The sequence below is a fragment of the Collinsella sp. AM34-10 genome (assembly GCF_003469185.1).
GTDB lineage: Bacteria > Actinomycetota > Coriobacteriia > Coriobacteriales > Coriobacteriaceae > Collinsella.
In genome coordinates, this window is sequence record NZ_QSIL01000008.1 from 1 (window position 1) to 57,671 (window position 57,671).

General features: G+C 60.4%; 53 protein-coding genes and 1 pseudogene (1 of these 54 running past the window's edge). 9 read left to right on the forward strand and 45 right to left on the reverse strand.

Annotation, left to right across the window (positions count from 1 at the left end; genetic code table 11):
- Positions 1 to 122 precede the first annotated feature (122 nt).
- From DW823_RS07950 to DW823_RS07960, 3 genes are all read right to left on the reverse strand, one after another.
- Entirely contained in the window at positions 123 to 1,523 is a 1,401-nt protein-coding gene (locus DW823_RS07950) for a phosphoglucomutase/phosphomannomutase family protein (protein WP_199574412.1), read from the reverse strand.
- 174 nt (positions 1,524 to 1,697) lie between these two features.
- On the reverse strand, positions 1,698 to 2,591 hold the full coding sequence (locus tag DW823_RS07955; protein ID WP_118081607.1) for a homocysteine S-methyltransferase family protein: 894 nt from the start codon (positions 2,589 to 2,591) through the stop codon (positions 1,698 to 1,700).
- A 10-nt stretch (positions 2,592 to 2,601) separates the two neighbouring features.
- Positions 2,602 to 3,024 carry a metal-dependent transcriptional regulator gene (locus tag DW823_RS07960; protein ID WP_118081609.1) on the reverse strand — a complete coding sequence of 141 codons (423 nt, stop codon included), beginning with the start codon at positions 3,022 to 3,024 and terminating at the stop codon, positions 2,602 to 2,604.
- Positions 3,025 to 3,144: 120 nt separating this feature from the next.
- On the opposite strand from DW823_RS07960, the gene pepT reads away from it, so the two are divergent.
- Positions 3,145 to 4,392 carry a peptidase T gene (gene pepT, locus DW823_RS07965; RefSeq protein ID WP_118081611.1) on the forward strand — a complete coding sequence of 416 codons (1,248 nt, stop codon included), beginning with the start codon at positions 3,145 to 3,147 and terminating at the stop codon, positions 4,390 to 4,392.
- Positions 4,393 to 4,645: 253 nt separating this feature from the next.
- On the opposite strand, the gene DW823_RS07970 is transcribed toward pepT, so the two are convergent.
- The 29 genes from DW823_RS07970 to idi form a co-directional block, all read right to left on the reverse strand.
- Positions 4,646 to 5,872 (reverse strand): LCP family protein, encoded by a 1,227-nt coding sequence (locus DW823_RS07970; protein ID WP_118081613.1) that lies wholly within the window; start codon positions 5,870 to 5,872, stop codon positions 4,646 to 4,648.
- 12 nt (positions 5,873 to 5,884) lie between these two features.
- A complete protein-coding gene (murA, locus tag DW823_RS07975; protein WP_118081615.1) occupies positions 5,885 to 7,168 on the reverse strand; it encodes a UDP-N-acetylglucosamine 1-carboxyvinyltransferase in 1,284 nt (427 codons plus the stop codon).
- Positions 7,169 to 7,256: 88 nt separating this feature from the next.
- Positions 7,257 to 7,649 (reverse strand): ATP synthase F1 subunit epsilon, encoded by a 393-nt coding sequence (gene atpC, locus DW823_RS07980; RefSeq protein WP_055286336.1) that lies wholly within the window; start codon positions 7,647 to 7,649, stop codon positions 7,257 to 7,259.
- Positions 7,650 to 7,652: 3 nt separating this feature from the next.
- Positions 7,653 to 9,107 (reverse strand): F0F1 ATP synthase subunit beta, encoded by a 1,455-nt coding sequence (gene atpD / locus DW823_RS07985; RefSeq protein ID WP_118081617.1) that lies wholly within the window; start codon positions 9,105 to 9,107, stop codon positions 7,653 to 7,655.
- A complete protein-coding gene (gene atpG / locus DW823_RS07990) occupies positions 9,107 to 10,015 on the reverse strand; it encodes an ATP synthase F1 subunit gamma (RefSeq protein WP_118081619.1) in 909 nt (302 codons plus the stop codon). The genes atpD and atpG overlap by 1 nt, the downstream gene beginning before the upstream one ends.
- A gap of 5 nt (positions 10,016 to 10,020) precedes the next feature.
- Positions 10,021 to 11,619, reverse strand: coding sequence for a F0F1 ATP synthase subunit alpha (gene atpA / locus DW823_RS07995; protein WP_117736599.1), 1,599 nt, complete (start codon positions 11,617 to 11,619; stop codon positions 10,021 to 10,023).
- Positions 11,619 to 12,095, reverse strand: a complete 477-nt coding sequence (locus DW823_RS08000) for a FoF1 ATP synthase subunit delta (RefSeq protein WP_006235713.1) — start codon at positions 12,093 to 12,095, stop codon at positions 11,619 to 11,621. The genes atpA and DW823_RS08000 overlap by 1 nt, the downstream gene beginning before the upstream one ends.
- Positions 12,085 to 12,687 (reverse strand): F0F1 ATP synthase subunit B, encoded by a 603-nt coding sequence (atpF, locus tag DW823_RS08005; RefSeq protein ID WP_118081621.1) that lies wholly within the window; start codon positions 12,685 to 12,687, stop codon positions 12,085 to 12,087. Before atpF ends, DW823_RS08000 begins: the two co-directional genes overlap by 11 nt.
- 15 nt (positions 12,688 to 12,702) lie before the next feature.
- A complete protein-coding gene (locus tag DW823_RS08010) occupies positions 12,703 to 12,897 on the reverse strand; it encodes an ATP synthase subunit C (RefSeq protein WP_022094262.1) in 195 nt (64 codons plus the stop codon).
- 125 nt (positions 12,898 to 13,022) lie between these two features.
- Positions 13,023 to 13,826, reverse strand: coding sequence for a F0F1 ATP synthase subunit A (gene atpB, locus DW823_RS08015; protein WP_118081623.1), 804 nt, complete (start codon positions 13,824 to 13,826; stop codon positions 13,023 to 13,025).
- A gap of 3 nt (positions 13,827 to 13,829) precedes the next feature.
- Positions 13,830 to 14,141: a hypothetical protein gene (locus DW823_RS08020; protein ID WP_118081625.1), complete on the reverse strand. Its 312-nt coding sequence runs from the start codon at positions 14,139 to 14,141 to the stop codon at positions 13,830 to 13,832.
- Positions 14,142 to 14,423: 282 nt separating this feature from the next.
- On the reverse strand, positions 14,424 to 15,071 hold the full coding sequence (upp, locus tag DW823_RS08025; protein WP_118081627.1) for a uracil phosphoribosyltransferase: 648 nt from the start codon (positions 15,069 to 15,071) through the stop codon (positions 14,424 to 14,426).
- 122 nt (positions 15,072 to 15,193) lie between these two features.
- A complete protein-coding gene (gene glpK, locus DW823_RS08030) occupies positions 15,194 to 16,735 on the reverse strand; it encodes a glycerol kinase GlpK (protein WP_118081630.1) in 1,542 nt (513 codons plus the stop codon).
- Between the two features lie 13 nt (positions 16,736 to 16,748).
- Complete coding sequence (locus tag DW823_RS08035; RefSeq protein ID WP_118081632.1) at positions 16,749 to 17,492, reverse strand: L-threonylcarbamoyladenylate synthase; 744 nt, start codon at positions 17,490 to 17,492, stop codon at positions 16,749 to 16,751.
- A 134-nt stretch (positions 17,493 to 17,626) separates the two neighbouring features.
- Positions 17,627 to 18,118 (reverse strand): type II toxin-antitoxin system HicB family antitoxin, encoded by a 492-nt coding sequence (locus DW823_RS08040; RefSeq protein ID WP_147350677.1) that lies wholly within the window; start codon positions 18,116 to 18,118, stop codon positions 17,627 to 17,629.
- Positions 18,085 to 18,270, reverse strand: a complete 186-nt coding sequence (locus DW823_RS10075) for a type II toxin-antitoxin system HicA family toxin (RefSeq protein WP_118081637.1) — start codon at positions 18,268 to 18,270, stop codon at positions 18,085 to 18,087. The genes DW823_RS08040 and DW823_RS10075 overlap by 34 nt, the downstream gene beginning before the upstream one ends.
- A gap of 68 nt (positions 18,271 to 18,338) precedes the next feature.
- The gene (locus DW823_RS08050; protein ID WP_118081639.1) at positions 18,339 to 19,589 is read right to left on the reverse strand and encodes a HemK/PrmC family methyltransferase; all 1,251 of its coding nucleotides are present in this window, start codon (positions 19,587 to 19,589) and stop codon (positions 18,339 to 18,341) included.
- A gap of 589 nt (positions 19,590 to 20,178) precedes the next feature.
- Positions 20,179 to 21,246, reverse strand: a complete 1,068-nt coding sequence (prfA, locus tag DW823_RS08055) for a peptide chain release factor 1 (RefSeq protein ID WP_055252487.1) — start codon at positions 21,244 to 21,246, stop codon at positions 20,179 to 20,181.
- Between the two features lie 291 nt (positions 21,247 to 21,537).
- Entirely contained in the window at positions 21,538 to 22,953 is a 1,416-nt protein-coding gene (locus DW823_RS08060) for a M20/M25/M40 family metallo-hydrolase (protein WP_118081642.1), read from the reverse strand.
- Positions 22,954 to 23,025: 72 nt separating this feature from the next.
- Positions 23,026 to 23,811 (reverse strand): amino acid ABC transporter ATP-binding protein, encoded by a 786-nt coding sequence (locus tag DW823_RS08065; RefSeq protein WP_118081644.1) that lies wholly within the window; start codon positions 23,809 to 23,811, stop codon positions 23,026 to 23,028.
- A 22-nt stretch (positions 23,812 to 23,833) separates the two neighbouring features.
- Positions 23,834 to 24,982 (reverse strand): amino acid ABC transporter permease, encoded by a 1,149-nt coding sequence (locus DW823_RS08070; RefSeq protein ID WP_118081647.1) that lies wholly within the window; start codon positions 24,980 to 24,982, stop codon positions 23,834 to 23,836.
- A 9-nt stretch (positions 24,983 to 24,991) separates the two neighbouring features.
- Entirely contained in the window at positions 24,992 to 25,918 is a 927-nt protein-coding gene (locus tag DW823_RS08075) for a transporter substrate-binding domain-containing protein (protein ID WP_117758454.1), read from the reverse strand.
- Positions 25,919 to 26,181: 263 nt separating this feature from the next.
- Positions 26,182 to 27,075 carry an aldose 1-epimerase family protein gene (locus tag DW823_RS08080; protein ID WP_118081649.1) on the reverse strand — a complete coding sequence of 298 codons (894 nt, stop codon included), beginning with the start codon at positions 27,073 to 27,075 and terminating at the stop codon, positions 26,182 to 26,184.
- A gap of 79 nt (positions 27,076 to 27,154) precedes the next feature.
- The gene (locus tag DW823_RS08085) at positions 27,155 to 28,024 is read right to left on the reverse strand and encodes a hypothetical protein (protein WP_118081651.1); all 870 of its coding nucleotides are present in this window, start codon (positions 28,022 to 28,024) and stop codon (positions 27,155 to 27,157) included.
- 195 nt (positions 28,025 to 28,219) lie between these two features.
- Positions 28,220 to 29,089, reverse strand: coding sequence for a MerR family transcriptional regulator (locus DW823_RS08090; RefSeq protein ID WP_117655373.1), 870 nt, complete (start codon positions 29,087 to 29,089; stop codon positions 28,220 to 28,222).
- Between the two features lie 92 nt (positions 29,090 to 29,181).
- Positions 29,182 to 29,760: a UbiX family flavin prenyltransferase gene (locus tag DW823_RS08095; RefSeq protein WP_117655372.1), complete on the reverse strand. Its 579-nt coding sequence runs from the start codon at positions 29,758 to 29,760 to the stop codon at positions 29,182 to 29,184.
- Between the two features lie 190 nt (positions 29,761 to 29,950).
- The gene (locus tag DW823_RS08100) at positions 29,951 to 31,438 is read right to left on the reverse strand and encodes a UbiD family decarboxylase (RefSeq protein WP_118081653.1); all 1,488 of its coding nucleotides are present in this window, start codon (positions 31,436 to 31,438) and stop codon (positions 29,951 to 29,953) included.
- Between the two features lie 142 nt (positions 31,439 to 31,580).
- Complete coding sequence (locus DW823_RS08105) at positions 31,581 to 33,038, reverse strand: SLC13 family permease (protein WP_199574414.1); 1,458 nt, start codon at positions 33,036 to 33,038, stop codon at positions 31,581 to 31,583.
- Positions 33,039 to 33,281: 243 nt separating this feature from the next.
- The gene (idi, locus tag DW823_RS08110) at positions 33,282 to 34,229 is read right to left on the reverse strand and encodes an isopentenyl-diphosphate Delta-isomerase (protein WP_158566082.1); all 948 of its coding nucleotides are present in this window, start codon (positions 34,227 to 34,229) and stop codon (positions 33,282 to 33,284) included.
- A gap of 152 nt (positions 34,230 to 34,381) precedes the next feature.
- Between idi and DW823_RS08115 the strand changes: the two genes are divergently transcribed.
- The 3 genes from DW823_RS08115 (at position 34,382) to DW823_RS08125 (ending at position 37,690) form a co-directional block, all read left to right on the forward strand.
- Positions 34,382 to 35,644, forward strand: coding sequence for an MFS transporter (locus DW823_RS08115; RefSeq protein WP_233543051.1), 1,263 nt, complete (start codon positions 34,382 to 34,384; stop codon positions 35,642 to 35,644).
- 195 nt (positions 35,645 to 35,839) lie between these two features.
- Positions 35,840 to 37,210, forward strand: coding sequence for an ATP-binding protein (locus DW823_RS08120; protein WP_118081655.1), 1,371 nt, complete (start codon positions 35,840 to 35,842; stop codon positions 37,208 to 37,210).
- Between the two features lie 33 nt (positions 37,211 to 37,243).
- Positions 37,244 to 37,690 carry a low molecular weight protein-tyrosine-phosphatase gene (locus DW823_RS08125; protein WP_118081657.1) on the forward strand — a complete coding sequence of 149 codons (447 nt, stop codon included), beginning with the start codon at positions 37,244 to 37,246 and terminating at the stop codon, positions 37,688 to 37,690.
- 46 nt (positions 37,691 to 37,736) lie between these two features.
- Here DW823_RS08125 and DW823_RS08130 read toward each other — a convergent pair whose 3' ends face one another.
- The 3 genes from DW823_RS08130 to DW823_RS08140 form a co-directional block, all read right to left on the reverse strand.
- Positions 37,737 to 39,098 (reverse strand): ATP-binding protein, encoded by a 1,362-nt coding sequence (locus DW823_RS08130; protein ID WP_118081660.1) that lies wholly within the window; start codon positions 39,096 to 39,098, stop codon positions 37,737 to 37,739.
- A gap of 183 nt (positions 39,099 to 39,281) precedes the next feature.
- Positions 39,282 to 39,611, reverse strand: coding sequence for a TIGR04076 family protein (locus DW823_RS08135; RefSeq protein ID WP_082421876.1), 330 nt, complete (start codon positions 39,609 to 39,611; stop codon positions 39,282 to 39,284).
- Positions 39,604 to 40,428 (reverse strand): PfkB family carbohydrate kinase, encoded by an 825-nt coding sequence (locus tag DW823_RS08140; protein ID WP_055286300.1) that lies wholly within the window; start codon positions 40,426 to 40,428, stop codon positions 39,604 to 39,606. Before DW823_RS08140 ends, DW823_RS08135 begins: the two co-directional genes overlap by 8 nt.
- 693 nt (positions 40,429 to 41,121) lie before the next feature.
- On the opposite strand from DW823_RS08140, the gene DW823_RS08145 reads away from it, so the two are divergent.
- Genes DW823_RS08145 through DW823_RS08155 form a run of 3 tightly spaced genes read left to right on the forward strand, consistent with a single transcriptional unit; the run spans position 41,122 to position 45,347 of the window.
- A complete protein-coding gene (locus tag DW823_RS08145) occupies positions 41,122 to 41,628 on the forward strand; it encodes a MarR family winged helix-turn-helix transcriptional regulator (RefSeq protein ID WP_055286298.1) in 507 nt (168 codons plus the stop codon).
- On the forward strand, positions 41,621 to 43,435 hold the full coding sequence (locus DW823_RS08150) for an ABC transporter ATP-binding protein (protein ID WP_055286297.1): 1,815 nt from the start codon (positions 41,621 to 41,623) through the stop codon (positions 43,433 to 43,435). The genes DW823_RS08145 and DW823_RS08150 overlap by 8 nt, the downstream gene beginning before the upstream one ends.
- Complete coding sequence (locus DW823_RS08155; protein ID WP_118081662.1) at positions 43,428 to 45,347, forward strand: ABC transporter ATP-binding protein; 1,920 nt, start codon at positions 43,428 to 43,430, stop codon at positions 45,345 to 45,347. The genes DW823_RS08150 and DW823_RS08155 overlap by 8 nt, the downstream gene beginning before the upstream one ends.
- Positions 45,348 to 45,525: 178 nt before the next feature.
- On the opposite strand, the gene DW823_RS08160 is transcribed toward DW823_RS08155, so the two are convergent.
- Positions 45,526 to 46,617 carry a GGDEF domain-containing protein gene (locus DW823_RS08160; protein WP_199574416.1) on the reverse strand — a complete coding sequence of 364 codons (1,092 nt, stop codon included), beginning with the start codon at positions 46,615 to 46,617 and terminating at the stop codon, positions 45,526 to 45,528.
- 367 nt (positions 46,618 to 46,984) lie between these two features.
- On the opposite strand from DW823_RS08160, the gene DW823_RS08165 reads away from it, so the two are divergent.
- On the forward strand, positions 46,985 to 49,132 hold the full coding sequence (locus DW823_RS08165; protein ID WP_118081664.1) for a Tex family protein: 2,148 nt from the start codon (positions 46,985 to 46,987) through the stop codon (positions 49,130 to 49,132).
- Positions 49,133 to 49,513: 381 nt separating this feature from the next.
- Here the strand turns inward: DW823_RS08165 and DW823_RS08170 are convergent, their stop codons facing one another.
- The 5 genes from DW823_RS08170 to DW823_RS08190 all read right to left on the reverse strand — a co-directional run bounded on the left by DW823_RS08170 (position 49,514) and on the right by DW823_RS08190 (position 53,522).
- Entirely contained in the window at positions 49,514 to 50,218 is a 705-nt protein-coding gene (locus tag DW823_RS08170) for a transaldolase (RefSeq protein WP_233543052.1), read from the reverse strand.
- A gap of 323 nt (positions 50,219 to 50,541) precedes the next feature.
- Positions 50,542 to 51,933: a PTS ascorbate transporter subunit IIC gene (locus DW823_RS08175; protein WP_117766757.1), complete on the reverse strand. Its 1,392-nt coding sequence runs from the start codon at positions 51,931 to 51,933 to the stop codon at positions 50,542 to 50,544.
- A 71-nt stretch (positions 51,934 to 52,004) separates the two neighbouring features.
- Positions 52,005 to 52,280 (reverse strand): PTS sugar transporter subunit IIB, encoded by a 276-nt coding sequence (locus DW823_RS08180; RefSeq protein WP_022094539.1) that lies wholly within the window; start codon positions 52,278 to 52,280, stop codon positions 52,005 to 52,007.
- A 75-nt stretch (positions 52,281 to 52,355) separates the two neighbouring features.
- Positions 52,356 to 52,802, reverse strand: a complete 447-nt coding sequence (locus DW823_RS08185; RefSeq protein WP_117766759.1) for a PTS sugar transporter subunit IIA — start codon at positions 52,800 to 52,802, stop codon at positions 52,356 to 52,358.
- A gap of 9 nt (positions 52,803 to 52,811) precedes the next feature.
- Positions 52,812 to 53,522, reverse strand: a complete 711-nt coding sequence (locus tag DW823_RS08190; RefSeq protein ID WP_117640993.1) for a transaldolase — start codon at positions 53,520 to 53,522, stop codon at positions 52,812 to 52,814.
- Between the two features lie 348 nt (positions 53,523 to 53,870).
- On the opposite strand from DW823_RS08190, the gene DW823_RS08195 reads away from it, so the two are divergent.
- Positions 53,871 to 54,662 carry a DeoR/GlpR family DNA-binding transcription regulator gene (locus DW823_RS08195; RefSeq protein WP_158549398.1) on the forward strand — a complete coding sequence of 264 codons (792 nt, stop codon included), beginning with the start codon at positions 53,871 to 53,873 and terminating at the stop codon, positions 54,660 to 54,662.
- 45 nt (positions 54,663 to 54,707) lie between these two features.
- Here DW823_RS08195 and DW823_RS08200 read toward each other — a convergent pair.
- The 4 genes and pseudogenes from DW823_RS08200 to DW823_RS08215 all read right to left on the reverse strand — a co-directional run.
- A pseudogene (locus DW823_RS08200) lies at positions 54,708 to 54,959 on the reverse strand (HAD family hydrolase); the annotation flags it as partial.
- A gap of 191 nt (positions 54,960 to 55,150) precedes the next feature.
- Complete coding sequence (locus DW823_RS08205; RefSeq protein ID WP_117640996.1) at positions 55,151 to 56,242, reverse strand: alpha/beta hydrolase; 1,092 nt, start codon at positions 56,240 to 56,242, stop codon at positions 55,151 to 55,153.
- A 2-nt stretch (positions 56,243 to 56,244) separates the two neighbouring features.
- Entirely contained in the window at positions 56,245 to 57,189 is a 945-nt protein-coding gene (locus DW823_RS08210) for an aldo/keto reductase (RefSeq protein ID WP_055251950.1), read from the reverse strand.
- 97 nt (positions 57,190 to 57,286) lie between these two features.
- Positions 57,287 to 57,671: the final stretch of a PTS system mannose/fructose/sorbose family transporter subunit IID gene (locus tag DW823_RS08215; protein WP_055251948.1), read on the reverse strand. Its footprint extends 452 nt past the window's final position; only the last 385 of its 837 coding nucleotides appear in the window; the start codon falls outside the window, past its right edge; it ends in the stop codon at positions 57,287 to 57,289.

The window sequence follows — 57,671 nt, forward strand, 5'->3', positions numbered from 1 at the left end:
AGGGGCCCCGGGGGCGGGAATCTGAGCGCACACATTTCCTACACAACTATGCCTCTGACTGACGTTTGCCAGTCGTTTGCTACCGCTCGCCGAGCACATCTTTATATAGAGAGGCCCCTTGGCTACAGCCGATATGCACCCCTGGCCAAAGCGCAGCCGGCATCCAGCAGCTCATCACGCTCCTCCACCGAAAAGCCCTCGGCGTACACGCGCACCACCGGTTCGGTCCCGCTGGGACGGATCAGCAGCCAGGTGTCATCTTCAAATGCCAGACGCAAGCCATCCATATGACTTACGCTCTGCGGTACCTTGCCGCATATCGACTTGGGATTCACTCCGGGAAGCAGCGTGCGCAACGTCTCGGCATCCTCGGCCTCAAGGCGCAAATCTCGACGTCCGTAACTCGTCTTGCCAAAGCTCGCCTCGAGCTGATCGATAAGCACGCCCAAGGGCGCGCCGGTCTTGGCCATGAGCTCGCACAAAATCAGGCAGGCAAGGATGCCGTCGCGCTCGGGCATGTGCGCGGCGATACCGATACCACCGGCCTCTTCACCGCCCACGAGAACGCCGCCCTTCTTCATCTCGGCGGCTATATATTTAAAACCGACGGGCTTGATGACCACGCGGCAGCCGAGCGCCTCGGCAATGCGACGCACAAGCGTGGAGCATGAAAGGTTGACGACGACGCGTCCCTTCAGATCGCGATACTGGACCAAATCGCCCAAAACGAGCGCCATTATCTGATGTGGATGTATATATCTGCCGCGCTCATCAACCGCGCCGATACGATCGGCGTCGCCATCAGTCACCAGACCGGCGCACGCCCCGTCTTCGACAACCGCGCGCTCACAAGCATCCACCCACGGCTCGACCGGGTCGGGGCAGATATCTCCCCTATCGGTCGTCTCGTCGGCGTGAATCTCGTGGACTTCGACGCCAATCTCTCGAAGCAAGTCGGCAAGATATCCCTGCGCAGCTCCGCCCATGGGGTCAACCACCACACGCATATGCGCGGCGCGAATGGCATCCGCGTCGACAAACGATGCCACCGCTCGCATATAGTCGGGAATGATATCTGCCGTGCGGTATTGCCCCTCAAGCCCCAGCGGCTCGGCGGCCATCGTCTCCTCGAGCTCTTCGATGACATCCTGGTTGGCCGTCGAGCCATCACCCATCCGCAGCTTGAGGCATAGATAGCCCTGCGGATGATGTGAGCCCGTCACCATAAGCGCGCCGCATGCCTCGCCGTCATACGCAGCCGCCCACGTAAGAGCAGGAGTCGGCACCGGTCGAGACACGAGCACGGCATCGAGCCCGTAGGCGGCAATCACGCCCGCCGCAAGTTCGGCGAACTCGCGCGCTTGCGGCCGAGTGTCAAATCCTACATATACCGTTTTGCCGGGATTCGTCTTTTGCCATAGCCTGCCGATAGCATCGGTGACACGAGCGACGTTGTTGATAGTAAAGTCTCCGTCGACGCGAGCTCGCCAACCGTCAGTTCCAAAGTGAATTATCGCGCACACGCGCAGACACCTCGCAGTGTTTGGATCATGGTACGCATGAGGTATACCCGCAACGGGCATCCGGCAAGCCGCCGGCACGCTTGTTCACCGTTTAGGCAAAAGCCGTCGAGGCGCGCACCGGCAAGAAAAACCGCCCCGGCGGGGGCGGTAAATCGATACTCCTATTTTCGGGTTCTATATATTGAGCGCATCTGCCATAGCGGCCGTCGTAACCGCCGTGGTTCCGCAGCAGCTGCCTACCATTGCGGCGCCTGCCCGCTTCCACTCGACGCATGCGCGCGCGAAGGCTTCGGGGTCCTCGTGCCACACGGGCCCATCCTGTGTCTGAACCGGATTTCCCGCGTTGGGCCGAACCGTAACGGGAGTAGTCGCCGATGCAGCCATCCTGGGCACCGCCGCGTTCGCGGCCGCAAGCGAACAGCAATTAACACCAACCGAGTTTGCGCCGTGTTTTTCGGCGTACAAAACGGCTGCCTCGATGTTGAGGCCATCGCCCAACAGGTCGCCTTTATCGTCAACGACAAAACTCACCAGGACAGGCATGCCGTCGGCGGCATCTCGGGCGCCGGCAAGCATGGGCTGCAAATTACGGATAGACGTCACCGTCTCAATCAGCAGACCGTCAACACCAGCATTGAGCAAGGCGTGCGCTTGTTCGCGCGCAATGCCTCGGATTTCACGATACTCGGCAGAGTCCTCGGCAAACCACTCAATACAAATCGGGCCCATCGAGCCCAGCAGCAGCTGTGGGTGCGCCTGGCGAGCATCGTCGACGGCCCCGCGATTGACCTCCGCCACGGACGGCGCAATCTGGTCGTGCTTGAGGGCATAGCTTGATGCCTGAAAGGTGTTGGTAATGAGCACCTGCGCGCCGGCGGCGACATACAAGCGATGGATACGAGAAACGGTCTGCGGCTCTGCCAGATTCCAAAACGCCGGTGGAATGTCGGCGGCATCGTACTCACTCAACAGAACACTGCCCATGGGGCCCTGCGCCAACAAGGTCTCGCTCGACAAGCGGCGCGTAAGTTCCTCGGCACCAAAGCGGTTGTAATAACTCGTATCCATATATATCCCGCTATTCCTCGACGCTGATTCCCTGCTTTTCGAGATAGGCGAGCCAGCGGTTCATCGTGTCCTCGGATAGAGCATGCTCCATCATGCAGGCCTCGGAATCGGCTCGCTCAAATTCGACACCGAGCTCCTGAACCAAAAACGTGCGGACCAGACGATGGCGATACCAGATAGCCGAGCCGACCTCGCGCCCACGGTCAGTCAGGATAACTTTGCCGTAGTGAGACTGTTCGACAAGTTCAGATGCCTTGAGAGCCGAAACCGCCTTGTTGACCGATGCCTTCGAGACGCCAAGGCGCTGTGCGATATCGACCGACCGCACGCCGCCGGTCTCCCCATCTTCGCTTTCGATGCGAACCATGCACTCCAAGTAGTCTTCGTTCGCCACCGTTAGGTGTAGCTCGCGCGAGCTATTTGTCGTATCCATGAACATCCGTCCCTTCTGCACTCAATGGCTGATTCTACCCCATCCAAGCGTCGCGGTATGCCGCGGCATACCGTGCTAGAGTTCTTGTTGCACACGACGACCAAGATTGGAGCGATCTTTATGGAAAACACCACCACGAACCCCGACGTCCTCGAGCGTTTTTTGCGCTATGTCCAGATCAACACGCAGTCCGAGGATGCCAACTGCGACCAGGTGCCGTCGAGCACCGTACAGTTCGACCTTGCCAACGTGCTTGCCGAAGAACTGCGCGAGCTGGGTGCAACCGATGCCCATGTAACCGAAAACGCCTATGTCTGCGCGCACATTCCCGCTAGCGCCGGTTCCGAGAATAAGCCCGCCCTGGGCCTGATCGCGCACCTCGATACCACCGAGGTCGCGCCGGGCGCCGGCGTAGCGCCGCACATCGTGCACTACGAGGGCGGCGATCTGGTTTGCGGCATCGTCGACGGCAAGCCCGTGTCCATGAGCACCGCCAAGCTTCCCGCCCTCAACAACCTGGTGGGTGAGGACCTTGTCTGCACCGACGGAACTACGCTGCTGGGCGCCGACGACAAGGCGGGTGTCGCCGAAATCATGGCACTCGTCGCTCGCATCGCGCAGGATCCCTCCCTGCCCCACCCCGCGCTCGGCATTTGCTTCTGCCCGGACGAGGAAATCGGTCACGGTGCCGAGCTGTTGGATATCGAGGCCTTCGGCTGCAAGTACGCCTACACGGTAGACGGCGGTCCGGTTGGCGAGCTTGAGTGGGAGTGCTTCAATGCCGCCGAGGCAACCGTTCGCTTTGAGGGCCAGTCCATTCACCCCGGCGACGCTAAGGGCCGCATGGTCAACGCGGGCAACCTGTTCTGCGACTTCAACGCCCTGCTCCCTTACGTGCAACGTCCGGAATACACCGAGGGCTACGAGGGCTTCTATCACCTTGAGGGCGTCTCGGCAACGGTCGACCGTGCCACGGCGCGCTATATCATCCGTGATCACGATGCCGCCAAGTTCCAGCGGAAACTCGAGCTGATGGATGCCGCCGCCGCACTGCTCAACCAGCGACTGGGCGAGGAGCGCGTAACGGTCGAGATTAAGCACCAGTACCGCAACATGGCCGAGATCGTTCGCGACTACCCGGAGCTGATCGATGTCGCCAAGGACGCCTTCCTTGCCTGCGACGTCGAGCCTCAGGTGCTGCCGATTCGCGGCGGCACCGACGGCGCACAGCTGTCGTTCCGCGGCCTGCCCTGCCCCAACCTCTCGACGGGCGGCTACTGCTACCACGGCGTCAACGAGTTTGTCCCGGTCAGCTCACTCGTCAAGATGACCGACGTCCTGCAGGAGCTCGTCGCCCGTTTCGCATAAGAAACCCGAACAATCTAGGTAAGCAAAACCGCCCCGTCCTCAAAACCGAGAACGGGGCGATTTTTGGTGCAAGAAAAGTAGTCGGCATCGCAGGTTGAGACAACGTCAGCGAGCGACGTCCAAGGCGAACAAGTTGGCATGAAAAAGGCAGGGCATTGACCTTCTGGTCATGCCCTGCCTTTTGAATGACAAATTGTCGCCTTGGGCGGCGCGCAGCGTCGAGCCGTTACGGCGTTTGGTAAAACGCCGTAACTTAGTAGTTGGCTTCGTAGCCGTTGCCGTCACCGGTGGGCTCTTCGTAGTAATCGGAGCCGTCGCTCGAATCGTCGGAATCGTCCGAGCCACCCGACGAGGTCGCGGTGCCATATGCGTAGTCCTCGGACGTATTGTTGTTGAGGTCACCGATCGTGGAGCTGGAGCCGTCTGAAAGGCCCATGGTGTTGGGGCCCTTGGGATCCTCACCGGCGTCGACGCGGGCCATCATTTCCTTAAGCTCGTCTTCGTAGACAAAGACATAGCTCACGCCGTCGATCATAGTGCTGTCGTCAGCATACGAAGGCAGGTTGGCCGAGTAGATGCCCTCGACATCCATGCCGCGCATGGCATTAACCGTGGAGACGATATCCTGAACGCTCATATCGGTTACGAGCATATCGGACAGCGAATTAACCAGGCCAAAGATCTTCGTGGCATCGAAGTTATTGAGAATCTGGTTGGCAAGGGCGCCAAGCACCTGACGCTGATGGCGCATGCGCGTGTAATCGCCGTCGGCATAGGTGTAGCGGCAGCGGGCATAGGTAAGGGCAGTAGCGCCGTCCATATGCTGCTGACCAGCGGTAATCTTAATATCCAGGTGCTCGGGATCGTCGACGTCGTCGGTCGCGTTGATGTCGATACCGCCAACCGAATCAATAAGCGACTGCATGCCGTCAAAGCTGACCTCGGCATAGTGAGAAATCTGCACGCCGCACAGCTCGTTGACCGCCTGGACCATGGCCTCGGCGCCGCCAACGGTGTGGCAGGCGTTGATCTTCATGGTCTCGCCCTTGTACACGACCTTGGTGTCGCGCGGAACGGAAATGAGCGTCGCCTGCTTTTGCGTGGGGTCGATGCGTGCCAGGATAATCGAGTCGGCACGATACGTATCCTCGCCCGGACGACCGTCGGTACCAAGAAGCAACACGTAGAACGGATCTTTTGCCTCATTGGTATCGACCAGAATCTGGCGCAGGTTGTTGGTAATGACATTGGAGTCGCCAAGCTTGCCCATGATAGTGGCAAACCACAGACCCGCAGCAGTCGTGGCGCTCAGCAGCACGCCGAGTACGGCGATGAGAGCTACGCGGCGAACCGTGCGGCCGCGACGGCGCTGACGGGCGCGCTCGGAATAGCGTGCGACATTGTCGCGGCTGTAGATCTTGGCCTGCGCACCAGTCGAGGGTCTTCGGGTGTTATCCGCTAGGGGTTTCTTGTTAAACATAGGCAACCTGCATTAGTAGATGACGGGATCGGGAACGGTGGCATGTTCGACATGCGCGCCAAGCGCCTGCAGCTTTTCGACAAACTGCTCGTAGCCACGTTTGATGTGATGGATGGCCGAAACCTCGGTCGTCCCGTCGGCGATCAAGCCCGCTACGACGAGGGCCGCTCCGCCACGCAGATCGGGTGAGGTGACCTGTGCGCCCGAGAAGCCCTTGACGCCGTGAATCATGGCGTGATGGCTCTCGATACGAATATCGGCACCCATACGCACGAGCTCGGAGGCGAACATGAAGCGGTTCTCGAAGATGTTCTCGGTAATTACGGAGCTTCCGTCGGCAAGGGCCGAAAGCACCATGATCTGCGCCTGCATATCAGTCGGGAAACCCGGGAACGGAAGCGTCTGGATATCGACCGGCCTGATGCGCTCGACGCGATTGACGTGGGCGCCGTTCTCGATACGCTCGCACTCGATGCCCATAAGTTCCATCTTTTTGAGCACCATCCCCAGGTGGATGGGGCAGAAGCCCGTAACATCGACGCCGCGCTCATCGGCCATGAGGGCGCCGGCGACGATAAAGGTGCCGGCCTCGATGCGGTCACCCACCACGCAATGGGTAACGGGATGCAGCTCCTCCACGCCCTCGATGGTCACGACGGGCGTGCCTGCGCCGACGATCTTGGCACCCATCTCGTTGAGCATGTTGGCAAGGTCGACGATCTCGGGCTCGCGGGCAGCGTTGTCGATAACCGTGGTGCCCTGTGCGCGCACGGCAGCCATGATGAGGTTCTCGGTGGCGCCCACGCTCGCGAATTCGAGCGTGACGGTGGTGCCGTGCAGACCCTGGGGAGCACTGGCATTGATGTAGCCGTGGGCGGTGTCGAACTCGACGCCCAGAGCCTCGAGACCCAAGATATGCATATCGATCTTGCGAGCACCCAGGTTGCAGCCGCCCGGCATGGCGATCTTGGCGCGATGGAAACGACCCAGCAGGGGGCCCATCACAGCCGTGGAGGCGCGCATCTTGGCGACAAGCTCGTAGGGCGCCTCCCAAGAATCGACCTGGGAGGTATCGATCTCGAGCGTGTGCTCGTCGAGAACATCGATCGTAGCGCCCATGCCCTTGAGCACCTTGCCCATCACGTGGACATCGGAAATATCGGGCACGTTCCGCAGCGTCGTCTTGCCCGGCGCCAGAAGCGTTGCCGCCATAAGTTTGAGCGCGGAGTTCTTAGCACCCGAAACAGGCACGGAACCTCCGATGGCGTGGCCACCCTCAACGCGGATAATATCCAAGGTCTACCCTTTCAAAAAGCATGCCCGGGGTGGCTGGGCCATCCCGGGCATGATGTGTTCGCAAATGGTCGAACGCTAAAGCGTTTGACTATTGGGCAAGCTTGAGCTTACACCATGCGATTTCATTATAGAGGTAGGCGCGGCGTGCATCATCCTCCGACAAATTACCCAGCTTCTCTTCAAAACCTTGAATATCAGCTTTAACCTTGTCGGCGTCGACGGTCGCCAAATCGCAAGCGCGCTCGGCGAGGACGGTCACGACATCTTCCGCAACCTGGGCATAGCCGCCGGCCACGGCAAACGTGTGGTCGACAGTGCCCATGGCCTTATCGGAAACGCGAACGTAACCGCGGTCGATCGTGCAGATTTCGCTGGAGTGAGCAGGCAGAACGCCAAACTCGCCATCCGTAGACGGAATCGACACAAACGCAGCGTCACCCTCATAGGCGAGGCTCACGGGGCACACGATGCGGATACGCATAACCTACTTCTCCTCCATCTTGCGGGCGCGCTCACGCACGTCCTCAATCGTGGAGGCATAGCGGAATGCCTGCTCGGGCAGGTCATCGGCCTTGCCGTCGACAATCTCGGCGAAGGAGCGGACGGTATCCTCGACACGGACGTAGACGCCGGGGTTGCCTGTGAACTTCTCGGCAACATGGAAGGACTGCGAGAGGAACTGCTGAATCTTACGGGCACGGTTGACCGTAAGGCGCTGCTCCTCGGACAGCTCGTCCATACCCAGAATGGCAATGATGTCCTGAAGGTCGGAGTACTCCTGCAGGAGCTCCTGGACCTTGACGGCGACACGGTAGTGCTCCTCGCCGACGATCGAGGGATCGAGGGCGTCGGAAGAAGACGCGAGCGGGTCGATGGCCGGGAACAGGCCGAGCGACGAAATGCTACGCGAAAGAACCGTGGTAGCGTCGAGGTGGGTGAACGTCGTGGCAGGCGCCGGGTCGGTCAGGTCGTCTGCGGGGACGTAGACAGCCTGGACGGAGGTAATGGAGCCCGTCTTGGTCGAGGTAATGCGCTCCTGGAGGTCGCCCATCTCGGTTGCCAGCGTGGGCTGGTAGCCGACGGCGGACGGCATACGGCCCAGCAGTGCGGAAACCTCGGAACCTGCCTGGGAGAAGCGGAAAATGTTGTCGATGAACAGCAGAACGTCCTGGCCGCGATCGCGGAAGTACTCAGCGGTGGTAAGGCCGGCCAGACCGATGCGCAGGCGCGCTCCGGGCGGCTCGTTCATCTGACCATAGACCAAGCAGGTCTTGTCGATAACGCCAGACTCGCTCATCTCGAGATAAAGGTCGGTACCCTCACGGGTGCGCTCGCCGACACCGGTGAACACCGAGGTGCCGCCGTGCTCCTGGGCGAGGTTGTTGATGAGCTCCTGAATCAGAACGGTCTTGCCGACGCCGGCGCCGCCGAACAGACCCGTCTTGCCGCCACGGATGTAGGGCTCGAGCAGGTCGACGGCCTTGATGCCGGTCTCGAAGATCTCGGTCTTGGTGGTGAGCTCGTCGAAACGGGGCGCTGCATGGTGGATGGGGTAGAACTCCTCCACCTCGGGCATGGGCTTGCCGTCGACGGGCTTGCCCATAACGTTCCAAATACGGCCGAGCGTCTTGGGGCCAACGGGCATCTTCATGGGCTCACCGGTATCTGTGGCGATGAGGCCGCGCTGCAGGCCGTCGGTCGAGGACATGGCGACCGTGCGGACGACGCCGCCCGGAAGCTGGCTCTCGACCTCGAGGATCGTGCTCAGATGACCGATCGGGGTCTCGGCCTCGACCGTGAGCGCGTTGTAGATCGGGGGCACCGCGCCGTCAAACTTGACGTCGACGACAGGGCCGATGATTCGCACGATGCGACCATCACCGGCAGTCGTCTTCTTGGTGGCTTCCTCGACCGCAAGCTTTACGGTGTTATTAGCCATTACTGTTCCTCCAATGCTGAGGCTCCGCCGACGATCTCGTTAATCTCGGTCGTGATCGAAGCCTGGCGCACGCGACTATACGTGCGGGTAAGGGTCGAGATGATCGCGGTGGCATTTTCCGTCGCGGAGTGCATGGCCTTGCGGCGTGCACCCTGCTCAGCAGCCGCCGAATCGATCAGGGCCTGGTAGATGACCGTCAGGATATAAGACGGCACAAGCTTGCCGAGAACATGCTCGGGAGAGGGCACGAACTCGAACGTGGACGAGATGCGCTTAGGGGCGTCGGTCTCGTTCTTACGCGGACCGTGGGCCATAGCGATCATCTCGGGGTCGAGCGGCAACAGATGCTCGACGCGAAGCTCCTGATCCACGCGGTTCTTAGCGTGGTGGTAGACAAGCTCGACACGGTCAAGCTCACCGGCACGATACGCATCGCAGATATGAGAGGAGATCATGCGGGCCTGATTGAAATTGGGCTCAGAGGAGTTGCCCTCAAAGTGCATGACGACGTTTGCGCGGTCACGGAAATACGTAGCCGGCTTACGCCCGCACGCGATGATCTCGCACTCGATGCCGTCGTTCGCCCAAGAAGCGACGAGCTTTTCGGCCGTGCGCTCCACCGTCGTATTGAAACCGCCGGCAAGGCCGCGGTCCGAGGCAATAACGACAATCAGGCCATGCTTGACGCTCTCATGCTTCTGCAGCATGGGATCGGTGCCCGAGCAGGAGGCGTCGCCGGCGACCGTCAACATGACGTCGGTCAGCGCCTCCTTATAGGGCTCAGCCTGCTTGGAGCGATCGAGAGCACGACGGATCTTGGCCGTAGAGACCATCTCCATCGTGCGCGTGATCTGCTTGGTCGTGGTAACCGAGGAGATTCGCTTCTTAATGTCGCGAAGGTTGGCCATGGGGCTTAGTTCTCCTCTGATCCAGTCGTATCGGCATGGTGCTTGGCCATGAACTGCTGCTTGAAGTCACCGATGACACGCAAGAGCTCGGCCTTGGTGTCGTCGTCGATCTTCTTGGCGCGAACCTTGTCGAGCAGCGAGCCAAAGCCATTGTCCATGTACTCGATGAGCTCGGCACGGAAAGGCAGCACGTCGGCGATCTCCAGGTCATCCAGGAAGCCCTCGTTGCCGGCGAACAGCGTAACGATCTGCTCGCCAACCTCAAACGGCTTGTAGCGCGGCTGCTTAAGGAGCTCGGTCATGCGAGCGCCGTGGGTAAGCTGCTTCTGCGTAGCCTCGTCGAGGTCGGAGCCGAACTGCGTAAAGCCGGCGAGCTCCTGGTACGAAGCGAGGTCCAGACGGAGGTTGCCGGCGACCTGCTTCATGGCCTTGGTCTGAGCGTCGCCACCGACGCGGGACACGGAGATGCCCACGTCGACTGCCGGGCGCTGACCCTGGAAGAAGAGCTCGGACTGCAGGTAGATCTGACCATCGGTAATGGAAATGACGTTGGTCGGAATGTAGGCCGAGACGTCGCCGTCCTGGGTCTCGATGATCGGCAGTGCCGTCATGGAGCCGTAACCGTTCTTCTTGGACATCTTGACGGCACGCTCGAGCAGACGAGAGTGCAGGTAGAAGATGTCGCCAGGATAGGCCTCGCGTCCGGGCGGACGATGCAGCGTCAGCGACATCTGACGGTAGGCCACAGCCTGCTTGGACAGGTCGTCGTAGATGACGAGCACGTGGCCGCCGGGGTTGGTCTCGCTGGCGGGCTTGCCGTCCTCGCCGTTGTACATGAAGAACTCGCCGATAGCGGCACCGGCCATAGGCGCGATGTACTGCATAGGGGCGGAATCGGCAGCGGTGGCCGAAACGATGATGGTGTAGTCGAGCGCACCGTGCTGAGCGAGGGTCTCGCGGATGTTGGCAACCGTGGAGGCCTTCTGGCCGATGGCGACATAGATGCAGACCATGCCCTTGCCGCGCTGGTTGAGGATAGCGTCGATGGCAATGGCGGTCTTACCGGTCTTACGGTCACCGATGATGAGCTCACGCTGACCGCGGCCGATAGGCACCATGGAGTCGATAGCCAACAGGCCGGTCTGAACCGGCTCGCACACCGGGGTACGGTCGATAACGCCGGGAGCCTTGAACTCGATGGGGCGACGGTGCGTGGCGACAATGTCACCCAGGCCGTCGATGGGCTGGCCGAGCGGATTGACGACGCGGCCGAGCATGGCACGGCTCACGGGGATATCCATAATGCGGCCAGTGGTGCGGCACTCGTCGCCTTCCTTGATGGAGTCGACGGCACCAAACAGAACGGCGCCGACCTCGTCACGATCAAGGTTCTGGGCAAGGCCGAAGACGGTCTCACCGGTATCGGAGCTCTTGAACTCCAGAAGCTCGCCTGCCATGGCGCTCTTGAGGCCGGAGACGCGCGCGATGCCGTCGCCTACCTCGTCGACCGTTGAAACCTCATGCGTATCGACCGTCGCGGAGAGGCTCGTGAGCTGCTCCTGCAGTTTCTTGGCGATATCCTGGGCATTGAGGGTTTCGGACATTAGGCTTCACCTCCGTACGAATTAGCAGAGTTTGCGAGGGTCTCCTGCGCGATGCGCAGCTGCGTCTTGACGGAAATGTCACGACGCTCGCCGCGGGCCTCGAGCACCAGGCCGCCCACGATAGACGGGTCGACCTGCTCGATAAGGAATACCTTGCGGCCGAAGTCCTGCTCGCATTTCTTAGTGATGGTTTGACGCAGCTCGTCGTCGAGCGGGATCGCCGTGGTGACGGTCACGCCCACTACATCCTCGTCTTCCTCGGCAACATACTTAAAGGCAGCTGCCACCTTGGGAAGAAGGTCGAGCTGGTCGCGCTTGGACATGGTGTCGAGCACGGCGATGATCTCGGGGCTGGCGCTAGCCAGGCGCTCGATCATCTCGAGGTCCTCGAACACATGGTTCTCGGCCTTAGCGGCTTCCAGAAGGGAGCGCGCGTATGTCTCGAGCACCTTGTCCTGATAGCGGCTAGTCGGCATTCAGGCTACCTGCTTCCTGGATGTAGCGCTCGATGAGCTTCTTCTGCCCGGCCTCGTCCTCGAGTGCCTCGCCCACGATCTTGGTGGCGACGGCAACGGACAGGTCGGCGATAGAGCTCGCGGCACCGGCGTAGATGGACTTGCGCTCGTCCTCGACGGTCGTGTGGGCCTTGGCGATAATCTCCTCGGCCTCCTTGTGCGCAGCCTCGATGATACGGGCGCGCTCGGACTCGGCGTCCTTACGGGCCTCGAGAACGATATCGGCAGCCTGACGACGGGCGTCGGTGACGATCGAATCGGACTCAGCGCGCTTGGCGATAGCCTCCTGCTTGGTCTTCTCGGCCTCGTCGAGGCTCTCCTCGATCTTCTTGCCGCGCTCCTCCATGGTTTTCATGATGCCCGGCAGGGCGACCTTGGCCAGCACGATCCAGATAATCAGGAAGGCGATAAGCGCCGGGATGAACTCCGCCATCTTAGGGATGAGGATGTCCGCACCGGCAGCGCCGTCCTCGGCGAACGCGGAAACCGGCATGAGCAGCGCGGCCGCGGACGCGGAGAGTGCGATCGCGCTCTTCTGGGATGAAAGATTCATACTTGACGCTCCGTGCTATTTAACGATCAGCGCGACAACGAAGCCGATCAGAGCCAGAGCCTCGCCGAAGGCGGAGCCCATGATGAAGACGGTGAACACGCGGCCCTGGACCTCAGGCTGACGGGCCATAGCACCCGTAGCACCCAGAGCAGACAGGCCGATAGCAAGACCAGCGCCGATAACACCGAGACCGTAACCGATAACTCCCACGATTCCTCCTTTGTCGTGCGTGTCTTATTTCACGCAGGATAACCTTATTTATAACTGCCGGGCTCCATGGGTACGGGCACCAGCGGTTTAACGAATTGCCTTACCTTTAAGGCGCGAACGGAAGACTACTCCTCCTCCGCGACCTCCTCCGCCTCGGAGACATACACGGCGGTAAGGACCGTGAAGACGTAAGCCTGGATGGCGCCGACCACAAGCTCAATCGTATAAATCAGGATGAGGATGGCGAGCCAGGCCAGCGAAGGCAGGGCGCCGATGGCGTGGGCCGCGGAAACCTGCTGAAGCAGCGGCTGCATGAACATGCTCGCCATGATGGCGAACGAGCCCATGACCACGTGTCCTGCGAACATGTTGCAGAACAGACGGACGGCGAGCGTGATGAGGCGCAGGAAGGTCGAGAAAAGCTCGACGACCCACACAAGCACGTTCATCGGGAAGCTCACGCCCTGCGGGGCGAGGCTCTTGATGTAGCCGATCACGCCGTGAGCCTTGCATCCGTAGTAGATGAAGTACACGAAGGCGAAGATGGCGAGCGCGGCGGTGGAGCCGATTGCGCCGGTGCCGGGCTTCATTCCCGGGATCAGGCCGATCATGTTATTGATCAGGATGAACAGGAAAAGCGAGCACAGGAACGGGAAGTGCTTCTTCCAGTTCTCACCCACGACGCCCTTGCCGATATCGTTCTCGACGTACTCGATGATGTACTCGAAACCGTTGACGAAGAAGCCCTTGGGAACCAGAGTCTGCTTCTTCTTGAACACGGCCAGGACGATCAGGAGCACGATCGTGGAGACGATCAGCCAAAACGAGTACTGCGTGATGCCGCAGCTCAAATCGCCCACGACAGGGGTGGAGCTGAACTCGCTGACCAGATGATTAATCTCATCAGGCAGCTTTTCAAAAATTTCCACGACTTACCTTTCGACCTCATGAGGATCTCGCAGCGCCTTGGCGACGCGAGCCGTGCAGGCGGCCATAAAGGCCACGAAGCCGATCGCCTCGCCCAGGAGGAACATGCGAAATGCCTCTCCGAACAACGCAAACACAACCAAGGTAAAGACGAGCAGGGCGATTGCCGAGACCGCCAGACTCACCATGCCCTTGAGCATGTCCGCATTCTGCTTATCGTCAAGAACCGGCTTGAGCGTAAAAACAAAGGGAAGAAAGGCGACCGCGCCCGCGATGGCGCCCGCAACGATAGCGAGCAGATCGGCTATCTGAAACACTGGCGTCCCCACTTTCCTTTTTAACGCTTCCCAGAACAGTTCCCGCCAAACATTGGTGACTATTGTACGAGCCAATCGCTAAAGTACAACCGAAAAAGCATCGGTTAATACGCACCTGTTCGTTTTCTTAAGACCTTCTTTATGCCGCAGGTACGGTAATACGTTTTTTCGCGAACCCCTCTGGGCTAAACGTCCGTTAACAGGGGTGAGCGCGGTCGCCTTTTATTTGTCCGCGCGCACCGTTTCTTCGTATTTTCGACGTTAGCCGGTTTGGCCCAGAGACTACAGCGTGCCGTAGATGCGGTCGCCGGCATCGCCCAGGCCGGGGACGATGTAGGCGGCCTGGTTGAGGTGGTCGTCAATGGCGCAGGTATAGATATGCACGTCGGGGTCTTTCTCGGTCAGCGACTTGAGACCCTCGGGGGCCGCGACGATGCACAGCATGCGGATGTCCTTGACACCGCGCTCGCGCAGATAGCTGATAGCCATCTCGGCAGAACCGCCCGTGGCGAGCATGGGATCGACGACCAGGCAGATACGCTGGTCGATATCCTTGGGCATCTTGCAGTAATACTCATGCGGCTCGTGGGTAACCTCGTCGCGCTCCATGCCAATGTGGCCCACGCGGGCAGAAGGCACCAGGTCGAGGATGCCGTCGACCATGCCAAGGCCCGCGCGCAGAATGGGGACGATGGCGAGCTTCTTGCCGGCAAGCTGCTTGAACGTGGCGGTCGTGATGGGGGTTTCGACCTCGACGTCTTCCATAGGCAGGTCGCGCATGGCCTCGTAGCCGTCAAAAAGCGCGAGCTCGCGCACGAGCTGACGGAACTGGTTGGTGCCGGTCTCCTTGTCGCGCAGGATCGACAGTTTGTGCTGGACGAGTGGGTGATCGACAAGGGTCACACGGGACGTATCGTAGGTGACGGTCATGGGTTGATGCCCCTTTCGTTGCGGCCGGAAGATGGCCTTGCTGACAAGGCGCATGGCGACGTTGTTGCCCCGCGCCGTGCATAAGTTTAACGGTTTGTTGTATCGAGCGCCCCGTCGCAGCCCTATTGAGCGGTGCTGAGCGAACGCCTGACCGCATCGTGCCAACCGTCCAGGTTGTGCTCGCGACGCTCAACGGACATATGGGGATGGAATGTCTTGACGATCTGGGTGTTTTGCTCCAGCTCCTCCAGATCCTCCCAATACCCAACCGCGAGGCCCGCCAGATACGCGGCACCGATCGCCGTGGTCTCCACCGTCTCGCACTGCAGCACGGGGATATCCAGCAGATCGGCCTGGAATTGCATGATGAACTCGTTGCGCGAGGCACCGCCGTCGACGGACAGGCGCTCAATCGAAAGTCCCACGTCCTGCTCCATGGCGCGCAGCACGTCATAACTCTGGTAGGCCATGGACTCGCAGGCCGCACGCACAATGGTCGCGCGACTCGAGGCGCCGGTCAGGCCGCACACGATACCGCGAGCATGCGGGTCCCACCAGGGAGCGCCCAGGCCTGCGAAGGCGGGGACGAAGTAGCAGCCCTCGTTGTCGTTAATCGAAGTGGCGAGTTGCGCGGACTCACTCACGCTCGAGATGATGCCCATGTTGTTGCGCAGCCAGTTCATCGTTGAGCCGGCGGCAAAGATAGAACCTTCGAGCGCATAGCTGATTTTGCCGTCCGCGGCGATACCGATCGTGGAGACCAAACCGTTCTTGGATTCGACGATCTCGTCGCCGGTGTTCATGAGCATAAAGCAACCCGTGCCATAGGTGTTTTTGGTCTGGCCAGGATGGAAACAGCAGTGGCCGAACAGCGACGCCTGCTGGTCGCCCGCCACGCCCATGATGGGTGGCATGTTGGTCATGATGTCGCTCGCGACGCGGCCGTAGTCACCGGCGCTCCAACGGACCTCGGGCATCATGGCACGCGGGATGTCGAAGAGCGCCAGCAGGTCATCGTCCCAGTCCAGCGTATGAATATTGAAGAGCGCTGTGCGGCTGGCATTGGTGTAGTCGGTGGCAAAGGTTTGGCCGCCGGTGAGGTTGTAGATGAGCCAGGTATCGATGGTGCCAAACATGAGGTCGCCCGCCGCCGCGCTCTCGCGTGCGCCGTCAACGTTGTCGAGAATCCACTGCACCTTGGAGGCCGAGAAATACGGGTCGAGCGTAAGGCCGGTGCGGGAACGCACCAGCTCCTCGCAGCCCTGCTCGGCCAGTTTATCGATTGTCGAGGCGGTGCGACGGCATTGCCACACGATGGCGTTATAGATGGGTTGGCCGCTTATGCGGTCCCACACCACCGTGGTCTCGCGCTGGTTGGAGATACCGATGGCGGCGATGCGATCGGAATGGATGCCGCTCTTAAACTGGACCTCCATCATCACGCCGATCTGGCTGGCAAGCACCTCCGTGGGATCCTGCTCCACCCAGCCGGGGCACGGGAAGCTGGTTTTGACGCTACGACGCGCCTGGGCGACGATGCAGCCGTACTCGTCGACGATGGTCGCGAGTACCGAGGTGGTGCCGCAGTCGAGCGCCATGATGTAGGAACCGCCAAAGCTAAACGAGGCGTCTTCCATACCCAGGCTACCTAGATTCAACGACATCGCTTACACCTTTCTATTGCATCGGGTCGGACAGGACCCGCTCGATCTCTGATGTGGGAAGTGCGCCTTGGCGCAGGATCTGGAGCTCGCCATGCTTAAACGTCACGATGGTCGAAGCATCGCGGCACGGCGTCTCGCCCGCGTCGACGGCCACATCGACCCCCTCCAGAATACGGTCCTCAACGGCGGCAAAGCTTGCCGGCGCGGGCGCGCCGTGCGTGTTGGCGCTGGTGCAGGCAAGCGGACTGCCACAAGTACGGATGAGCGCCTGCACCACGGGCGAGGCCGACGCGCGAAGGGCCACCGTATCGTCGGCGGCGCGCATAAAGGTCGGCACGCAGGGCGCCGCCTTGACCACGATAGTCAGGGCGCCCGGCCAGCATCTTCGAGCAAGCGCGCGGGCCTCTTCCGGAATATCCACGCCGTAGCGGTCGAGGGCCTCGGCGTCATCGACCAGCCAGGCGACCGTTTGGGTGAGTTCACGTTGCTTGAGGGTAAAGATGCGACGGTAGCCGGTACCGAGCGCAGGGACTGCGGCGCCGTTGACGGCAGCCTGCGGATCGCGCGGCCACGATGGGAATTCGCTTGTATCTTGGGACACGGCGTCCGAGAAGGCATTGACTGCCACGGCGACACCATAGACGGTCTCGGTCGGGATCAGGGCCAAGCCACCACAGCCGAGTACCTCGGCCGTACGCTCGACGGCGAGCCGATGCGGCTCACGCGCTCCCTCGAATACCCGATAGACCGTCTGCATGTGTATGCCAGCCCCTTACGCTCTGGTGAAAGTTTGTTTACTGAGGGGCATTCTCGCACGAAACGTTCAACCTATTTGCCCAGAGCGCATGTTGGTTTGGTGAGCGGCTCTAGTAGTCGGTGAAAGTGAGGGGGTTATTGGACTGCGACGAACTTCTTTGGCCTGCCGGCGTGGCGTTCTTGGGCGGCGTAGCGCTCGATGCTGTCTATCGTTATCATCCGACGGCCGTCGACGAGTTCAACATCGAGCTTTCCTGCTTTGACCAGCGCGGTAATCCGCGAAGCGGAGACTTTGAGGTCTAGCGCTGCGTCTTTAAATGTTCGGCACGCCGCTTCCCGAGCGTCATCGTGGTCGATTTCGACTGAAAGGGCCACGACCTCGGCCGAGCGTTCGTACCCTGCCGGAGTCAAACCGTTGTTGAGGTCGTCGGCCAAAAACGCCATCAGTGCCTCGGTGGCATGGGCAATCGCTTCTTCGCGCGTGTCGCCATCGGCAAAGGCGCCAGGAATCTGCGGGAAGCTAGCGCAGTAACCGTCGTCTTCTTTTATGAGAACGCAGTCATAGGTAAATCGCTGCCTCATTTTGCCTCCAACTACCATCCAGCTTGGCGACGAATACTTGCCCACGTGCCCTTCTTTGGTCGATCACCACCAGAGCCGTTCGCGGTGACAACACGGTCACCAGAAACATACTTAGCATGACTACCGACTTGCGCGACCTTCACGAATCCATCGTGCTTGAGTAGGGCAATGATTTCCCGAAAGGTAGGAGGTTGCATGGGCCGACCTCTTTCAGCCGTCCTAATTATAAACTAATTTATAATTTTTGCTAACCAGTTAATAAATATTACTGGCGCTGTTTGGGCTCGGTGACGATGGCTCGGACGATGCGGGGACGATCGGTGAGGTCGCGGACGATGCGCACGTCCGAGAGATCCGCCTGGCGACAGAGCTCGGCCGCGGCATCGAGGGCGCCCTCGTAGAGCTCGCAGGCAAACAGGCCGCCGGCGCGCAGCATATAGGGCGCCGCATTGAGCAGGCGGCGGAAGATATCGAGGCCGTCGGCGCCGCCCTCGAGCGCTAAATCGGGCTCGAAGTCCTTGACCTCGTGCGGCAGCGAGCGCATGACGTCAGTCGGAATGTAAGGCGGGTTGGAGACGAGCACGTCGAAGGTGCCCCATTCCTCGCGGGGGATAGAGCTCACCAGGTTTGTGAGGCTGAAGGCGACCTCATCGGACGTAAGCCCGAGCGCGTCGCGGTTTTTGTTGGCCAGGTCAATGGCACGCGGTTCGATATCGGTAGCGGTGCAGGTGACATGGCCGCGGCGCTCCCAGGCAAGGGAAAGCGAGATGCAGCCCGTGCCGCAGCCGACCTCGAGAACGCGGGCAGTGCGGGGCTCGACCGGAGCGGGCGCGGCGGCATCCTCCGTCAGAGACGCCTCGTGGTCGGCGCCTTCGATGGCGATGCCGTATTCGTCGAGCTCGGGCTCGGCGGCCTCCTCGGCCTCGGCATCTGCTGCCTGCGCGGCGGCTTCCTCGGCCTCGCGGTCGGCCAGTTCCTCGGCATAGGCACGGCTGCCCAGTACGTCGCTGCCTAGCGCCGCCTCATCGGCAGCTGTGAGGTTAGCGGCACGGCGCTCGGCCGTCGCTCGCTCGTCGGCCAATGCGGCTTCGACTTTGCGCGCTTGCTCGACCTCGTCGTTCCAGGGCAGCTCAACGCGCTGACGGGCGGCAGCCTCGGGGCTCAGCACCTCGGCATCCAGATAATTGAGGACTTCCTCGACGAGCATCTCGGTCTCGGGACGCGGAATGAGTACGCCGGGGGCGCACGCGACGTCGATCATGCGGAACTGCGTGCTGCCGGTGATGTACTGCAGCGGCTCGCCCTTGGCGCGGCGGACGACCGCCGCGTGCATGGTCTCGAGCTGCGCCGCATCGAGCGTCTCGTCCATACGCATATATAAGTCGATGCGCGCCAGACCCGTGGCAGCGCAGAGCAGCCACTCGGCAGAAAGTCGGGGGTGTTCCTCGCCGCGCTCGGCCAGGTACTCCTTGGTCCACTCGAGACAACGCTTGATGGTCCAGATCTCGTTTGCCATGGGGTCCTCCCCTCTTAAGCGCCAGGCGGCGCGCGAATGTCGGAGCAGATTGTACGCGAGGCCAGCGCTTGGCAAGGGACGATTGAAAGCGATTATCGATAATCAGCCCAGAATTTTGCTTGGAGCCTGCCTAGAGCGTTCATCCGTCGACGTCTAAATCTGCATCCGTCAAGCTTTTGGCAAGGTTGCCCCAAAACTGACCAATATCTAACCAAGAACTTGTCACATCGCTTGACGCGCGACCCATCAAAAATCGCTCCGCGACTTCTCGGACGCTTTTTCGAGCAATATTTTCGATAGCGGATATATGCCGTCAATTGCCTTAAGCAGGTAAGCAGCTCAAATGCCATCACAGCCGACTGAATAAAATATCAAGGCAATGTCACCAATGACTCCCTACGGATCATTTGACAACCAAGGAAACGCCGATGTTTTGGCAATGTCAGCGAGCGCCGCCCAGGGCGAACAAGTTGGCATGAAAAAGGCAGGGCATAGACCTTCTGGTCATGCCTTGCCTTTTGAATGACAAATTGTCGCCCTGGGCGGCGCGCAGCGTCAACCGGTCCGCCGTTCGGTAGAACGGCGGAACTTAAACTGCCTGTGCCAGCTTCTCGGCTCGCTCGGCGGCGGCGAGCGCCTCGATCACGGTGCCGAGCTGGTCGCCCAGAAGGACGCCGTTGTAGGTGGAGTTGAAACCGATGCGGTGGTCGGTCACGCGGTCCTGGGGCTGGTTGTAGGTACGGATCTTCTCGGAACGGTTGCCGTGGCCGATCTGGCTCTGGCGCTCGGCGCCGAGCTCGGCCTGCTGCTTCTCGAGTTCCATCTCGTACAGACGGGCACGCAGCATCTGCATGCAGACCTCGCGGTTCTGGATCTGGGAGCGCTGCTCCTGCGACTGCACCACGGTGTTGGTGGGCAGGTGAGTGATACGCACGGCGGAGTAGGTGGTGTTAACGCACTGACCGCCAGGGCCCGAAGCGCAGTAAGTGTCGATACGCAGGTCGGACTGGTTGATCTGGACGTCAATCTCCTCGGCCTCGGGAAGCACTGCGACGGTTGCCGTGGAGGTCTGGATGCGGCCCTGAGACTCGGTCTTGGGAACGCGCTGGACACGGTGCACGCCGGACTCGAACTTCATGACGGAGTAGACGCGGTCGCCCTCGACCTTGAACTCGATGGACTTAAAGCCGCCGGCCTCGCTGGGGCTGGAATCGAGCACGGTGGTCTTCCAGCCACGCGACTCGCAAAAGCGCTGGTACATCTTGTACAGGTCGCCGGCGAAGATGGCCGCCTCGTCGCCACCGGCGGCGGAGCGGATCTCGACGATGGTGTTCTTGTCGTCGTTGGGGTCGCTCGGGATGAGCATGTACTTGATATCTTCCTCGAGCTGGGGAAGCTTGGCCTCGTTTTCGGAGATGTCCATCTGGAGCATCTCCTTCTCATCGGCATCGGTAGTATCGTGGAGCATTTCCTTGGCAGCCTCGATGTCATCGAGCGCGCCGATGTACTCGCGCGAGGCGGCGATGAGGTCGGACTGGTGCGCGTACTCCTTGTTGAGACGCGTGAACTCCTTAATATCGGAGGCGACGGCCGGGTCGGAGAGCTTCTTCTCGAGTTCCTCGTAGGCCTTGATAATCTTTTCGAGCTTGTCGCGCATGGCGGGACTCCTTTATATGCGTGAAGGTGAAAATCGGCAGAGTTGATGGGGCGCGCGGCGCCACTGCGGGGGTAAGCCCAGCTAGAACATGTCGATCTTCAGATACATGCGCATCCCTTCGCGTATGGGGTACATAGTTGCGGTCTAACCCATACATGATAGCGTGCGCAGGCAAACCTGCATATAACCCGCACGGAATGATTGGACGTAGTCGTTGGGGACGTTCCTTAACGACTAGTCGTTTAAGAACGTCCCCAACGACTAGCAAAGGGACTGTCGCTTTGTCACATTTTAGAGCGTTTGAAGTAGAGCGATGAGGAAGCGGACACCCTGGAGGTAGGCTCGGCGGGTAATGCGCTCGTTGGTGCCGTGGACGCCGCGGTCGCACTCGTCATCGTCGACCACAAAGGCCGAGAAACGAATGCACTCAGAGCAAATGCGCTGGTAGTTGGCAGCGTCGGTCGCACCAATCACGGTCGAGGGCACAATTGCCACTGGCTCGAATGGTCCGTTTTCCTCCGTCCCCTTTGGATCACGGAAATAGCGGGCGGCGATGGAGCGAACCGCCTCGAGGCCGGGGCCACCGATGTGCGGGGACGGCGAGGGTTCGGAGCTGCCGGGGCCTAGCTCCACTTCGACACGACCGGCAAGGTCCGCCGCGGCAACTGCCTCACGGCAGCGCGCCACAACGTCGGCCACGCTCGTGCCCTCGAGCATGCGGAAGTTGATATTGGCCCACATATCCTGTGGCATCACGTTAGCGCCAGTGCTGCCGCCCTCGATCTGCGTGGGCGCGTAGGTGGTCGTCACCAGCGGATAGAGCTTGTTGCTGACGAGGCAATCGCGGACAATGGCATCCCCGTTGGCGGCAATCTCATCCGCCGTGTAGAGCCCCAGCTCGACGAGCTGTGCGGCAAGCAGGTCCGTGACGCGCGTCGGCCACTCGATATCGCAGATTGCGGCGATGGCGCGGCTCAGCACCTCGAGCGATGTACCGCCGTAGGGGTTGGACGAATGCCCGCCCTCACTCTTCGTCTTGAGCACGATGTCGGCGTAGCCCTTCTCGGCAAGGTCGGCATGCATAAGCCAGCCCTCGCCCGCGCCGTACTCGGCAGCCGAAACAATACGGTAGTCGCCCTCGTCGATCAGGTATTCAAGTTCAACGCCGCGTTCCTCGAGCACGCGGCCGATTGCTCCCGCGCCGTGCTGCGTAGTTTCCTCGTCCTGGCCAAAGGCGAGCAGCAGCGTGCGCTCATGCTCCCAGCCGTGCGTCAGCGCATACTCAACCGCCTCGAGAATGCCTGCGACCTGGTCCTTCATGTCGATAGCGCCGCGACCCCAAATGTAGGTGTCGTCCACGTGGCCACTAAAGGGGGCATGCGTCCAGTCAGCCTCGGTGCCAGGCACCACGGGGACCACGTCCATGTGGCCCATGAGCATGACGGGTTTGAGGGCGGGGTCGGAACCGCTAAGCGTCACCAATAGCGAATGGTCGATAAGCTCGACCTCGCCCGCCGCAAACACGCGCGGCCAGGCCTGCTGCATATAGACGCGCAGGTCGTCGAAGGGCTGCCAGTCCACCGCCTCGGCATCCATGCTCGAGACAGTCGGAAACGACAGCACGCGGCCCAAGCGCTCGCACGCGCCAGCTTCGTCCAAATCGGCAAAATCATCCTCATGCGCAAAGAAGCGCCAAACCTCGGCCATGGCATCCTTTCGATTGTGATGACGAGGGCCGCCCCACCGGAGCGGCCCTGCCACATAAGCGTTTGCGGTCGGTTATTTGTCCTCGAGATAACGCGAGAGGAACTCGCGGGTGCGCTGGTGCTTGGGGTTGCCGAAGAGCTCGGCCGGCGCGGCATCCTCGAGTACCACGCCCTTGTCCATAAAGACCACGCGGTCGGACACCGTGCGGGCAAAGGCCATCTCGTGCGTGACGACGACCATGGTCATGCCGTCGGCCGCGAGCTTGCGCATAACCTCGAGCACCTCGCCCACGATCTCGGGGTCGAGTGCGGAGGTCGGCTCGTCGAACAGCATGATCTGCGGATTCATGCACAGGGCGCGCGCGATGGCCACGCGCTGCTTTTGACCACCGGACAGGCGACCCACGGCGGCGTGCGCGAACTTTTCGAGCCCCACGCTCGTCAGATGCTCCATCGCGACCTTCTCGGCCTCGGCCTTGCTCATCTTTTTGAGCGTGACGGGCGCAAGCGTGCAGTTGTCGAGCACGTCCATGTTGTTGAACAGGTTGAAGCCCTGGAACACCATGCCGATGTCCTCACGCAGCTTGTTAATGTTGCAACGCTCGGCCGTGAGGTCCTGGCCATGGAACCAGATGTGGCCCGCGTCCGGGGTCTCGAGCAGGTTGAGGCAGCGCAGGAAGGTCGACTTTCCCGAGCCCGAGGCACCGATGATGGTAACGACCTCGCCGTGGTTAACGGACAGGTCGATGCCCTTGAGCACCTCGAGCGAACCGAAGCTCTTGCGCAGGCCCTCGACGCGGATGAGCGGCTCATTGGTCTGTGCGGCGGCCGCAACGCCGGTAGTGGCGGTATCTGCCATGATGATTCTCCTCGTCTTAAGCCTAGTTAGAGCTGGGCAGCGTGGCAGGGGCCTCGGCGCCGAGCTTTTTGCCAAAGGCTTCGAGCAGGCGGCTCGCCACGAGCGTCAGGATCAGGTAGACCACGAGCGCCACGCAGTAGACCTCCATCTGGCGGTAGTACACGCCGGCGACCGTGGTAGTAGCGTACATAAGGTCGAACACGCCGATGACCGAAAGCACCGACGAATCCTTGATGTTGATGATGAGCTCGTTGGTGAGCGCCGGAATAGCGTTTTTAATGCCCTGGGGGAACACGACTTTGCGCATAGCCTGCCACTGCGAAAGACCCAGCGAGCGCGCTGCCTCGGCCTGGCCGGGGTCGATGGACTCGATACCGCCGCGCAGGACTTCCATCATGTAGGCGGTGGAGTTGAGCGAGATGGTGACGAGGCCGGCGGTGAAGGTACTCCAAATCTGGTTGGCCTGGGCGGTCTCGAAGCCCATGCCGCGCAAAACGGTGAAGCCCGCGTAATAGATGAGCAGGCCCTGAACCATCATGGGCGTACCGCGCACGATGGTGGAGTAGACAGTCGCAAAGCCGCGACCGACACTCTTAAAGAAGCGCACCAGGTCGTTGTCCACGCGATCGAACGTCTGAATACGCAGGAACACAAAGAGCAGCGCCAGGAAAAAGGCGATGACGGTACCGAAGGTCGCAAGTGCGATGGTGATCTCGATGCCGCGGATAAAGAAGTCGCCGCTCTTGTAGGTCATGTAGACCAGGCTCGACAAAAAGTCGCTAGGGTTGGAATCCGAGACAATGCTCACCTGCACCAGGTCGATAAACGACATGACGCAGCGGTCCACGAAAAAGATCGCCGCGATGGCGACCACGACGTAGCTGCCCAGGCGCGCGCCGCGGCGGAAACGCTCGGATGCGAACGGCGACTTTTCGCGATAGTCATTCCAATGCATGAGTTTGGTGACCAGCGCCGCCGCCGACACGACGAGCCAGGCCCAAAGGATTGCCCAGAGGCAGTCTTGGAACACGCCCGTAGGCGCCAAGAAGCTCAGCGGCGTGGGGTTGCGCTGACTAAACGCCAGGCCGAGCGCCGCGATAACGCTCGTGCCCAGGTACACGTAACGGTGGTCGGCCTTGATAAAGGAGGCCAGACGATTGATGGTTTTCATGCTGCCTCCCTATGCCGGCTGACGGTCGAGGCACGCGTCCCACATTTGGTCGCGTTCCTCTTGGCTAATGCCCTTGAGTGTCTTGTCGATGAGTTTAAGCAGCTTGTCCGAGCCCTTGCGGCAGCCGACGTTTGCCGCGACCTCCTGCTTAAAGCCCTCGCCCTCGGCAAAATGGATGGGGACGATACCGGGATTTTGGGCCATATAGCCCTTCTCGTTCTCGGTGTTGTAGGTCACGGCATCGCACGTGCCCTGCAGCAGGTTCGAGAACACCGTGGGAACCGAATCGACCGGGTTCTTGTGCACAACGCCCGGGATCTCGTCGATGACGGTGTCGAGCATGGTGTCCTTTTGGCCGAGCACCGTGGCACCGCTAAAGTCGCTAAGCTTGGTGGCGTTTTGGTAGGGGGAACCCTCTTTTACGAACAGGCCAAAGTAGCCAATGAAGTACGGGTCGGAAAAGCCGACGGACTCCTCACGCTCGGGCGTGGCGCTCATGCCGGCGATGATGAGGTCGATCTGGCCGTTGTTGAGCGAGTCAATAAGGCCCGAAAAGCTCTGCTTGACGGCGACGGGCTCGCCGCCGAGGGCCTTGCAGACGATCTTGGCGATCTGCACGTCGTAGCCATCGGCGTAGGCTCCCTGCACGTTGTCGATGGGAATGGTGTACTCGCTGGCCTCGGAGACCTGCCAGTTGTACGGGGCGTAGGCCGCCTCCATGCCGATACGGATCTTGTCCTTGCCGATCACGGAATCGGACAGGTCGTCGCGACCGCCGCCCGTCGTGGGCTGAACCACCTTGAGCGTGGACGGACGCTGGCAGCCGGCAAGCGCGCCGGCGACAACGGAAGCACTCGCAGCGAGAGCGCTACCCAAAAAGATGCGACGGCTGCACACCAGCTGTGGATGCGCGTCGCGTTGATGGGGAGAATGCATAATCTGCCTTCCCTGTTGAATCGTATGCTGACGACTTAACAGGATATACGCCAGCGACCAGCAGCGCAGCACAAGCTCGAAAAATTAATAGACACACGGTAGTCATTGGGGACGTCGATGTTTTGGCAATGCCGGCGAGCGACGTCCAGAGCGAACAAGTGGCATGAAAAAGACAAGGCATGACCAGAAGGTCTATGCCTTGCCTTTTGAATGACAAATTATCGCTCTGGACGGCACGCAGCATCGACCGAGCGGCGGAACCTCTAGAGCAAGGTGACGCTAAAGCTGCGTTTATCGGTAGCGCCGGGGGCCAAGGTGATGGTGTTGACCTTGTGCTCAAAGACGTCGTCCTCGGTGTCCATGGTGGTGTGGCCGGACCAAGGCTCAAGCGCCACAAACGGGGCGTCGTTGGCGGCAGACCACACGCCGATGTACTTAAAGCCCTCAAAGTCGATCTTGACGCCGTGGCCCGACTTGCGACCGCGCAGCGTGAGCGTGGAGCCCGGGGTATCGGTGAACATGATGGCGTCGTTATCGAAGCTGCGGTGCGTGATGGGCAGCACGTCCGAGTTATCGGGCGCCCTGTAGCTGCCTTCGAACGTCATGAGGCCATCGGGCGTGATGATGGGGGCCTCGTTGGTCCAAGCCTCGGTAAATGCCAGCTCGTAATCCTCGAACGTCTCGTCCTCGGCACCGGGGGCGGGCACGTTAAATGCAGGGTGGCCGCCCACCGAGAACGGCAGGTCCACGTCGCCGGTGTTGGTGACGGCAAAGGTCTGGGTAAGCGTGGCGTCGCCGGTTAGGGCATAGGTCATGTTGAGCTTAAAGTGGAAGGGGAAAGCCTTGAGCGACTCGGGCGTGTCGGTGATCTCGTAGGTGACGGACGAGCCGTCCTCGGAGACCTCGACCAGCTTGTGCTCGACGATGCGCGCGAGGCCGTGGCGCGGCATCTCGCAGGTGCCAGCCGCAGATGTTGCCGTGTTGTTGCGCAGTGAGCCCACGATGGGGAACAGAATGGGCGCGTGCTTGCCCCAAAAGACCGGGTCGCCCTGCCACAGATACTCGTTGCCGTTGAGGGCAAGGCTCGTGAGCTGGGCACCCATGGAATCGATGGCCGCGGTGAGGCCGCCGCGCTTGATGGTAGTGACGGTGGACATGCTACTTCCTCCAAAAATAAACAACAGTATCGAGGGCTATTGTCCCACTCTTGGCGGCGGGGTTGAGCGTCAGGCGCAGTTATTGAGCAATAGCGTAAAGGTCAAACCCGCCCTGCGGCGTGCTATCGACCGTATCGGGCGCCCGTGAATTAAAACTCACCGGAACCATGCGCTTTGAGGCGCGGTAACGCGTGCCGTCGGTGGCGACGGGCGGCTCATCAACCGTGAGCTCGTAGTCGCCGGGCTTGAGCTCGATACCGTCACCTTCGGAATTGACGTATTGATACTCGTCGATTGCTTGTCCCTTGAGCGTGCGACCCACGATATGGACGAGCATCTGGCTGTCGCCGCGGGCGGTGTCCCATGTCGCACCGTCCTTAACCTCGACCGACACATGCACCGAGCGCGTGCGGCTGAGCGATTGCTCGACAGACATCTCGACCTTGGCGGCGTCTTGGCGCTGCTGCTCGACATGACCCCAGATGCTGCCGATCGCCGAGCAAGCGATGACGCCGGCCATAAAGGCGATGAGAATGGGGCCGAGCGGAGAGCGACGGCCCGCGTCTTCCTCGCGAGCCAGGTTGGGGCGATGGGTGGGGGCGGGCGCCTGGGCACCCTGCGCGGGCACGTCGAGTATGCTGAAGGATGCCGTGCTGCCGGGGTCGATGGTATGGCGCGGCTGTGGGGTCTTTGCCGGCGAGATCGACATATCAGCCGGCTCGCCGAGCGTGGCCGTGGCATCGGCCTTCGCCTCGTCGGCCTCGGCCTGGGCCCAAGCCTGTTCAAAGGTTAGGGGTTCGGCGGCATCGGAAGCGGCTTCAGGCTCGACACCGGCATCGTTGCCGGTCTCGTCCTCGTCGCTCGACACGTCACACGGCGCGGGCTCGTCCCACTCTTCGTCCGGAGCCTCGCCCTCGCTATACCACCATTCAAAGTTATCGATATCCATACGGGGCGCCCCCTTGGCCTCGCAAATAAACACTTGCTAGCCTTATACCCCCAGATGACACGGGAGCTCGCCGGCACAGACAGGAAAAGCGTCACAACATTCGAGGCTTTTCCTCGTTTTCGAGATTTTCATCGAATGTTGTGATGGTTTGGGCGGCAGCCATGCCGCGAATGTGACAAAGGGACTGTCCCTTTGTCACATCTGGAGGGTAACGGGGATTTGGATGCAGCAAAAGTCCTCTTGGTGGGACTCGTCGTAGCTCGTGGTATCGAGGTAGCAAAAGTCGAAAGCGTTGCCAACGGGCTGGAGCGCGTGCTCGTCCATGCAGGCAACGATGGCGCGGATGCCCTCGGGCTCGTACGGCATACCCCAGCGGCTCATGCACAGGTATGTGCCCTCGGGCAGCACTTCGATGCCGATCTCTGCCAGCTCGGCGGGATCGCTCGGCAGCAGTTCCTCGACACCGCGCGGCAGCACGGCAAAGGAGCCCGCGCCGGCGATAGGGTCGTCGGAATGCAGCGCCTCACGACGCAGCATGGCACCCCAGCCGCGCATAGGGCGCGTGCCCGTCAACGCACGCATGCGCAGGATGGCCCGCATGAGCGTGGGGTGAAGCATCGAGCGGCCGCGCTCGATATCGCCTGGAAACTCCTCAAAGACCACGAAGCGGCGCTCGAACTGCTTGAGCTCCGGCTTGCCCTCGCGCTCGCGCCAGTAAACTGCCTCGTCGTAAAAGCTCAGACGCTCCTGCACGCTCGCACGCTCGGCTTTGAGCCCGGCAATCTGCTCGTCGAGCGCCTGCACCCGCGAGCGCAGGTGGTCGGTCATCTCGCTAATGTCGAACGTCGAGGCTAGGCGGTCGATCTCATCGAGTTCGAGCCCTAGGTCGCGCAGCATGCAGATCAGACGCATGAGCGGGATCTGCGTGGGCGAATAGAAACGGTAGCCTTTTTCGTTAACCACGGCGGGCTTAAACAGGCCGATCTTGTCGTAGTAGATGAGCGTTTGGCGCGAAACGTTAAACAAACTCGCCATCTCGCTAATCGCATACATGCCCGTCTGCATAGGTCCTCCCGACACATCCTTTTTGCGCACAAAGCCCGCCGCCCACAGGGGCAGCGGGCTCAAACACTACTCGTATCCTACCCTAAAGACGCCTATGACCAGCGCTTATAGTTTGCGCATGACACGCCGACGGCCTCGAGCGCCTTGGCGGCGATGTGGTGCACCGCGTCATCGAGCGTGGCGGGGCCGTTGTAAAACGTGAGCATGGGCGGCATGAGCATGACGCCCGGTACGCGCGCAAGGCGCGCCATGTTGTCGACATGAATGGCGCTGAAGGGCGTCTCGCGCACCATGAGCACCAGGCGGCGCTGCTCTTTCATCTGCACGTCGGCCGCACGCAGCAACAGATTGTCGCTGTAGCCGCTCGCGATGCCGGCGAGCGTCTTCATGGAGCACGGGGCCACGATCATGCCGTCGACCGGATAGGTGCCGCTTGCGATGGCGGCGCCGATGTTCTTGTTGTCGTAGACCACATCGGCATGCGTGGCAAACTCGTCGAGCGTCATGCCGAGCTCCTGCTCGATGGTGATCTCTCCCCCGCGCGTGACGACAAGCGCCGACTCGGCACCTGCCTGGCGCAGGCATTTGAGGCACTCAAGACCCAGCGCGGCACCGCTGGCGCCAGACACGCCAACGACAATGCGACGGGGACGGATCACAGGATCAGACATAGCGACTCCTTACAACAAAATGGCAGCTATAGGTCAGGCAATGTCAGCGAGCGCGCGTCTGGCGAGGCAAGGTGCCCCGAAACAAGAAGGCATAGGGCTTATGCCCATGCCTTCGCAGTTGAGGGGCAGATTGCCCGCCAGGCGCGGGCGCAGCGTCGAGTGGTCCGACGTTCGGTAGAACGCCGGAACCTTAGAAAGCAATCTCCTTGGCCCACTTGTCCTTGTCGATCTCCATGAACTGCGAGCGAATGAAATTCTTCTTGAGGTCGAACGGAACCGTGCAGTCGAAGATGGCCTTGCAGGCGATGCCGTGCTCGCGAATCGTGGGGTCGAACGCGGGGTCGTTGGACGGGTCGAGCACGTGGCAGTGGCAGCCGGGGATGGTGATGAGGTCGACGTCGGCCTGGAAGCGCGTGGTCATGGCCCACATCACGTCGCTCATATCAAAGATGTCAACATCCTCGTCAACCAAGATCACATGCTTGAGCTCGGAGAATGCCGAGAAGGCGAGCATGGCGGCGTTGCGCTGACGGCCCTCGTCATTTTTGCTCGACTTCTTAAACTGCATGATGGCAACGAACTTGCCGCCGCCGCAGGGTGCAGCGTGGACGTTGAGCAGGCGGCCCGGGATAGCGGTCTCGACCATCTTGTAGATGGAAGCCTCGGTGGGGATACCGGCCATGGACACGTGCTCGTGCGAAGGGCCGATGCAGCTCTCCATAATGGGGTTGACACGCGTGGTGACGGCGGTGATCTTGATCACCGGGCAGACCTTGGCGCCGCCGGTGTAGCCGGGGAACTCGGGCATGGCGTAGCCGTGGCCGTTGACGTCCTCGTTGATGGTCTCGTCGTGCATGAGGTAGCCCTCGAGCACGTACTCGGCATTGGCGATGCACTTCTGCGGAACGGTGACGCAGTCGGCAAGCTCGACAGCGTGGCCGCGCAGGGCGCCGGCAATTTGCAGCTCGTTGAAGCCGAGCGGTGTGGTGGGAGCCTCAAAACCGCAGCACATGTACACGGCGGGGTCCAAACCGATGGAGATGGAGATGGGCATGTCTTCGCCGCGCTGGCAGTACTCGTCAAAGAACGCGCCCAGGTGACGGCTGCCGGGGGTAATCCACATGGCAAGCTTATCCTTGTCGACGCAGGAGAAGCGGTGGATGGTCACGTCGGACTGGGAGCCGTCGGGGCTCGTGCCGTAGGCGAGGCCCATGGTGATGTAGGGGCCGCCGTCGACGGGCGTGTTGGTAGGAGCGGGAACGATCTTGCGCAGGTCAAAGCCCTCGTCGGTCGCCTTGTACACGACCTCCTGACAGTCGACGTGCGCACCCTCGGCGATCTGCTCGGGCGCGATCAGGTTCTCGAAGCGCTTGCCGATCTCGAGGCCCAGGTGCTCCTCGTCCAGGTCGAGCAGGGCGGCAACGCGCTTGCGGCTGGCAAGCATGCCGATGCAGACTTTGGCATCGTCAAAGCCCTTGACGTTGTTGAAGACCATCGCCGGACCCTCTTTGGTCGGGCGCATAACGGTGCCGCCGGCGCCGACGTGACGGTAGACGCCCGAGACCTCGGCATCGGGATCGACCTGAGTGTCGGTCTCGAGCAGCTGGCCCGGCATCTCGCGCAAAAAGTCGAGCGCGGAGCGCAGGTCGTGGATCTGGGAAGCATCGGTAGTGGACATAGCATGCTCCTTTCGGGAGAGTGCCCGGCGGCGAGGATGCCGCCGGGCTTGGTAACGTAATGGGGCCGCAGCGCTCATAGATGGGGCGCTCGGGCACTCGCAGTTCAAGCACTCGGCTAATTACAGCCAAGCACTCGACTGCTTACATCAGGCCAAAGAGGTGGAACCAGGCGGCCTCGACCAGCACGACGATAAAGACGACCGCGGTGAGGGGAATGCCCATGCGCATGGCCTCTTTGGAGGTGTAGCCGCCGGCGTCCTTGCCCTCGCCGACAAGGATCGGCAGGTTGTGGAACGGCAGGATGTAGTGGATGTTGATGGACGTGAAGACGATGAGCGCCACGGCAAGCGGGCTTACGCTGGAGCCGGCCGCGAAGCTGATGAACGCCGGCACGCACACACCGAGCACGGCCATGACCGAGCCCATGAACATGTGGATGATCATGGAGAGCGCGGCGACGAGCAGGGCGAACAGGAAGATGTTCTCGGGCACGGAGCTGGGAAGCACGACGTCGGCGATCCAGGCGTTCATGCCGGTGGCGCCGCCCACGGAACCCACGGCCATGGCGGCCGTCAGGAACATGAGGGACTTGATGTCGACAGCGTTCCAGCTGGCAGGAGTGAGGACCTCGCCGATGATGGGCATGGCGAGTGCGACGCCAATGGCCAGGGTGACCCAGCCGATATAGTCGCCCGAGACGGTGAGCCACAGCGCGATGGCGATGACAAGCCACACGATGGTGCGGATCTCCTTGACGGAGAGCTTGCCGAGCGCGGCCTGCTTGGCCACGATCTGCTCGCGATCGTAAACGAGCTCCTTGCTGGGCTTAAAGAAGAAGAGGCCCAGGAACAGGGTGCACAGCAGCGCGACCAGCATGGGCACGCTCATGTACAGGAACCAGTCGACGAAGGACGGGCTCATGCCGCCGGCCTCGGCGCTGTACTGCGCGACGAGCGGGTTGAGTGTGGAGTCGCCCGTCAGGAAGAACATGGAGCCCGGGGCAGCAGCGGCAAACACGAGGAAGCCGAGCTTACCCTTGTCGTCGTCACCGTAGCCGGCGGACTCGGCGATGACCGAGACGACGGCGAGGATGAGGAAGGCGCGGGGGAACGGATGCGGGATCAGCAGCGACAGCACAAAGGTGAGCGCGAAGATCGAGATGATGAGCGACTTGGCGTCGCGCACGAACTTGAGCATAAACGCATAGGCGATGCGCTCGCCCAGGCCCGACTCCTTGACCGCGCTGGCGATGAGGTAGGCACCAATGACGAGCCACATGGTGGCTTTGGTCCACGAGCTAAACGTGGAGGCGACCGTCGCCGAGATGCTCGCGGCGCCCGTGTCGTCCACGCACACCTTGAATAGAACGAGCAGCGCGCAATAGAGCAGGCCCACAAAGCCCGGCTGCGCCACACCGCATGCCCAGAACACCACCGTGGCGAGCGTCAGTGCCAGACAGGTCTGACCGCCGACCGTGAGCTCGACCGTCGAGCTCAGCTCCGCCAAAGGAAGAAACTTCACCAGCAAAAAGACAACGATACCCAGCACAAAGCCAATTTCGCGCTTGGTGATCTTAAACGCCTTCTTTTCCGCTTCCATCTCCCCACCTTTCTTGTTGGGGGCGCTCCGGATTCGCAACCACGTTGCCGCTTAAAAAGGGGCGCCCGTTATCGGACGCCCCTTACGTTGCGCTGTGTTGTGGCAATACAGTCAAGCGGGATTTTTGGATGAGAAGCGATCCTCTGGGCAAAAACCGTCACAATCTTCGACGCTTTTCCTCGATTTCGAGATTTTCATCGAATGTTGTGACGGTTTGGATATGGCAAAGGGACTGTACCTTTGTTACATAGCGAGGGCCGTACGGATGGATGGGTCGCTGAGTGCCTCGCGGAGCCAGGGGGCCAGCTGCTCGGGGTGACCCTGCAGGTAGCCTTTGAGCTCGGACGGGGCCACGCGACGCACCTCCGAGATCTCCTCTTGGTTGATATGCAGCTCGCCCGGCTCAACATGGGCTGCGAACACCTCGCACCATTCGCACTCGCAGCGGCCGTCGCCGTGATCCTCGCGATACACCACGTGACCGAGGTGCTTGAGCTGGTCGGGCTCGCGCGCAATGCCAAGCTCTTCGTTGATGCGACGCGCCGTGGCGGCCGCGACGTCTTCCCCGGGGAGCGGATGGCCGGCGCAGCTATCGGCCAGCACCCCGCCCCACAGGCGCTTGAGCGGACTGCGGCGGCAGAGCAGCAGGCGCGCGTCCTCGCCCTGGCCCTCGACCAGAAGCGTCAGAAATGCCTGATGCAGGATGCCCTCGCCGGCATGTGCCTCGATGCGATCGACAGGGCCAAGCGCCTCGCCGGTCGCGGCATCGACCGCCACGACCTCGGCGCCTGCACCGCCCTCATCCCAGCCGGCGCGCAGGATGCGCGCGGCGGCCTCCTCGAGCGCGGCGATGAGCTCCTTGGTGGTAGCGAGCACGCGCTGCAGATCGTCCGCAGTCGCATGCTCCACATGAAAGCCCGTGCTTGCAACTACCGGCACGCCAAAGCGCGTGGCCAGCGCCGCCGCGATATCGTGCGCCGGGATCTCATCTCGATGGCACGGAACGGCCAGGATGCTCACGGTCGCCGTGCGACCGGGCTCAGGGCGCGGAATGGCCTGCGCCGTGGCGCCCAGATGCGCGTACTCCGGCGAGCAGGCGTACACCACCATGCCGCGCGGCGTCACCGTCAACTGGGCCTCGAGCGCAAACTTGCCCTCGCCCACTGCAACCTTTGTCGTGTGCATACCCATGGGATCTCCTGTCGCCCGCGATGTACCTGAGACCATCTTCGCCTGTATTGCGACTATACAGGCAAGCGCAGCCTGCGACAAAGGGGGCAGGCACCTGACACATTCTGTTAGAGTTGCAGGGATTGAATCCCGCTTATTCATGCGACATTGGAGTGACAACCTTGACCGCCGCAACCACGCCTAAAAGTAAGTCAACCGCCGCCGCGCTCTCCCCCGCGCGCACCAAGCTCTGCCTGGCGCTGCTCGTGCTGTTGGGCTTCTCGCTCGGCTGCTCGGAGTTCGTGGTCATCGGCATCGAAAGCGACTTGGCAACGGAACTCGGCGTATCACTTGCCACTGCGGGCCAGCTCATCAGCGTGTTCGCGCTCGTCTACGCTATCGCCACGCCGGTGCTCGCGCTCAGCACGGGGCGATTCCGCCGCTACCAGCTGCTCGTGTGCTACAGCATCGTTTTTGTGCTCGGCAACCTGGTCATGGCGTTGGCGCCCAACTTCCAGGTGCTGTTTATCTCGCGCATTGTCCTGGGCTCCGTCTCGGGCGCACTGCTCGCCGTGGGTGTGACGTACATCCCCGAGCTGCTGTCCCCACAGCAAACCTCACTTGCCATCTCGGTGGTATATGGTGCGTTTTCCGTGGCAATGGTCTTTGTGACCTCGATCGGCAAGTTCGTGGCCGACACGCTCGACTGGCACGTGGCCATGTACGGCACGCTGACCTTTGCCGTTCTGATCTGCGGAGCGCTCGTGGCGTTTATGCCGCGCGCTGGGCAAACCGATGAGCCTGCCACCTTTCGCGAGCAGGCGGGTCTGCTGCGCGAGCCGAGCATCATCACCGGCATGCTCATCTTTTTGTTTGGCGTAGGCTCGGTCTATGTGTTCTACGGCTACGTGACGCCTTATCTTGAGCAGGTGCTGGGTATGGGAACCGTTCAGGCGAGCACCACGCTTATGGCCTGCGGCGTGTTCTGCCTGGTCTCGAACATCTTGGGCGGATGGATCGACGCGCGTTTTGGCATGAAGGCACTGCTTGTGACGTTTGTACTGCAGGCTGCGGCGTTACTCGGGCTGTTTGCCGTGGGCGGCACCATGCCGCTCGCGCTGGTCTTTGTCTTTAGCTTGGCGTTGCTCATGTACCTGTTCTCGGTGTCGTGCATCACGCACTTTATGGACGTGGCACGCAGCCGCCATCCCAAGTCGATGGTACTCGCAAGTTCGGTTGAGCCCATGGCGTTTAACGTCGGCATCTCGTTTGGCACCGCAGTGGGCGGCGCCGTGGTAAGCAGCGTTGGCATTGCCTACGTTGGCGCGGTTGGTGCCGCGTTCTCGCTTGTGGCCTGGGCGCTCACGCTGGTGACGATTAAGCTGGCACGTTGGGAGCGCCGTCGTCAATCAGCACAGCCCCGGATGCAGGCATAGGGACGAACACAGCCCAAGGTGGCGAGCAACCAGTGAAAACCGTCCCATACTAGTAGTGTTTATCCGCCTGCAAGCTCCGGCAGTGCAATTTCGTGTATTTCAGATACACGCTTTTCTACGATTTCGTGTATTTCAAGTACATGAAATCGTACTAAACTATGTATCTGAAGTACACGAAATTGGAAAGGCGGCCCCATGCGCAGATCAATCGAGTCCGTTATCGAATCATGGGCGACAAAGGACGCCTCACGCCCCCTCCTCATCCGTGGTGCGCGACGCGTAGGCAAAACGTACGCTGCCGAGGAAATCGGCAGGCGAATCGCCGGCGATGCGTTTGTCAAACTCGACTTTCAGACCGATCTTGAGCTGATCGCTCCGCTGTTCGATTGTCCCACCGACGACGTTGACACCATCGTGGCGCGGATTTCAGACTATAAACGCGCCCCCATTCGCAAAGAAACCACCTTCATCCTGTTTGACGAGGTGCAGCTCTGCGAACGGGCGCTCAACTCGCTTCGCTTTTTTTCGGGTTCGGGCTGGCGCATATGCGCGACCGGCAGTCAGCTCGGCGTCGCCACGCGCAAACGTAAGCTGCCTTTTCCCAGCGGCGTTCGTCAAGAGACCATGCATCCTATGTCGTTCGAGGAGTTTCTCTGGGCGCTCGATGAGGAGCAGATGGCCGATGCCATTCGTACCCACGCCGGCACGCTCGAGACCTACGCCGTGCACCAAGCCGCGCTCAGCCTGTTTCATCGATACCAGATCGTGGGCGGCATGCCCGCCGCCGTCAACGCATATCGCAAGACGTTATCCATCGAGGATGCGCGCGTCGAGCAGCGCGAAATCAACGAGACCTATACCGCCGATATGACCGACCCCGAAAACGGGATCAGCGGCGTGGCGGCACGCAAGGTCTGGCGCTCCATTCCGTCCCAGCTGCTGAGATCGTCCACAAAAAAATTCAAGTACTCCGAGGTCGAACGCGGAGGCCGTCGCGCCAAGCTTATCGAGCCGCTCGACTGGCTCGAAGGCGCCGGTATCATATCGGTCAACAACCTGACCGAAGGCATCGAGCCTCCCCTCGTTCCCTTCGACGACGAAGATGGAAGTTTCTTTAAGGTCTATCTTCTCGATACCGGCCTCATGTTCTACAAACTCGGCATCAACCCGAGGCTCTGGCTCGACCTCAAAGAAGATTCCGCCATAGCGCTATCTTCCGACTTCCGAGGCGCCCTGGCGGAAAACTCGGTCATGCAAGCATTTTCGGGTAACAGCTTGCAGACGTATTACTGGGTGCCGCCGTCGTCTTGGAAGACGACCGGCGAGCTCGATTTTCTACTTCAGACCGACCGTATGGAAATCGTGCCCGTCGAGGTAAAGTCCGCACGCAACGTGCGCGCGAGAACCCTCGGGTCGTTCATGGACAAAGCCCGATCGCCATATGCCTACATTTTGTCCGAGAACAATTTTTTCCGCAGCGAAACCGATGACGGGCGCGAGCTACGCCACCTCCCCTTGTACGCAGCGGGCTTTATTGGAGCAAACTGCCTCAAGAGCAGTCTGTAAGCCCTGCACGACCGCCTAGAAAGGAAACCGCTCATGCAACGCATACTGTTTATCTGCCATGGCAACATCTGTCGCTCGACGATGGCTGAGTCGGTGTTTACCGAGCTGGTGCGGCGCGCCGGGCGCGCGGGCGAGTTTGTCATTGACTCCGCTGCGACCTCGACCGAGGAGATCGGCAACCCGCCACACCACGGTACCGTTGCCAAGCTGCGCGAGGTCGGGATTCCCGTCGTCGCACATCGTGCACGTCAGGTGCGTCGCGCGGAGTATGGCGACTGGGACCACATTGTCTATATGGACGACGAGAACGCGCGTGGCCTGCGTCGCATCTTTGGCGACGACCCCGACGGCAAGATTACGCGCATGCTCGATTGGACCGAGCGCCCCGGCGACGTGGCCGACCCCTGGTACACCGGCAATTTCGATGCCACCTACCGCGACGTACTCGACGGCTGCACCGCTATGCTCGAGCAGCTGTAGGCAATCGAGGTCGCGGGCCACGCCTTTGTCACATCCGGGACTAGCCCTAGACCGGCTTGACCTCCAGCTTTATCCCCTCGGCGCAGGAGTCGCCCAAAACATCCGAAAGGGCCCAGGTCGCATATAGCGGCAAATAGAGAACCGCTCCGTTGCGCTCAACGTTGCCTCTCGAGAAAACAATCCCGAGCCTTACGCCATATTCAGCCGTATCAAGCACATGACCGAGCGCAGCGTGCGCGTGGTAATAGGAGCCCGATTTAACCTCGATCGGAACAGCCGTCCCATCCGGTCCATCGACCACAAAGTCCACTTCACCGCGCTTTTTTGTCTGATAGTAGTAAAGCTGGCGATTTTGGGCAGCCAGCTGCTGGGCCACCACGTTTTCGTAAATGCCGCCCAGATTGGGCTCCTTGCTATCAAGATACGCCGCTTGGGCGACTCCGACGGGGTAGCGCGCCATCAACATGCCCGTATCCGATTGATATAGCTTGAACTGCGATGGCCGTGCCGTCTTGAGCAAGGGCGATTTTGGCTCGGTTACGATATCGGCTTTGAGAGCAACGCCGGCATCGACAAGCCATACAAAATCTCGCTGATACTTCTCGTAGTGAGCCTTGGGGTCAATGGAATTGAGCACGAAGCGCTTGTTTTCGCCCTCGAGCATAATAGGGAGCTGATCGTAAATGCTCTGCACCTGAAGGGCTCGCCCGCTTGCATACTTGGAGATATCCCGCCGGTACTGTTCGTTGAGCTCTGACTGTAGCTGACGAACAGAGGCAAGGTCGCCCTGCGTGTCAAGGAAACGCTGCACGACCTCCGGCATTCCGCCGACAACGGTATAGGTCCTGAAGTTTGCCATCATCGCGTCATGAATGTAATCAGGAACGGGCCTCTCGCTGATACACGCGTCACGTATCGTTTGGCGAGCCCCCTCGCTCACCCCGGTTGCCCAGCAAAACTCCTCAAAATCGAGCGGGAACATCCTAAGCTCGTGGACATACCCCACGGGATAGGACCTGACGCCCTTGAACTGAGTCCCGAGCATTGACCCCGAAAACGCCCAGCGGCACCTCCCGTCCTCAACAAGGAACTTTGCCATCGTCATGATGTCGGGGGCCTCTTGGACCTCATCGATAAACACGAGCGTTTTGCCTGGCGCAATCGACTTTCCCGAAAGAAGCGTCACCCTGCTGATGAAATCATCGGCATTCCGCGCCTCGAGAAGAGCATCTTTTGCCTGGCGGTTTTCCATGAGGTTAAGCTCGATGTAGGTTGCATGGTTGGCTTTGCCAAATGCGCGAATCGAATAGCTTTTGCCAATCTGGCGAGAACCCGTAATGAACAAGGCCTTTTGCTCGGAAGACTTCAGCCAACGCTCCAGCTCTGCCGCTATTTTCCTGCGCAGCATAGGCTCTCCCCTCGGTGTCATCAAATGAAATGCAAAGTTTTATACGCTTGATTATCGATGAAACGCAGAATTTTTAGAACCTAAAATCTGATGAAATGCAGAGATTTGAGATTATAAGCAAAAAGAAGGGACACCACCCGCGAATGTGACAAAAGAACTGTCCCTTTGTCACATTGCGCTCAGCTACTCGTCGACGACCTCGGCAAGCCAAACGTTCAGCGTATCGACCTCGGGGCAGCAGAACTTTGCCGTACCGGGCTCGTTGCCAGGCACGGTTCCGCCGTAGCGCAGGATATCGATATAGGGAAAGCCCACATGGCAGGCCATGGCGCACATCTTGCCGCGGTCTCGGTCGAAGTCAAAGACATCGCCCGGCTTATGACCATGGTGGCAGCGACACGCACCCAGCTGGTCCACGCAGCTCACGCGGATACGCGGACGCTTGCCCCGCGGCGCACCGAACGGCTTGCTCTCGCCCGCAGGCTTGACGCCGCCCTCGCCGGCGTTACTCATGGTCAATCACATCCAGGCAGGCCTCGATGGGAAGGCCGGCCGACTTGTCCTCTTGGTCGGCATTGCGCTCGATAAGCTCGGCCACCACACGCATAGCGTCGGTCGTCGCACGTTGCAGGCTCCAGCCGGCCATAACGCGACCCACGAGCACCGACGAGAACGTATCGCCCGTGCCCGGGAAATACACCGGGATCAGCTCAAAGGGAATCGTAAAGTACTCTCCCGCCACATGGTCGTAGCCGATAACGGCACTCGCCCCGTCGACCTTTGCGCTCGTGATGACCACCGACTTGGCGCCCAACGCGAGCATGGCATCCACGAGCGTACGAGCCTCGTCGGCCGTAATCTGCTCGGCCATAGGCGTATCGGTGAGCAGACACGCCTCGGTATAGTTGGGCACCGCGTAGTCGGCGCACTCGACCAGGCTGCGCATAAGGCCGATGGTCGACTCGGGCACGCCAGCGTAGAGCCTGCCGTTGTCGGCCATGATGGGGTCGACGAACACTTTGGTGCCCTTTTGCGCGCGGCGGTGGCAAAAGTCCGAGATGATGCGCGCCTCTTCTTCGGTCACGATAAAGCCGGTCGAGATGGCGTCGAATTCAAAGCCGAGTTCCTCCCAGATGGCGAGGCTCTGGCGGACATACTCCGTGGTGTCGTGGATGTAGAACTTGGGGTAGTTGAGCGTATCGGATACGAGGGCCGTCGGCAGGTTGTGGATGCGATAGCCCATGTGCGACAGCACCGGCAGCATGGCAGAAAGCGCGACCTTGCCGTAACCGCACATATCGTTGATCAGCAGCAGCTGAGTGTTCTTCATGAGTGTCCCCCTTGGGTCGGGTGCGACGCGACGGCGCCACAGTGCGACTAAGTGTAGCGCAGGGGACGTTGCAAGCGGGCGCAGGCGCCGAGGAGGGCACATTGTTGCGGAAAGGTTACGGAAATGGGAGGCAAAATCGCGGCGGTAGCGGCACAGTAGCTGCCATCTATTTACTACCATTCCAAAACTATGCCGGATTACTACGATAAACCGTCAGCTTCCAACCACAACGAATTGCACTCCGGAAAAACCGCAGGTAGACAGCTTGTGATTATACGAAAAACAATGCCGAGGTCTGATATTTCGAATTCATCGTAGTAATCCGGCATAGTTTTGGACAAAGCAACTTCGAAAGGGTGTCACCGCAGCCCAAAATGATTCGTTTTCCTCCGTCCCCCACGGATCACTCAAATGCCAACCGAGGCAGCGCTGCAGATTGAGGACGGACAGCGAAAGCGTTCCTAAGCGAGCAAGGTGACGTGAAAGAGGAGGGCATAGGCCTTGTGGCCATGCCCGACGATTGAACGCCAGATTGCCGCTTAGGAACGTTTGCAACGTCGAGCGGTTACGGCGTTTGGCAAAACGCCGTAACTTAATAAGTTTGGTACCTTGACATTCATTTCTCATGCTCCTAGATTGGTTAGGCACAAAACAATTCCACTACCTAACTAAAGAAAGGAGCAACACTAATTCATGTGCGATGAACCTCTTAACCTTTGTTCGCACGAGCCCGGCGGCGACCCGTCACAGCCGGCGGATGTACCCGAAGCGGTCAGTGCCGAAGACAAACTCGCCAAGCGCATCCTGAGCGGCCTGGGTTTTTGCGGCCATTACATGCATTTTCATGGCGGAGGCGTGTCCGGCAAGGCGCCCATCATCTGCCTGCTGGCCAAGCAGCCCGGCGGCGAGATGTCGCAGCAGGAACTCGGCATGCACTTTGACCTCAAGCCGGGGTCGCTTTCCGAGATCCTGTCCAAGCTCGAGGTCAACGGCCTCATCGAGCGCAGCCGTAACCCCAAGGATCGACGGCAACTCACCATTCGCCTGACCGAAACCGGCCGGGAAAACGCCCGCATCGACCAGGCGGCCCGCATCCGCTTTAGAGAACGGGCCTTTAGTGCCCTCACTCACGACGAGCGCGAGCAGCTCGCCGAAATGCTCGAGAAAATCCGTGTAACCTGGGAGGAACTGGATGATTAAAACCCTCATGGGCAGCATCCGCGACTATATGAAAGTCGCTGTTGCCACGCCATTGCTCGTGCTTGGCGAGGTGCTCTGCGAGGTGCTAATTCCATTTATCACCGCCAACCTGATCGACGCCATCAAAGACGGTGCCACCGTAGCCGAGATGCTTCCCACCGCAGGCTTTTTGGTGCTCATCGCACTGACGTCGCTTGCTTTTGGTGCCGCTGCCGGCGTCACCTGCAGCCATGCGAGCTGCGGCTTCGCCAAGAACCTGCGTCACGACCTGTTCTACAAGATCCAGACGTTCAGCTTTGCCAACATCGATGAGTTCTCGAGCTCCTCGCTCGTCACGCGTCTGACCACTGACATCAACAACGTTCAGCAGGCCTTTATGATGATCATCCGTATCGCCGTGCGCGCGCCGCTGGTCTTGATCTTCGCTTTTACCATGGCATTTATCATGGGCGGCAGCGTCGCCATGGTCTACCTGGTCATCATTCCGCTGCTGGGCTTTGGACTGTTCTTTATCATCTTTAAGGTACGCCCCATCTTCTCGCGCGTGTTCCACAAGTACGACGCCCTTAACGAGTCCGTCGAGGAAAACGTCACCGGCATGCGCGTGGTCAAGAGCTATGTGCGCGAAGACTTTGAGAAGGAGAAGTTCGCCACCGCCGCGCGCGACGTCCAGATGGACTTCACCCGCGCCGAGAAGCTGCTCGCCTTTAACAACCCCATGATGAACATCTGCGTCAACGGCGCATTTGTCGTCATCATCTACCTGGGATCCAAGCTCATCATCACGAGCCAGGGCACGCTGTTCGACGTGGGCCAGCTCTCCTCGATCTTTACCTATGGCTTCGCGATCCTCATGAGCCTGATGCAGCTGTCGATGATCTTTGTCATGGTGACCATGGCCGACGAATCGGCGCACCGCATTACCGAGGTGCTGGCCGCCGAGCCCACGATCGCCGATCCCGCCGAGCCCGTGCTCGAGGTTACCGACGGTTCCATCGACTTTGACCACGTGAGCTTTAAGTATTCCGCGCATGCAAAGCGCCAGGCGCTCGACGATATCGACCTGCACATTAAGAGCGGCGAAACCATCGGCATCATCGGCGGTACCGGCTCGGCCAAGTCCACGCTCGTTAACCTCATCGCCCGCCTGTACGACGCCACCGAGGGCACCGTGCGCGTGGGCGGCATGGACGTGCGCGACTACGACTTGGACGCCCTGCGCCACCAGGTGGCCATGGTGCTGCAGAAAAACGTACTGTTTAGCGGCACCATTGCCGAAAACCTGCGCTGGGGCGACCCGAACGCCACCGACGAGGAAGTCCGCGAGGCGGCACATCTGGCCTGCGCCGATGAGTTTGTCGATGGCTTCCCCAAGGGTTATGACACCTGGATCGAGCAGGGCGGCTCCAATGTTTCCGGCGGTCAGAAGCAGCGCCTGTGCATTGCGCGTGCCCTGCTGCGTCGCCCCAAGATCTTGATCCTGGACGACTCCACCAGCGCCGTCGACACCAAGACCGACGCCAAGATCCGCGCAGGGTTGGCAAGCTATCTGCCCAACACGACCAAGCTCATCATCGCCCAGCGCATCAGCTCCGTGCAGGACGCAGACCGCATCATCGTCATGGAGGGTGGCCGCATCGCGCAAATCGGCAACCATGACGAGCTGCTCAAGACAAGCGAGATCTACCGCGAGACCTTTACCTCGCAAAACAAGATGTCTGCCGAGGGCGAAGGGGCCGTCGAGGCCGACACCGAGGCATCCGCAACGCAAGCCCAGACCCAGGAAGGAGGCGAGGCACATGAGTAAGGCAACGACCGCCGAGCGCGCACTCAACCGCAAGGGCGGCACCATGTCGCGCCTCATCAAGACGCTCTTTGGCTTCTACCCCGTGCTTTTGCCCCTCGTCGTTGTCGGCGTGGTGCTCTGCGCCATCATCAACTCCATCGGTGCGACCTTCCTTCAGAGCGCTCTGCAGATTATTAGCGAATCGTGGCAGTCGGGCGATTGGGAAGCCGCACAGCCCAAGATCGCACAGCTCGTGACCACCCTCGCCTGCATCTACGGCGTCGGCATCCTGTCCTCGCTCTTCTGGAACCGCGCCATGGCCATCGTCACGCAGGGCTCGCTCGAGAAGCTGCGCGAGAAGATGTTCAACCGCATGCAGGACCTGCCGATTCGCTACTTCGACACGCACCAGCGCGGCGACATCATGAGCCACTACACCAACGACATCGACACGCTGCGCCAGATGATCAGTCAGTCGCTGCCCAACCTGCTCATGACGACCATCGTCATCGTCACGGTGTTCTTTATCATGCTGTACTACAGCGTGTGGATGTGCCTGGTCATTGTGGCCGGCGTCGCCTTTATGACCTTTATGACCAAGCTGCTCGGCTCCAACTCCGCGCGTTTCTTTATTGCGCAGCAGACCGAGCTCGGCGTGGTCGAGGGCCATATCGAGGAAGTCATGAACGGCCAGAAGGTCGTCAAGGCATTCTGCCACGAGTCTGCCGCCGAGGCCGATTTTGACGAGCGCAACGAAAAGCTCTTCGAGGTTTCCCAGAAGGCCAACATGTACGCCAACATCCTCATGCCCATCCTTATGAACCTGGGCAACCTGCTCTACGTGCTGGTGGCCCTTGCCGGCGGCATTTTCCTGGCGCTGGGCGTGCCTAACCTGAGCATCTCGGGCATGGCGTTGTCCATCGCCGTCGTGGTGCCGTTCCTCAACATGACCAAGCAGTTCTGCGGACAGATCGGCCAGATCTCGCAGCAGATCAACGCCGTGGTCATGGGCCTCGCCGGCGCCGACCGTATCTTTGAGCTCATCGACGAGAAGCCCGAGGCCGATGAAGGCTACGTGACGCTTGTCAACGCGCAGGTGAACCCCGATACCTGGCAGCTCGAGGAGGCCGACCACCATACCGGCATGTGGGCATGGAAACATCCGCACCGCGCAACCGGCGAGATCGAGTACGTGCCACTGCGCGGCGACCTGGTCATGGACAACGTCGACTTTGGCTACACGCCCGACCACGAGGTGCTGCACGGCGTGTCCGTGTTTGCCAAGCCGGGCCAGAAGGTCGCGTTTGTCGGCGCCACCGGTGCCGGTAAGACGACCATCACCAACCTCATCAACCGCTTCTATGACATTGCCGACGGCAAGATCCGCTACGACGGCATTAACGTCAACAAGATCCGTAAGGCCGATCTGCGCCGCTCACTGGGCGTCGTGCTGCAGGACGTAAACCTGTTCACCGGCACCGTGATGGATAACATCCGCTACGGCAACCTGGACGCTACCGACGAGGAGTGCATCGCGGCGGCCAAGCTCGCGGGCGCCGACGACTTCATCACCCGCCTGCCCGACGGCTACGACACCATGCTCACCGGCAACGGCGCGCAGCTGTCGCAGGGCCAGCGCCAGTTGATCTCGATCGCACGCGCCGCCGTCGCCGATCCGCCGGCGATGATCTTGGACGAGGCCACATCGAGCATTGATACCCGCACCGAGGCTATCGTGCAAGCGGGTATGGACAAGCTCATGGAGGGGCGCACGACGTTTGTCATCGCGCATCGCCTGTCCACCGTGCGCAACTCCGACGCGATCATCTGCCTGGACCACGGCCGCATCATCGAGCGCGGCAACCACGACGAGCTAATCGCCAAGCGCGGATATTACTATCAGCTCTATACCGGAGCGTTTGAGCTGGAGTAGTTCGGCTCGCCGAGATGGCCGATTTGCCGCTCATTCGTCGGGCACGACCCTAATCAATGCCCTCCTCTTTCGCGGTAAATCGACTCATCTCAACGACCCAAACACGATGCGCCGCAACGAATAAAGCCTCCGCAGCCACACGAGCCGCGGAGGCTTTTCTATACCTTCTATTACGGGCTTACCGTTCCTCGCGTTGCGGCCCGGCTGCCTCGGCTGTCTTTACGCGGTTCTTGTCGATGTACATGTTTTTGTCGGCCTGGGAAAAGAGTTCACGCATGGTAGGCGGCTCGTCAAAATCACTGGAAAGCGCGTAGCCCACCGCATAGCTGATAGGCATGTCGGGGTGGGCCCCGGAATACTCGTTCACGTTCGCACGAACCTGAGCGAGACAGGACTCCACGGCAGCCCGATCGGCATCCCACAGCACCGCGATAAACTCATCGCCGCCGTCGCGGCCCACAAAGCAAGTCTCGGACGCCACGCGCCCCAGCTGCCGGGCAAAAGAACGGATGTATTCGTCACCCTTCTCGTGGCCAAAGGTGTTATTGACCGTATGCAGATTGTTAAGATCGAAGACGCACAGCGCAACGGGCGCTTCAGCGGAAACGGGCTGCTCCTGCCCCAAGATCTCCTCGCACTTGTTCTTGTTGGGCAGTCCCGTGGCTTCGTCGAGATAGACTTTGCTCTGCAGTTCGCGATTGAGCGCGGCAGTTCGCACCGCGCGAACAAGCTCGACCGCAAAGGTCGTCACCAAGCCCATGATGTCGATGATCACCAGGCCCTCGAGATAGTTGAGCGCCGACGCCTTCTCCTGAGAGTAGTCCTCTGCGAGTCGCGTAGCATCGTCGCAAATGCCAAAGAACTCCTCGCTCATGGCGATAATGTCAGTGTTCTCGTAGCCGACTTCGCGCACGCGGACGATCTCGGCGCAAAGCTCATCAAAATAGTTTGCAAGCTCGGTCATCTTTGCCTGATACTCATCGTCGTCGAGACGGACGAGGTTGAGGTCGTCACTTCCGTAACGCAAACCGTTGATGTATGAATCCACGGCTTTGAGCAGGTCATCTTGAGGCTGGCCCGCATCCTCGAGCTTAACGATTCGCTGCGTGGTACCGCGCACCAGACCGGCGTAGTTGACCACGCGCGCCGTGCCCTGGATATCGGAGACGAGCAGCATGACATTGATGAAGAAGAAGATGAGAACTGCCGTGAGCACCATCATGAGCAGGCGCACCGCCTGGCTGGCCTTCTTGGCGACAGAAGTACTCACGAGTTCAATCCCCTAAATGACAAAAGAGTAGGTGGCGCATAGCGTCTTGTAAATCATGCGGGGTCAACTCTACCAGATGATTTTTCTAGGACGGGGGCTATTTTGCACCTCGGCTTGATTCGTTCGCCACGAAATGCGCCTATCTACTACGTTTAACCGATCGCCCTCAACCATGCCAAATTTCGCGAAATAAAAACCGCAGGTAAACGGCTTGCCGATTTTCTGTAAAACCAGGCATGGTCGACCCATACGGTTCAAACGTAGTAGATAGGTCATTTTCGTGGCGCGGCCCCAAAACAGTCTTTTGGGACGGGTGGTATCCTTGGTAGCCCTGTGCTGCAAACGCACCTTAAACGCAAGGAGTTTCATGGATCTTATCGCCCAGCTCGCCCGCGAGCTCAACCTTAAGGCTGACAACATCGAGGCAGCCGTCAAGCTCATCGACGAGGGCAACACCATCCCCTTTATCTCGCGCTACCGCAAGGAAGCCACGGGCGGCATGGACGACGTCGCCCTGCGTGCGCTCGACGAGCGCCTGTCCTACCTGCGCAATCTTGAGCAGCGCAAAGAGGACGTCATTCTGCTCATCGACGCCCAGGGCAAGCTCACGCCCGAGCTCGAGCAGCAGATTCGCGAGGCCACGCAGCTCCAGCGTGTCGAGGACCTCTACAAGCCCTACCGCAAAAAGCGCATGACCCGCGCGCAGAAGGCCCGCGAGGCCGGCCTGGAGCCGCTCGCCAACATGATCATCATGCAGGCCTCGGCCAAGGGCAGCGCACTCGACGCCGCCGCGGCATACGTCAACGAGGAGGCCGGCTTCGACACGCCCGAGAAGGCGCTCGCCGGCGCCGCCGACATCGTTGCCGAGACGGTGGCCGAGGACCCTGAGAACGTCGCCGACCTGCGCGCCTTTACGCAAAACACCGCCGATATCGTCGTCGAGGCGACCGACCCCGCGGAGAAGACTCCCTACGAGCCTTACTACAACTTTGACGAGCCGCTGCGCCGTATCCCAAACCACCGCGTGCTGGCTATCGACCGCGGTGAGCGCGAGGGCAAGCTCCGCGTGCGCGTGAACGTCGACGGCGCTGCCGCCACGGCACGCCTCGGCAGCCGTTGGCCCCGACGCCAGGGCGTGTTTGCCCCCATCTTCGATGCTGCCATCGCCGACGGTTACAAGCGCCTCATGGCCCCCTCGCTGGAGCGCGAGGCCCGCGCCAAACTCACCGTTCGCGCCCAAACCGAGGCCATCAATGTCTTTGCCAAGAATCTCGGAGGCCTGCTCTCGGCACGCCCCGTGCGCGGCGCCCGCGTGCTCGCGCTCGATCCGGGCTACCGCACCGGCTGCAAGGTCGCCGTCATGGACGAGACCGGCAAGCTGCTCGACCACGGCGTGGTCTACCCCACCAAGCCGCGCCACGACGTCGCCGGCACCAAGCGCGAGCTCGCCCGCCTCGTCAAGAAGGACGGCGTCAACACCATCGTCATCGGCAACGGCACCGCCAGCCGCGAGACCGAGGAAGTCGTCTCGGAGTTCATTGCCGAGCAGGCGCCCAGCCTTCGCTACACCATCGTCAACGAGGCCGGCGCGTCGGTGTACTCCGCCTCCGAGCTCGCCAGCCAGGAATATCCCGACCTGGACGTCACCGTGCGCGGTGCCATGAGCCTGGGCCGCCGCCTGCAGGACCCGCTGGCAGAGCTCGTCAAGATTCCGCCCCAGTCCATCGGCGTGGGCCAGTACCAGCACGACCTTGACCAGGCCGAACTCTCGCGCACCCTGGGCCACGTGGTGGAAGACGTCGTCAACCGCGTGGGCGTCGACGTCAATACCGCAAGCGCGAGCCTGCTGGGATACGTATCGGGCATCACGCCGAGCGTGGCCAAGAACATCGTGGCCTACCGCGAGGAAAACGGCGCCTTTACCGATCGCCGCCAGCTCAAGAAGGTCCCCAAGCTGGGACCCAAGGCATACCTCAACGCCGCAGGCTTCCTGCGCATCAACGGCGGCAAGAACCCGCTCGACGCGACAAGCGTCCACCCCGAAAGCTACGAGGTGGCCACGTCCGTCCTGGAGCGCGCCGGCGTTCAAGCCAGCGAGCTCAGCCGCGGCGGCGTGCCCGACATCGAGCGCCGCCTGGGCAGCATCTCGGCGCTGGCAAGCGACCTGGACTGCGGCACCCTCACGCTCATCGACATTGTCAACGAGCTCAAGAAGCCCGGCCGCGACCCGCGCGACGATGCGCCCGAGGTGGTCTTTAGCCGCTCGGCGCTTTCCATCGACGACCTGGAACCCGGCATGGAGCTCAAGGGCACGGTGCGCAACGTCGTCGACTTTGGCGCGTTCGTCGACGTGGGCGTGCACCAGGACGGCCTCGTACACATCTCCAAGCTCGCCAACCGCTTTGTCAAGCACCCGAGCGACGTGGTACGCGTCGGTGACACGGTCAAGGTGTGGGTCGAGAAGGTCGACCGCGACCGCAAGAAGATCTCGCTCACCATGGTGCAGGGAAAGTAAACCGCCAAAGCAAGGGTACCCCCTGTAGCAGCGTGCAAAATCGCGAGTATTCTGCAATTTCCGCCGTTCCGTATGCCCCTCAGAGACGAAAAAGCAAGAAACAGCCCCCGTTTTAGCGTCATCAGAGCCAAAACGGGGGCTGTTCCATGCTTCACCCAGCTGGTAAAAGCCTTTACCTTGCTGAATACTCTCAATTTTGCACGGCGCAGGCGGGGGTACCTTTGTCCACGGCAGGATATGGAAGCCTATCACCAACCTACCGGCAAGTTCGTGTCGGCAGCCCCGGCCTTTCCTTTGCCTAGCGCGACCCTCGCGAAGCGCGTGAGCGATAGGGAAAGGAAAGGCCGGGGCGAACAACCCGCGATGTAGTCAGCGTTCGCGTTACGGCAGGATATGGAAACCGAGCGAGGCGATATCCTTGGCAAAGCCGCGCACGGTGTCGAGCGAGACCTCGTACGGGTCGCGGCCGATGTTCTTGCGCTTGGCCAGGATGCTGTTGGGCACCGTAATGATCTGGCAACCGCAGGCTTCGGCCTGGTAAATGTTGATGAGCTCGCGCGTGGATGCCCATAGGACCTCGCAGTTGGGCTTGGCGGCGGCCTTCTTGACCGACTCCGTCATAAACGGAATGGGATCGACGCCGGTGTCGGCGATGCGGCCGGCAAAGAGCGAGATGATGGACGGCGTCTCGGCGTCAACGGCCTCGACCATCTCGTCGACCTGCGTAGGCGTAAAGATGGTGGTGACGTTGACCTTGATGCCGTCGGCCGAAAGCTTGCGGACCAGCTCGGCGGTGGACTCGCCCTTGGTGGTCACGCACGGAATCTTGACGTAGACGTTCTCGGCCCAGGTAGCGATCTCGCGGGCCTCGACCTCCATGGTCTCGACGTCGTCGGCAAAGACCTCAAACGACACGGACACATCGGTGATGTGGGCCAGGACCTCCTTGGCAAACGCGCGGTAATCCGTCACGCCGCCCTTCTTCATAAGGGACGGGTTGGTCGTGAAACCCTGAACGTTGCCGTTCTCGTACATGTCGAGCATGCCCTCGAGGTTTGCACCGTCAGCGAACACCTTGATTGCCATCTGCCTGATTCCTTTCGTTAGCATACGGCCGATAAACTGCTAAACACTTTACCTACGTTTATCAAGGCGTGAGCTGCGGTTTTTTTATCTTCTCGGCGAACGGTTTTGCAGATTTACCATTTTTTATCGACGCCCCAGCGGCAAAACGTTTTTGCCGATCATTGCGTTTGGTTCCGTTCACGGAACAGAAGCAGCGCCTCACCGGCTCATATTCACAACCGCTCCAAATAAAAAGCGGTGACGCCTCGTTTGAGACGTCACCGCTTCCGTGTAGGAGCCGGTTATCGGAGCTCCGCCCGATTAGGGCTTAACGTATGCCTGGATTACTCTTCCTCAACGTGATTGATCACAGCACCCTTGGTGTGGATGAAGTTGGGGACGAAGGCAACGACCAGAAGGACAGCGAGAATCGCGTAGACACCGGTGGTACCGAAGGCCTCGGCAGCGCGGCCAAGCGTAATACCAATGACGGAGAAATCGAAGTCGCCGAACGTAGTGTTCTTGAAGCCAAAGACGTCAAGAACGGGCAGGAGCAGAGCCGGGGCAAAGGTGATGAGCAGGCCGTTGACGAAAGCGCCAAGAGCTGCGCCCTTGCGACCGCCGGTAGCATTGCCGTAGATACCTGCGGTAGCACCGCAGAAGAAGTGGGGAACCATGCCCGGGATGATGAAGATGCCCAGGGTAGCGCCCACGATGAACATACCGACCACGCCACCGATGAAGGAGGCAACAAAGCCGAGGATGACGGCGGTGGGAGCATAGGGGAAGAAGACGGCGCAGTCGACGGCGGGGATGGCGCCGGGGATCAGCTTGTTGGAGATGCCCTGGAAAGCCGGGACCAGGTCGGCAAGGATCATACGAACGCCGTTGTAGACGATAGTGACACCGACGGCGAAGGACAGGGCACAGGTCAGGGCATAGACGATTACATTGTCGCCGCCAGCGATCTTGGTAACGACCGCAGGATCTGCGATGTAAGCGGCGAAAGCGGTAACCAGGTAGAAGAAGGCCATGGTAAGAGCCGTGGAGATGGTGGTGTCGCGCAGGAAGGAGAACTTCTCGGGAACCTCGATCTTCTCGGTGCTGTTCTCCTCGGCGTCCTTAGCAAAAAGCGTACCGACTGCAGCGGAGATGTAATAGGCGAGTGAACCGAAGTGGCCCATGGCGATTTCATCGCCATCGGTAACCTTCTCGGTGAAACGCTGACCAACGGCGGGAAGCATAGCGCTCACGAGGCCCAGGAACATGCCGCCCACGATGACAAGCTGGACATCCTGGAAGCCAGATGCCTGCAGAACGGCAGAAAGCAGGCAGGCCATAAACATGCTGTGATGGCCCGTCAGGAAGATGTACTTAAACTTGGTAAAGCGGGCAATGATAATGTTCACGACGTAGCCGAGAATCAGGATCATCATGGTCTGAACGCCGAGGACGCTCTGAGCCATCGAAACGACGACCTCGTTGTTGGGCACGACGCCGGTGATGTGGAAACCGGTCTCGATGAAGGTACCCAGCGGAGCAAGGTTCTCCTGAACAACAGCGGCGCCGGCAGACAGCATGATGTAACCAAGAATGGGCTTCAGGGTGCCCGTCATCACCTTGTGGGCAGGACGCTTAAGCGCGACAAGGCCCACAAAGGCAAATAGACCCATAATCCACGCTGGCTTGGTCAGAATCGATTGGATAAACTCAAGTATGGGAAGGATGGCTTGCATCTGCGCTTCCTTTCTCTCTAACGTGGGCGCGTTTCCCTCTTCCACAGGGAACCGCCCTTTTTTGTGCCGCTTTAGGCGTTAGCGGCGGCCGCCTTGATTGCCTCGAGGGCGTCTTCGCGGATCTTCTTCTTGTTCACATAGCTGCGAACGATCACAACGTTGCCGTGGAGCTCGGGTGCGAGCTCTTTAACGGTGATGAACAGATCCGGATTTGCGGAAGAAGCACCGTTCAGGTCCATAGACTCAACGTCGGCCTTGATGCCCTCCTCCTCGCAAAGCTCCTCGACTTTGCCAGCGAGCATCAGGCTAGACCCGATGCCGTTTCCGCATACGGTGATGATATGCATGGCAACCTTCCTCTCCTACACGTGACGGTTTTCCGTCTATCCAAAAGCGGCGACGCATCGCCGTGCCATTAAGGCCTAAAAGAATGAACGCATGGTCTCCAAAACCTGCTCGGGCGTATCGCATGCGCTGAGTTTGGCAACGCAGTCATCGTCCTCGAACATCTGCGAAAGCTCCGCCAAGCAACCAAGATGAGCCTTAGGGTCGGGCGCGCAAATACCCACGAGCACGTGAACCGGATCGAAATCCTCGTGTCCAAACGCAACGGCTGGGTCAAGCGTGACGATACAGATTCCCGCTTCACTCACATTGCCATCTGCCTGAGCGTGGGGCATGGCGATGCCCTCTTCCAAGACCATATAGGGGCCGAATTTGTGAACCGATGAAATCATGGCGTCAACATAGCTCTGGTCGCATTTGCCAGCGCCTACGAGCAACTTACCGCATGCCCTGATCGCTTCCTCCCAATCGGAGGCCTCGACGTGGCAGGCAACAAGCTCGGGCTTAAGAAGATCGGTCAGCATGCTCGTCCCCTACTCCTCGGGCAAGATATGAAAACCAAGCGCCTGAACGTCGCGGGCAAAGCCCTTGACCGTATCAAGCGAGTACTCAAGCAAATCTTTCCCGAAATTCTTGCGCTTGGCAAGAATGGCATTGGGGACCGTAATGATCTGGCATCCAACGGACTCCGCCTGGAAGATATTGAGGACCTCGCGCGTAGACGCCCAGAGAACCTCGGCAGCAGGCTTAACGGCAGCCTTCTTTACGGACTCCGCCATGAGGGGCAGCGGATCGACGCCGGTATCGGCAATGCGACCGGCGAAGATGGACAGAATAGAGGGGGTCTCGGCAGAGACGGCATCGACAAACTCGTCGACCTGCTCGGGCGTGAAGATCGTGGTGACATTCACCTTGATGCCGTCGGCAGAAAGGCGCTTGACCAGCGCGGCAGTGGACTCGCCCTTGGTGTTGAGCGCCGGGATCTTAACGTAGACGTTGTCTGCCCAGGTTGCAATCTCGCGAGCCTCGGCTTCCATACCAGCCTCGTCGTCGGCGAACACCTCAAAAGAAACCGACACATCGGTAATGTGCTCAAGAACCGTCTTGGCAAAAGCGCGATAGTCAGTCACGCCACCGGCCTTCATAAGGGAAGGATTGGTCGTGAAGCCCTGAACGTTGCCATTGTCATGCATGTCAAGCATGCCTTCGAGGTTAGCGCCGTCGGCAAACACCTTAATCGCCATGTTCGGTCCTTTCTCATCTAGCACTATTGCTATCGAAAGCCTTCTTCTTTGTTTCAAAAGCTTTTCGGCTTTCTTTTATAAACTATTTCAAAAGCCATCGAAAGCTCAATTGTCAACTTTCCGTGAACGGTCGAATATCGGGTGTGAACGTACTTCTTTTGGGCGGCACCTTCAGAATGAGACTCTTTATAGCCCGTCTACGTGCGAACTATCTGCTACGCATGCATTTGTGACATGCCATTCCGTTCTTTTGATTCATTCGAATTTGCCTTGTTCTTTTCATATCGATACGTTATATTTCGATTACGAAAGGCGCATCTTTTACCTTTTGTTCAAAAGGAGCGGCATATGTCATCTACTTCAGACCTTTCACCGGCCGAGCGTCAGCGATTTATCATGAATTGGCTGGCCGAAAAGCCAAATATCTCGGTATCCGACATCGTTCGCCGTTTTTCGGTTTCGGAAGTCACCGCACGACACGACCTCATCTCGCTGGAATCCGAAGGCAAGCTGCGTCGCGTACGCGGCGGAGCGGTATCGCTTTCTCGCTCCAACGCAATCTCGTATCCCGAAGAGCGCATCAATGTCCAAGTCGAGGCCAAGGAAGCCATCGCCGCAACCGCAGCAACTCTTGTTGATGATGGCGATGTTCTGGTAATTGATATCGGCACCACAGGCTTTTACTTCGCTAAGGCCCTCATGGACAAGCGTGAGATCACCATTATCACCGGCGATCTTGCAATCGCGAACTACGCCAGCTTCAATCTCCCCAATGCTTCGGTAGTGCTGCTGGGCGGCTCCGTGCGCAAGGGCCACCTCTATCTCGCGGGCGCACTAACGCTCGACTGCATGAGCAAACTACATGCCGACAAGGCGTTTGTCAGTGCCGACGGATTCCACCCCGACCACGGTTTTACCGTCGAGCACGACTTCTCGGCCATGATCAAGCATATGTACCTTACCAACTCAAACCAGGGCTACATGATGGTTGACCAGGGAAAGTTCAACAAAACCAGTTTTTATCAGTCCGCGCAGATCGATGACCTCGACGGCATCATCGTTGATGGAGACGACGAGAGCATCATGACGGCGGCGATCGAGAGCAGTCGCAGTCATCCCAAGCTCTATATTGCAAAATAGCTCAAATGGCCGGGTCGCCCCCACTGCGGGCGACCCGGCCATTTATTAAATCAACCCAAAATGCTGCATCGCTGTGACGGTACCGTCGTGTGCGACATCGTCGGTCACGTAGTCGGCGAGCGCCTTGACTTCGGGCATGGCGTTGTCCATGGCGACAGCCGTCTCGACAGCGGCGAGCATACCCAGATCGTTGCCGGAATCGCCAAAGCCAAAGGTGCGCGCGTTGCCGGTGCGACCTAGATACGCCAGCGCCCGCGCCAGGCCCACGCCCTTGTCGATGCCCTTGGGGCTCAACTCGCGATTTGTTTGCTGGGCTCACTTGGAAGAGCGGCGGTAAACGCATCTCCCGGTTAATCCGGCACCGCCGAAGCGAACCCCACACACGCCCGCCGGCAAGCGGCACGCGCCCGCCAACGCAAAGGTCCGGCGGGACGCACCTAGCATCCCGCCGGACCGTCACTCGTCCAGGAGGTCGCCGCGACGAGCCCCTAGATCTTCGCAAGCTCCTCGGAGATGACGCGACAGACATCCTCAGCCTGAGGCATCACGCCGTACATCTCGAAGAAGCCGTGGTCGCAGCCGCGATAACGAATCGCAGTGACGTCAACGCCCGCATCCTGCAGCCTCTTCGCGAACAGCTCGTCCTGATAGCGCAGATAGTCATACTCGGAAGAGATGATGACCGTGCGGGGGAACGCGCTCACGTCCTCCGCGAACAGCGCGGAAATCAGCGGGTCGAGCATCTTGTCCGCATCGCCGTTGACGTACATGGGCGGAAGGTCGTTGTTGGCGAGGCGAATGCGATCAACCCTGCTCAGCGCCTCGGGCCTCTGCTCATCCACGACCTCGTACAGGTCATAGGACCACTCATCCGGAACGGGACCGCCATCAACGAGCGGATAAAGCTCGACAACCGCCTTGATCCTATCCGCGTGAGAGCCCTCGAGCACGACGGCATTCGACAGGCTGCCACCCGCAGAGTCACCAGCCACGGCAATGCGAGTCGCATCAACGCCCAGCTCGTCAGCGTGATCGACAAGCCAGTCGAGCGTCTTCACGCAGTCCTCGACGCCACCGGGGAACATCGTCTCGGGAGACAAGCGGTACTCCGGATAGATCGCGACGCAACCCGTGCGCTCCACGATGTCGCGCAGGCAGTTCTCGTACTGGCCGATGTTGCCCACCATGAACCCGCCGCCATGGATGAACACGAGCGCGGCAGACCCATCCTCGTGCCCCTCCGGCGTGAAGATGTGCAGCGGAATGCCCTTGTCGCCGAAGTTCATGACGACGGTCTTCTTGGCAACGTTCGCGCCCCTCACGACGTGGGTCTCCTTGTTGGGCGCGGAGCGCCACGCGATCACGTCCACCGGTCCGGCCGGCGCCGACCCCGCCGCAGGAGTCGCAGCGAGCTTCGCGTGCGCACGAGCATAGACGCGCGGATCGAGCACGTGCTCGCGGTCGTCACCCGGCACGGGCTTCAGCATCAGCCTCAGGCCGTTAGGCTCGACAACCTCCCTCGCGCCACTCTCAAGCACCTCAAGCTCGGAAGTGGGGTACTTCCTATCCTCGGCGCTCATGGCTAGCCGATCTTCAGCTCGTCGAGCCTGGCGTCGAGCTTGGCCATCTCGTCGGCGGAAAGCTCCCACTCGAACGTCTCGCAGTTCTGAATCGCGTGGGCGTCCGTGCGCACGCCCACGAGAGCGGTGCCCACGTACTCCTTCTGGGTGCTCCAGTTCACGGCAACCTGCGCCACGGGTTTGTCGTGGGCCTCGGCGATCTCGTCCATGACCTTGAGCAGCTCCTGGACGCGCGAGAACTTGGGCTCCCGGAAGTAGTCGTAGAAGCCACCGCGGACGTCGCCTTCCTCGAACTTCGTCAGCTCGCGGAACTTGCCCGACAGGATGCCCGCGCCAAGGGAGCCATAGGTGAAGGAGTCGATGCCACGCTCGTAGCCCCACTTGATGAGGTCCTCGGAGGAGCGGTCAACCATAGAGTAGGGCGGCTGCTGGACGTCAATCTGAGCGACCTTCTCGCACTCCTCGATCATCTCGGTCGTGAAGTTGGAGACGCCGATGTGGCGAATCTTGCCCTGCTCCTTGAGGAGCTGGAGGGCGCACATCGTCTCGGAGAACGGAGTCTTAGCGTCGGGCCAGTGCACGAAGTAGAAGTCGATGTAGTCGGTGCGGAGGTTGCGCAGCGAGCTCTCGACCTCCCTCATGATGTTCTTGAACGAGGAGTCGCGGTCATAGCCGGCGGCGCTGGTGATCAGGCCAACCTTGGTCGAGAGCAGGTAGCTCTCTCTGTCGACGCCCCTGAGCGCGTTGCCGACGACCTTCTCGGACGTGCCGTTGCCATAGCACGGCGCGGTGTCGATGAGGTTGACGCCGTGATCGAGCATGGTGCGGATGGCGGACATGCTGGCGGCGTCATCGTTCTCACCAAAGGAGTCGCCGCCGATCGCCCAGGTGCCCACAGCGAGCTGGGAGACGTCGACATCGGAATTCTTGAGGTGCGTGTAGCGCATGTTCTCTCCTTCTAATGGGGCGGCACGCGTCGAATGTCCTCGATCGCGTGCCGCCGGGAATTGCCTTAAACAAGCTTCGAATGATCCGGAAGCCGCCCTACACGATGCCCACGAGGCCGAGGACGAGCGCCAGAATCATGATGCCAACCAGGATGATGTTGACGTTCACGTTCTTCTTGCGCAGGAGCCAGAGGACGACGAGCGTAAGCCCCAGGGGCACGATGCCCTTGAAGATCGAGTCGAGGTAGGTCTGGATCATGACGGGGTCAGAGTCCTGAACCGGAATGGACAGGATCGTGTTGAATTGGACGTTCGCCGCAGTCATGGCACCGATCATCACGAGGCCAACCGTGGAGGTCGCCTTGGTGATGAGCTTCATGAGACCACCCTCGTACATCTCGGAGATGAAGTTGGTGCCCATGCTGAAGCCGAGGTAGGTCATGAAGTATCGGCAGAGGATCGACGGGATGTTGTAGATCAGC

Coding starts and splice junctions, on each gene's coding strand:
- DW823_RS08070 (WP_118081647.1), bottom strand. CDS start 24,982: ATGAAAACCATCAATCGTCTGGCCTCCTTTATCAAGGCCGACCACCGT.
- DW823_RS08130 (WP_118081660.1), bottom strand. CDS start 39,098: ATGCTGCGCAGGAAAATAGCGGCAGAGCTGGAGCGTTGGCTGAAGTCT.
- atpG (WP_118081619.1), bottom strand. CDS start 10,015: ATGGCCAACCTTCGCGACATTAAGAAGCGAATCTCCTCGGTTACCACG.
- DW823_RS08190 (WP_117640993.1), bottom strand. CDS start 53,522: ATGGCGATTAAGGTGTTTGCCGACGGCGCTAACCTCGAAGGCATGCTT.
- DW823_RS07970 (WP_118081613.1), bottom strand. CDS start 5,872: ATGTTTAACAAGAAACCCCTAGCGGATAACACCCGAAGACCCTCGACT.
- DW823_RS08085 (WP_118081651.1), bottom strand. CDS start 28,024: ATGGATATCGATAACTTTGAATGGTGGTATAGCGAGGGCGAGGCTCCG.
- DW823_RS08035 (WP_118081632.1), bottom strand. CDS start 17,492: ATGCAGACGGTCTATCGGGTATTCGAGGGAGCGCGTGAGCCGCATCGG.
- DW823_RS08205 (WP_117640996.1), bottom strand. CDS start 56,242: ATGAGCGCCGAGGATAGGAAGTACCCCACTTCCGAGCTTGAGGTGCTT.
- pepT (WP_118081611.1), top strand. CDS start 3,145: ATGGAAAACACCACCACGAACCCCGACGTCCTCGAGCGTTTTTTGCGC.
- DW823_RS08000 (WP_006235713.1), bottom strand. CDS start 12,095: ATGCCGACTAGCCGCTATCAGGACAAGGTGCTCGAGACATACGCGCGC.
- DW823_RS08195 (WP_158549398.1), top strand. CDS start 53,871: ATGTCATCTACTTCAGACCTTTCACCGGCCGAGCGTCAGCGATTTATC.
- upp (WP_118081627.1), bottom strand. CDS start 15,071: ATGACCGTCACCTACGATACGTCCCGTGTGACCCTTGTCGATCACCCA.
- atpD (WP_118081617.1), bottom strand. CDS start 9,107: ATGGCTAATAACACCGTAAAGCTTGCGGTCGAGGAAGCCACCAAGAAG.
- DW823_RS08140 (WP_055286300.1), bottom strand. CDS start 40,428: ATGAAGAACACTCAGCTGCTGCTGATCAACGATATGTGCGGTTACGGC.
- glpK (WP_118081630.1), bottom strand. CDS start 16,735: ATGTCGTTGAATCTAGGTAGCCTGGGTATGGAAGACGCCTCGTTTAGC.
- DW823_RS08080 (WP_118081649.1), bottom strand. CDS start 27,075: ATGTCCACCGTCACTACCATCAAGCGCGGCGGCCTCACCGCGGCCATC.
- atpC (WP_055286336.1), bottom strand. CDS start 7,649: ATGCGTATCCGCATCGTGTGCCCCGTGAGCCTCGCCTATGAGGGTGAC.
- DW823_RS08150 (WP_055286297.1), top strand. CDS start 41,621: ATGATTAAAACCCTCATGGGCAGCATCCGCGACTATATGAAAGTCGCT.
- DW823_RS08105 (WP_199574414.1), bottom strand. CDS start 33,038: ATGGAAGCGGAAAAGAAGGCGTTTAAGATCACCAAGCGCGAAATTGGC.
- idi (WP_158566082.1), bottom strand. CDS start 34,229: ATGGGTATGCACACGACAAAGGTTGCAGTGGGCGAGGGCAAGTTTGCG.
- DW823_RS08095 (WP_117655372.1), bottom strand. CDS start 29,760: ATGTCTGATCCTGTGATCCGTCCCCGTCGCATTGTCGTTGGCGTGTCT.
- DW823_RS08050 (WP_118081639.1), bottom strand. CDS start 19,589: ATGGCAAACGAGATCTGGACCATCAAGCGTTGTCTCGAGTGGACCAAG.
- DW823_RS10075 (WP_118081637.1), bottom strand. CDS start 18,270: ATGCAACCTCCTACCTTTCGGGAAATCATTGCCCTACTCAAGCACGAT.
- DW823_RS08075 (WP_117758454.1), bottom strand. CDS start 25,918: ATGCATTCTCCCCATCAACGCGACGCGCATCCACAGCTGGTGTGCAGC.
- DW823_RS07955 (WP_118081607.1), bottom strand. CDS start 2,591: ATGGATACGAGTTATTACAACCGCTTTGGTGCCGAGGAACTTACGCGC.
- DW823_RS08125 (WP_118081657.1), top strand. CDS start 37,244: ATGCAACGCATACTGTTTATCTGCCATGGCAACATCTGTCGCTCGACG.
- DW823_RS08210 (WP_055251950.1), bottom strand. CDS start 57,189: ATGCGCTACACGCACCTCAAGAATTCCGATGTCGACGTCTCCCAGCTC.
- DW823_RS08100 (WP_118081653.1), bottom strand. CDS start 31,438: ATGTCCACTACCGATGCTTCCCAGATCCACGACCTGCGCTCCGCGCTC.
- atpA (WP_117736599.1), bottom strand. CDS start 11,619: ATGTCCGAAACCCTCAATGCCCAGGATATCGCCAAGAAACTGCAGGAG.
- DW823_RS08185 (WP_117766759.1), bottom strand. CDS start 52,802: ATGCTGACCGATCTTCTTAAGCCCGAGCTTGTTGCCTGCCACGTCGAG.
- DW823_RS08170 (WP_233543052.1), bottom strand. CDS start 50,218: ATGGCAATCAAGGTGTTCGCTGACGGTGCAAACCTCGAGGGCATGCTC.
- DW823_RS08065 (WP_118081644.1), bottom strand. CDS start 23,811: ATGGCAGATACCGCCACTACCGGCGTTGCGGCCGCCGCACAGACCAAT.
- DW823_RS08165 (WP_118081664.1), top strand. CDS start 46,985: ATGGATCTTATCGCCCAGCTCGCCCGCGAGCTCAACCTTAAGGCTGAC.
- DW823_RS07960 (WP_118081609.1), bottom strand. CDS start 3,024: ATGGATACGACAAATAGCTCGCGCGAGCTACACCTAACGGTGGCGAAC.
- DW823_RS08180 (WP_022094539.1), bottom strand. CDS start 52,280: ATGCATATCATCACCGTATGCGGAAACGGCATCGGGTCTAGCCTGATG.
- prfA (WP_055252487.1), bottom strand. CDS start 21,246: ATGCGCGACAAGCTCGAAAAGATTATCAAGGCCTACGAGGAACTCGAG.
- DW823_RS08060 (WP_118081642.1), bottom strand. CDS start 22,953: ATGGCCGAGGTTTGGCGCTTCTTTGCGCATGAGGATGATTTTGCCGAT.
- DW823_RS08155 (WP_118081662.1), top strand. CDS start 43,428: ATGAGTAAGGCAACGACCGCCGAGCGCGCACTCAACCGCAAGGGCGGC.
- DW823_RS08175 (WP_117766757.1), bottom strand. CDS start 51,933: ATGCAAGCCATCCTTCCCATACTTGAGTTTATCCAATCGATTCTGACC.
- DW823_RS08090 (WP_117655373.1), bottom strand. CDS start 29,089: ATGCAGACGGGCATGTATGCGATTAGCGAGATGGCGAGTTTGTTTAAC.
- atpF (WP_118081621.1), bottom strand. CDS start 12,687: ATGAATCTTTCATCCCAGAAGAGCGCGATCGCACTCTCCGCGTCCGCG.
- DW823_RS08135 (WP_082421876.1), bottom strand. CDS start 39,611: ATGAGTAACGCCGGCGAGGGCGGCGTCAAGCCTGCGGGCGAGAGCAAG.
- DW823_RS08120 (WP_118081655.1), top strand. CDS start 35,840: ATGCGCAGATCAATCGAGTCCGTTATCGAATCATGGGCGACAAAGGAC.
- DW823_RS08145 (WP_055286298.1), top strand. CDS start 41,122: ATGTGCGATGAACCTCTTAACCTTTGTTCGCACGAGCCCGGCGGCGAC.